This is a genomic window from Anabaena sp. CCY 9910 (genome assembly GCF_963920875.1).
Classification (GTDB): Bacteria; Cyanobacteriota; Cyanobacteriia; order Cyanobacteriales; family Nostocaceae; genus Trichormus; species Trichormus variabilis.
On sequence record NZ_CAWUDJ010000020.1, the window covers coordinates 57,672 to 115,342 of the forward strand.

The following is a 57,671-nucleotide window of genomic DNA, read 5'->3' on the forward strand; positions in this document are numbered from 1 at the left end:
TTACTATTGATTGTTAGCTGAAAGTACACTGTAACTACCAAAAATTTTTAAGACTTCTGTGTAAGTAGTTAATTCAAGCAAAGCAGATTTCATCTGTGGTGTATTGACATCAGCTTCTAAATCAATAAAAAATAAATACTCGCCCAGCGATCGCTTTGTTGGACGAGACTCAATTCGACTCAAGTTAATATCCAAGTGGGCAAAAATTTGCAGTGTTTTGAGCAATGCACCAGGCACGTTGGCAGGTACGCTAAAAGCAATAGAAGTGTGAGTGAGTTTTTGTAAAGGTAATTGATGCGTAATATCAGATTCTGCCTGACTGATTACCCAAAAGCGAGTACAGTTTTCTGCATAGTCATTAATACGACTTGCTAGTATGGGTAAATTATAAAGTTCAGCAGCTCTACTGGAAGCGATCGCCCCTATTGACAAATCATACTCTAGTTTTTCCAGCGCCTCAGTTGTTGAATTACTAGGAATCAGTTGCACATTAGGAAGAAACGCTCTTAGCCAACCTTGACACTGGGCTAGAGCTTGGGGATGAGAATAAACCGTTTTTATCCCATCTAAACTATCGGCACAAGAAATTAAAGCATGAGCAATGGGCAAGATTAAAGCTGACTGAATTTGCAAACTATCTAGCTGCCACATTGTATCCATTGTCATGGTGACACTGCCTTCAATAGAATTTTCTACAGGCACAACAGCTAATTGAGTTTCTCCTTGAGCTAGAGCTTGGAGCGACTGAGCAATGCTGGAATAAGGACGTAAACTAGCTTCTAGTCCACTACTGTGACTCAGCCATTTTACATAAAAAATAGTAGCTTGTTCTGCATAAGTACCAGGTGGCCCTAAATGAGCAACAGATAATGTCATTATGTTTTTGCCCATAGTTATATGTTTGGTGTATAGACTTTATCATAAGTACAAATAGAATATTACTGTCAGCAACTGACTATGAACCAACAATTAAGCCATTGTCTAAGTTGTAGGGCTGTATCTTCGCCCTACCATATCTAAATAAATAGGTGAGAGTGTATTTTCTTCCAAATTAATGAATATCAAAACTGTGGATTAAATTCTGGAATATCTAGGTCAACTGTATCTTTATTGAGAATAATATGAGTTATAATTTATATACTTACGAACGATGAATTCTTTTCATTTAGGCATTCTAACCATAGAAAAGAATTATACCTAAATATAATTTAGCTTATCAGCTACTTTAATTTATTGAGAATAATATGAGTTATAATTTATATACTTACGAACGATGAATTCTTTTCATTTAGGCATTCTAACCATAGAAAAGAATTATACCTAAATATAATTTAGCTTATCAGCTACTTTAATTGAACACTTTTTTCTATAATAAAATCTATTGAGTCATAAACTAATTAATAGTAGAAATATTAAAACAATTACTTCCCGTAACTCATGGCTACCAAGTTCACTGCCTCACAATCGGTAGAAATTGCTGTACCACAGCAGCCTATTCCTATTCAGCACTACTTGCGTCAGCCCCAACGTCTAGTTAATGCTTTGGTAGATCAAAGGCGTATTCAGCAACTTTCTGAGGAAGTGTTTCGGCTGAAAATGCGCCCTTTAAATTTCATGTCCTTGAGTATTCAACCTACTGTAGACATGAGAGTTTGGGCAGAATCGAACGGAACAATTTACCTGCGATCAGTAGGTTGCGAAATTCTTGGTTTTGAGTACATTAACCAGCGTTTCTCTCTCAATCTAAGAGGGTATTTGTCGCCATATCAATTAAATACTGCTACTCGCCTAGAAGGTAGGGCTGATTTACAAGTGCAGGTGGATTTACCACCTCCTTTTTCTCTAACACCCAAGTCAATTTTAGAGACTACTGGTAATGGTTTGCTCAAAAGTGTCTTATTAACCGTAAAGCAAAGATTGTTGCATCAACTATTAGTGGACTATCGTCAATGGGTCATTTCCCAAACCCAAGAACAAGCTTTAGCTAATAATGATCCTCAATTGCCAATTTTCAATATAGAGTAGTGTGTCAGTTGTCTGTAGCAGAAAACAACTGCTACTTCTTCTCTGTTGAAAGGAAAGAACGGTTTAATTACCAATTAACTAGTCAAGTGATATTTGACAAGGGCGGAACGACTGACGATGTAAGGGTGAAGCCCCGTGTTTTTCCAGGGCTAACAAATGCTTTTTGCTACCATATCCCTTGTTACTCTTTAAGTCATACATTGGATATTTAGTTGCTAGACGCTGTATCAAATCGTCACGCCAGACTTTAGCCATGATGCTGGCGGCGGCAATATGGAGCGATCGCTCATCTCCCTTAACAATAGTTTGTTGTAAAATTGGCAAGTCTTGTACTGGTTGATTTCCATCCACCAAACAGAGTATGGGCTGTAATTTTAGCTTTTTTACAGACCGTCTCATTGCTAACAGTGTTGCCTGCAAAATATTAATTCGGTCAATTTCAGCCGTTGTTGCATAACCGATTCTCCAGTCTATAGCTAGCGTAGAAATTTGCTGCGCTAGCTGAACTCTGCGAGAATGAGATAGTTTCTTGCTATCTTTAATCTCAGCTGTCATCAGCTGAGGAAAAGAGCTAGCTGGTAGTATAACAGATGCTGCCACTACAGGCCCAAAGAGAGCGCCCCGACCTACTTCATCGACTCCTGCCACCAGGCCTGAAATATTCGACCAATCAGGGGAGGACTCCAGCCAACCAGTTGCATTTAGGGATATTGGCAACTTTAGATTATCAGTAGTTTGCGCCTTCTTCAGCATCATCAAAGCTTACACCAATGCAAAATATCTAACGGTTAGGCTTGTGTCTTCCCATGAAAACAAACTCAAAAACACACTAGGAGTAATCCCTTAGAGAACTCAAAGAATAATAGCGCGTCTACTGTCATCTAGTGCATGAATATCTTTCATGATCTCCGTCTGCTCTGTACCTCTGTAGTTGATTAATGCACTATGGATAGACGCGCTAATATGCAAAAAATGTCTGAAATTCTAGTTTAAATCTGTGGCTCTGCTTTGCAGAATTGGTCTTAACTATCCTCTCCCGTATCTGAGTCGGAAGCGGAAGAACGACGACGACGGCGACGGTTAGCAGTGCTAGCAGCATTCACTTCAGATTCTTCCGTCGTTTCTGTCAACTTTATTGGTTCAGTTGCCGTTACCGACACAGACTTAGATTCCAGCTTTACTTTTGGTGTACTTACTTCAACACTTGGTGTTGTCTTAGCCACCGGCTCCGGAGTTATTTCAGTCGGTATAGTTGGTGTTTGTCCCGGTTGGACAATGTTAATAATGACGGATTTAGGATTTTTCACCTCCTGCTCTAATTTAATTAGCGGAGAAATTCCCATAAGAGCAAAAATATCTTGTTCTTCTGGAGTCATTTCTACAGTCTTAATCTCCGGTGGTTCCACCACTGGCTTAACTGGCTCTGTTTTAATAACCTTAGTCCTTTCTGCTCTTTCAATCCAGCCAGATTTTCCCAGGTTGGGTGTGGGTAACTCTGGTGGAGCGCTTAATTCAACATCTCCATCAAGGTCTAAATCTGACTCATTGATAAAAGCTAGTGGGTTGGCAGTAATTCTTTGTTCATCTTTGCCATTTGTACCATTGATGCCAATCCGACTGCGACGGGTACGGGCGCGACGTTTATTGTTATCGTTCAGTTCTTGATAGCTAGGATGATTAATTAAATTTAAAGCACCCAAGTCAGAGTCGTTTTCAAATGTTTCACCAAATCCATCGTAGGTTTCTCGTGGTTCGCTGATGCGTGCAGTTGGTAAACGAGGCTCTCGTGTAGGCAGAGATACAAAACGTTCTGGAATTTCTGCTGCTGGAGTAGGTAAGCGGTTCTCCGTTTCTCCGGGTAAGCGGACTGTATGTCCTAAACCACCGCAGGCTGGGCAAGTGTCACCAAACAATTCATAAATATTTTGCCCTTGCCGTTTGCGAGTCAGTTCTACTAAACCTAGCTCTGTAAGTTGAGCAATTTGCGGACGAGCTTTATCTGCGCGGAGGGCTTTATTAAAGTGTTCGAGAACTTGTAACTGGTCACGGCGTGATTCCATGTCAATAAAATCAACGACGATTACCCCAGCGATATTTCGCAGACGTAGCTGGCGAGCAATTTCTGTTGCTGCTTCACAGTTGGTCCACAAAACTGTTTCTCTGGCTGTGGCCGATCGCGTGAAGGAACCTGAGTTGACATCTATGACAGTTAATGCTTCTGTTGGCTCAATAATGATATAACCGCCAGAAGGTAAGTCTACTCTTGGTTTGAGCGCTTCTCTAATTGCGGCATTGATCCGGAAATATTCTAAAATGGGGGAGCGATCGCGGTGATGGTCAATCAACAATCCTTGTGGTGTCTGACCGCCACTCCAGTTCTGCAAATACTGTTTGACTCGCTTCAAACCAGTACTGGAATCGACGACAATCCGATTTACATCCGCACCATACATATCACGTAATACGCGCTGGATAAAATCATCGTCCCGATTCAGGAGTGCTGGCGCACGAGTTGACTGTGCCTCTTGTTGAATGGCTTCCCATTGCTTTTGCAGTACTTCCAAATCTTCGATGATTGCTTCTTCTGGCTTGCCTTCTGCTTCTGTACGCACCAGTAGACCCATGCCAGCAGGTTTAATTAAAATTGCTAATGCTCGTAAACGGTTACGTTCACTTTCACTCTTAATCCGCCTCGATAAATTTACACCCCTACCATAGGGCATCAGTACCACATAACGTCCGGGTAAAGTGATATTACCTGTGAGCCTTGGGCCTTTTGTTCCCGTTGGCTCTTTCATTACCTGCACCAAAACTTTTTGTTGTGGTGCTAATAATTCCGTAATTGCTGCTGCTGTTCGCTTGAGTCGTAAAGGGCCTAAATCCGTTACATGAATAAAACCATTACGTTCTGGATCTCCGATGTTGACAAAAGCTGCATCAATACCTGGTAATACATTTTCTACTACACCTAAGTAGATATCACCGATTTGATGATGGCCTGTGGCTACAACGAGTTCTTGTATTTGGTCTTCCGAAAATACAGCAGCGATTTGATGCTGCTCCGCGATAATAATTTGTTTTGGCATTCAATTTCCTCAAAAATCGGCAGCGTCAACAGGCTTGGAGGTTTGTTATCCCTCTCGCCCCTGCCAGCCTCCAAAGACACTGCTGGTAATAAAAATTGTGAAGTTGAGCTTCAAAATAAAAAGCTATTGACTGGGGAATTGCGTCGATACGCCTGATTATTCCAGAACGGCTGCATATTGTCTAAGCAAATAAATCAACCGTCCGTGGTTGATTTCTGATGTGATACCTTCACCATCTAGGGATTAGGCATTCAGCAGTTGTTTTAAAAGCATGGTGGTAGAGAAGCTGATGGAGCTTGCTGTTAATCACTAGTTCACACGATAGCCATAAAGAGAGTGTTCTTTAATCTGCCTTAGTTTCTCTGGGATAAAATCCTAGAATTTGCACTCTAATACCTTTAATTTCGCTCCCTGATGATCAGGGTAATAGTGAACTAGCTTCTTCTATGCAGCGCCAGAAAATTTCTCTTCACCCCATTCTAACGCAACCTTGCTAAAAATCAATTCCCACGATGTACCACAATAGAGTAACTACTAGCAAGTTACCCTTCAGAGATTATACCGCTAAAATTAGCTGATTGCGATGGATGTGCAGAAGATGAAATTCTTCTTTACCCGCTACTACTTCTAGCATAGATAGGGCTTGTTCGGGACGCAACAGTACACCATCGGGGCGACAGCTACCTATATAACGCAAAACGGCTGTAGGTTCAGTTTCGCTTTCGTGGGTTTTAACTAATTCCAACTCAAACAAACGTGAGCGCAGATTTACTAAATGGCTTTTCCCAGATTTGGTTGTCTGTTCGGACAGGATTTCGTCTTTTGCCAAAATCATATCGATCCAGTTTTGCCATTGTGTAGCATTTACCTTCCTTGAGGCTGCCACCGTAATTACATATTCTGCCCTATCTAATACTTGGTTAGCGGCTGGGGATTTTAAATCTATCTGTTCCACACGATAGATTGGTATATCTGGTGGCAGTTCATCAACTAGTTTCTGCACAAAAGCATCTGCTTCTATTAACTGAGTTAATTCAAAATCCACAATTTCACCACTGCTAGTAGCTCCCAAGGCTAAAGCACTAGCTGCAACAATCCGGGGATTGGGATGAAATCCTCCAGTATAAGTAACTGGTAAACTGGCTCTTCTGACTACTCGATCTAATAGACGCATTAGATCCAAATGGCTGACTAAAGCCATGTCGCCTTGTTTACCGAACCAAACTCGTAGTCGTTGGGACTTGGTGGTATTGGGAACAAACTCACCGGCAAATTCGGGAATTGGCGGCGGCTCGATGACGATGTTGTGGCCAAAGTCAGTGCCGCAAACACCACAGTGAGAACAACCTTCAAATGAGCAGTCTGGAACAATGGCAGCTTCTAAAGCGCGTTTTAAGTCCTCTTGCAACCACTTTTTGTCGATTCCTGTATCTATATGATCCCAGGGGAGGGGAGAGTCTAGGGAGTGCTGAGTGAGATTTGATTTTCCCTCTTCTTCCTGTACTTCTTCACCTTCCAAAGCGTCTGCATAAAACAGATTCCACTCACCATTTTCTACTAGGCGGTATTTCCAATCTAGACCAGCTTGAGCGATCGCACTTTCCCAGGCTGCAAAAGCTTTATCTAGACCCTCATACCAGGAATCCATGCCTGCACCTAATTCCCAAGCCCTACGCACTACTTTACCTAAGGAGCGATCGCCTCTACCGATAAAGTCCTCCATTGCTGAGATGCGGACATCGGTGAAGTTTACTTTTACTCCTCGTAGCTGGCGGAATGCTTGCCGCAACAGGCCTTGCTTGCGTTTAAATTCCGCAGTCGCCACAGAGTGCCACTGAAATGGTGTATGGGGTTTGGGTGTGAAATTAGAAATTGTAATGTTGAAGTTGAGGGGTCTTCTGCCTCTTTCCCTACATTCTCGCTGTAGCCAACTTACCGTTTCTGCAATCCCGAAAACATCCGCATCTGTTTCTCCCGGTAAGCCAATCATAAAATACAACTTGATTTTATCCCAGCCTTGTTCCCAGGCTGTTTTTACACCTCTTAGTAATTCTTCGTTGGTTAAACCCTTATTGATGATATCCCGCATTCTTTGGGTTCCGGCTTCTGGGGCAAAGGTCAGTCCGCCTTGCCGTGTACCGCCCAGGATGTTGGCAATGTTTTCATCAAATCTATCTACTCGTTGACTGGGGAGAGACAAGGAAATATTTTCATTTCTTAACCGATTTTTAATTTCCATCCCTACGGCTGGTAGGGACAAATAATCGGAACAACTCAGGGACAACAAAGAAAATTCATTATAACCAGTTGCCCGCATCCCCTGCTCTATTGCGTCCACTACTTTTTCTGGTTCTACATCCCTAGCTGGTCGGGTGAGCATTCCCGGTTGACAAAAGCGACAGCCACGAGTGCATCCACGGCGAATCTCTATTGTCAAGCGATCATGTACAGTTTCTACGTATGGTACTAGCCCAATAGAATAAGCGGGTATGGGAGTAGCCACCCGCCGCAAAATTCGTTTTGGTACATCTGGACGTAGAGGCTGAACTGACCCCATGTCCGTCATCTGGTAAAACTGCGGCACGTACACGCCTGGTATTTGCGCCAAATCGAGGAGGAGATTATCTCGACTCAATCCTGCTTTTTTACCTTCTTCTAATACCAAACCAATTTCGCTTAGGAGTTCTTCCCCATCTCCTAATGCGAAAAAGTCGAAGAAGTCGGCGTATGGTTCCGGGTTTGATGTTGCTGTTTGTCCACCAGCAAAAATCAGGGGGTAATTGCTTTGTGAGCGTTCTTGCCAAGTGAGAGGAATCCCTGCCAAGTCCAACATTTCCAAAATGTTGGTGGCTCCTAATTCATAACTAAGACTAAAACCTAAAATATCAAATTCACTTAGCGATCGCTTGGACTCGACAGCAAATAAGGGTGTCTTTGTAGCCCTGAGTTTTGCTGCTAAGTCTGTCCCTGGGAGGTAAGCGCGATCGCATAATTGTCTTGGTTGGGCATTCAAGATGTTATACAGAATGATATGCCCTAAGTTGGATGCTCCGACCTCATAGACTTCCGGGTAGGTTAACACCCAGCGTATGACGGCGGTATTCCAAGGTTTGTGTACTGCCAGACGTTCGTTACCCAAGTAACGCGCTGGTTTTAAGATATCCGGTGTGATTAAACTTTCAAATGCGACAGCCACTGTGCTAACTTCGAGCTACTTTGATTACAGCTACTCACCTCCAACATTAGCATTGATTAGCTCTTTCAACAGGTTTTGGGGTAGCAACTTAGAACTCCTTTACACTAAGCGCTGCTCAACCAGTTTATTTGTTAATATTTATGGACTGTTTTAATATAATTGACCGACTACCAACTCTGCTTCGTGTTCAAAGATTTCAAAAATTTCGTTGAGTTGGGTTAACTCAAAAATAATCCTGGTTGCTGGGGAAACAGAGTAAAGCTGAAAACCCTTACCCAGGTTTTGAGCTATTTTCAGTGCAGATACTAAAGCCATCAGTCCAGAACTGTCTAAGGATTCTACATCTGCTAAATCCACCCACAAGCTTGAGATATCCTCCTTTGCCAGCGTTTTGGTTAAGTCTTGTTCAAATTCCAAAGCATTAGTCGCATTCAGGCAGCCATAAGGACGGATTACCTGAATTTTCGGACACTTCAGTACTGCTTGCATATTAAATCCTAATTAGAGTTACTGAATTGTGGAGCTTGAATTTATTTGAACATAAACTTTTTGCCTTGGCATCGACCATACGTTCTAAGTCTCTTTGCTGAATCTTTATGTTTGTTGCGGGTCTGTTTAAAGATTGTCATAACTTACTAGGGAAATGTGTTCATATATACTTTTTTTTCCTTGAGGTTCTAAAAAAATCAACAGTGGTAGAGATACCCAACCAAAGCAATCACTAAAAATTGTGCTACGAAGCTTGACTTATTCGTAAACACTACCGATTGAGCCATATTTTGAGCAGCGATTTAAATGGTGAAATCGTTGTAAATTTTCATTTCAAATCGTGAGTTAAATCAGGAAGTATCTACTGAGTTTAATTGTGATCTAAATCACTTAAATAGCCATGACTGGATCACATTTTATACTTAACTCTATCTTGGATAATTTAGTATCACTGAAAGTGGGTTCATACACCTATGAAAACTAGATATGCAATTCGGCAGTTGGTAGAAAAAGCACTGGATATTAAAAAGTTAACTCCAGAAATAGAAAACGAGATTAATTTTGAGTTGACTGCAATGGGTCACATCTCGGACGTTGACTACGAAGCCCTAGAATTATTGATGGCAGAGATGGATGCTGGTCGTGTTCAGTTAGTTCCTAGTCTAGGGTTAGGATATTGAATCTGCTTATCACCTTAGTATTTTTCTCTGAGAAAAATTAATTCTACAATAATTAGTAACACTAAGCTAGAAAAATTTACATAGTTGGTAACAACAAAAGTCGCCATCACAGTCAAAGTGTAAGAGCTAATAAGCAAAGGGTTGCCGTGATTTAGTTACCTCGTGTGGCGTAAACTGTGCTAAAGAGCATCCACTTTTGCATTAGTTACAAGTTGCCATGCAGTTTGCTAAACGTTTAGAAAAAATTCCTCCTTATTTGTTTGCTGAAATTAACCGTAAACGGGAAGCACTGATTGCCCAAGGAGTTGACATCATTAATATAGGAGTCGGTGATCCTGATAAGCCAACTCCTGCTCATATTCTCCAGGCGATGCGTGAGGCAATTGATGACGCTTCTAACCATAATTATCCACCTTACGAAGGCACACAAGAGTTTAGAGAAGCAGCCGTAAAGTGGATGGAACGTCGATTTGGGGTAGTGGATTTAAATCCCAACACGGAAGTTGTTTCTTCTATTGGTTCCAAAGAGGCTATACATAATACTTTTTTAGCTTTTGTGGAAGCAGGAGATTACACATTGATACCAGATCCTGGTTATCCTGTGTATCGAACCTCCACAATTTTTGCTGGAGGCGAACCTTTCACGATGCCTCTGAAAGCAGAAAACAAATTTTTACCAGATTTAGATTTAATTCCTGAGGAAGTTGCTCGTAAAGCCAAAATGTTGTGGATTAATTATCCCAATAATCCCACTGGATCAATAGCAACACTGGAGTTTTTTGAAGAATTAGTAGCTTTTTGTCAGCAGTACAATATTTTGTTGTGCCATGATCATGCTTATTCAGAAATGGCGTACGATGGCTACAAACCACCGAGTGTCCTGCAAATTCCAAGTGCGAAGGACATTGCCATTGAGTTTCACAGTCTATCGAAGTCATACAATATGACAGGCTGGAGGATTGGATTTGCGGTTGGTAATGCCTATGCTATTAAGGGCTTGAGTCAGGTAAAAACGAATGTTGACTCTGGAGTATTTAAAGCAATTCAAAAAGCAGCGATCGCAGCTTACAACACTGATGAAGTAGAACTACAAGCTGTGATGTCAGTTTACCAAAATCGCCGTGACATCATTGTTAAGGGATTGCAATCATTAGGATGGCCTATCGAACCACCGAAAGCTACTCTTTATGTTTGGGTTCCTGTACCGCCTGGACATAGTTCCACTGAATTTACTACTTTGCTGCTCGATAAATGTGGTATCGTCGTTCCCCCAGGGGTTGGCTATGGCGTGTCAGGTGAAGGTTATTTTAGAATTGCCCTCACCATCTGTGAGGAACGTTTGCATGAAGCTATTCAACGGATGCAGGATGCGGGAATTCGATATTCTTAGTTAATGGTCTTGAGTTTTTCCTCGGCTCTCTATTCTCCATTCCTTACTTCCTCCTGATACGCTTGCCAAAGTTGTTGAATGAATTGATGGAGTTGCTGCTTGGCTACTAAGTCTGGTTCTAATTTTGGCTCTTTGAGTAACACTTGACTCAGGAGGGTAATAACTTCTGTATCTAGGGCGTGTCTAAATAGTTTGATAGGCCAAAGTAAGTCAGATCCATCTCGTAAATCAATTATTATTGGTAGTTCGGGAGTATAAGTTACTAGCAGTAGGGGACGAACCCAGCATAACTGGCGGGCAACTACAACTTGAATCACTTCTGCATACAGATTCCTCTCGCCATGCTCTAAAGACACAATTTGTCCTGGTTGAAAGTTGAGACTTATGTCCATAATCATTTAGGGCAATGGCAAGGATAAATTTGCAGGTTTCTTCTCCTTTTATTTTAAAAGTGAAAGTAGAATATTATGATGAAAATATGCTGTAAAACTATTGCAGTATGTCCAGTAATACTGTTTTGCCGAGACAAACTATTGGCAAGAAAGTCTTCCATGACATAAAATTCTCATGAAAATGCTATAAAATGAGTAAATGACCGTTAAGCGATCGCTGTACAGAAACTGTATTGTAGTAACTCCAAAAGGCAAGAGCAAAAGCTGTGTCAGTCGAAACCATTGAGAAGCGTTCCACATCCCGCAAGCTCGCGCCTCGGTATCGCGTTTTGCTCCATAACGATGACTACAACTCTATGGAGTATGTGGTGCAAGTACTAATCACCACCGTGCCGAGCCTAACCCAGCCTCAAGCTGTGAGTATTATGATGGAAGCCCATACTAACGGGCTAGCCTTAGTTATTACCTGCGCTCAAGAACACGCAGAATTTTACTGCGAAACCCTCAAAGATCACGGTCTTAGCAGTACCATAGAACCCGATGAATAGTCGGTAAATCTTCAATAGCAAGGTCTCGCTCCCACAACGAATATTGCCAACTACGAAGTACGGATTACCAATGATGATGTCATCAGTCATAATCTGGAGTGCTGACTGGTGAACCTTATATGAAAAACAGACTTGCTCTTTTAGCCCAGCGTCCAGCCCCAATTAGGCTGGGCTATTTTATTCTCGCTTTATTATTCTTATGGTTACCTTTGGCCGCACCAATTTACTTATTAGTGCATGATACTAATTTAGCAAGTATCTTGACAATGGTATTGTTGTATGCAGAGTTTATTTTTTTGCTGAGATTGTGGGGTATTAATGTCTATCAGCAACCGCAAATACTTCAGCATTATGGTTTAGAATTCACGCGGCGTAATGGTGTAGAAATGCTTTGTGGCTTGGGAATGGGGTTGATTAACATTCTGTTTTTATTCACCATTGAAGGTTTTTTGGGCTGGCTAAAATGGCAGCAACCAACAATTTTATTACTCAAGATAGTTTTAGAAGGGTTTTTCGTCGGTTTGGGTGTGGGATTTGCTGAAGAATTGTTATTTCGTGGATGGTTGCTGGATGAGTTGCAACGAGATTACAGTCCACCTTTGGCATTGTGGATAGATGCAGTTACATTTGCATCACTACATTTTATTAAACCACTAGAAGTCATTATTAATACACTACCGCAATTTCCAGCTTTGCTCTTGTTGGGGCTAACGCAGGTATGGGGTAAACGCTGGTGTAGGGGACGTTTGGGTTTACCAATTGGGTTACATGGTGGTTTAGTCTGGGGATACTACATCATCAATGTAGGAGGATTAATTCAATATTCAGGTCAAGTTCCTGACTGGGTAACTGGAGTGAATAACAATCCCCTACAAGGAATCATGGGAGTTGTGTTTATGGGTGTACTAGCATTGTGGATGCGAAACCAAAGCCTGAAAGTACTTCATTAATGATTACATTTTATAGAACAAGTAAAATACCAATATCTTTAAAAGGTATATCTCAGGTAAGATATTTTCAGTTCATCAGGAAGTATTAGTAATGAATATGCTCATCAAGTGACACTCAAAATTTATTGATATCAGCTATGCTGGGTAGAATGCCATCGCTCAATATTTTTCTGCACCGATTGAGCCGAAGTTTGTAAAGCTTCTCTTTCACTATCACTGAGATTTAATTCGATTACACTCTCAATTCCATTTAATCCCAGGCGACAAGGAACACCAATCACTACATCTTTTAAACCATATTCGCCTTGCAGATATACAGACACAGGTAACAGGCGCGACTGATTCAATAAAATCGATTCCACCATCAAACTTGTAGCTGATGCAGGTGCAAAAAATGCGCCACCAGTCTGCATCAGTTCCACAATTTCCGCACCACCATTACGGGTTCTCTCCACCAACCTTTCTATTGTGGCTGCATCTAACAATTCTGTAATCGGGATACCATTAACTGTGGCATGACGAGACAAGGGAACCATCAAATCCCCATGACTACCCAATACCATCGCTTTGACATCCGCAGGTAATACTCCTAATTCCAAGGCTATAAAAGTTTCAAATCTTGCCGAGTCTAACACCCCAGCCATACCCATGATGCGGTTACGGGGTAAACCTGTAGCTTCCCAAGCTAAATAGGTCATTACATCCAGAGGATTAGTGACTACGATAAAAATAGCACAGGGAGAGTAGGCGATCGCTTGTTTTGCTGCTTCCACAACAATTTTGGCGTTAGTTCTCAACAAATCATCCCGACTCATCCCTGGCTTACGGGGAAATCCGGCTGTGATGACAACGATTTGCGAACTAGAGGTATCAGCATAATTATTTGTGCCGATAATCTGACGATTATGCAATTCAATACCCCTAGCTTCTAATAAATCTAGTGCCAATCCTTGAGGCATACCCTCAACAATATCTAATAGCACCACATCTGCTAGATTTTTTTCAGCAATACGTTGAGCTAAAGTGCTACCAACCCTACCAGCACCAATAATGGCGACACGAGGTAGACGATGCAAAGTTGGGGGGGAGTTTGGAGAAGAAGACATAGTTCGAGTAGAATTGCATCCTTACACCACCCACATTAACAACTTAGATGAATTCGTAACTCGTAATTCGCAAATTGTAATTTGTCATGGAGTGAATTGGCTGGAAGCAAGGAAACTCAACATTAGTTAGCTAAAGTCTCTTCCCCTACTCCCCGCGTTAAAACGATTCAATTTGATCTAAACGTAACCAGATATTAGGCGTTGGTACTTGTCCAAACATTACCAGCGCGTAATCACCTTTGATATCTACGACTTCACCCTTAGTTTCAAACAAGTAAGCTGGAAAGCGAGTATCGCTGGCTTTCGCTTCTACACTATTTTCTAGTTTCTCGCGGATAGCGCGAACCATCTCGCCTTTTTTAACTGCCATAAATCCCCTCTATTTTTTTTTAATCGGCTCATAGAGGATTTTAGCTTGCAGCCGAGTACAAAAGTTCAATTTACCTGGGGTGCGACAGGTATCAATACTTTCAATGGAAACAATTATTTTTTCTCTACACCCCTAAACTTGACACTGGCGACAAAAATGGCTGGATCTTCCACCTAGCTTGATGCGCTGAATTACATCACCACAAACTTTACATGGTTCCCCTGCACGGTTATACACCCAGGCGACACCACCATAATTACCGTTGACCCCTTTAACGTTGAGAAAATTACTAAAAGTTGTACCACCAGCCTCAATACTGGTTTCCAAAACTTGAATAATTGCCGTCCTCAAAAGCTCAATTTGCTTTAACTGCACTTCTGTACATAGAGTCTCTGGTAACACACCACTTTTAAACAATGCTTCGTCAGCATAGATGTTACCTAATCCTGCAACAACCGACTGGTCTAATAGTGCTGTTTTTATGGGACGGCGACGATTATGCAGCTTATTAGCAAGGTACTCAACAGTAAATTCAGGTGAAAAGGGATCTACGGCAAGTTTAGCTAAACCAGTAATCACGCTTTCTACAGCTATTCCCGATGAAACCCACCACATTTGACCGAAAGTTCGTTGGTCAACAAAGCGTAATTCCTGTTGATCCTCGAAAAATATTCTTACCCGCGTGTGCTTATGTAAAGGCTCATCTTGGTTTAACCACAGTAATTGACCAGTCATCCTCAGATGCACACCTAGCCAAGCGGCGGAAGTAGTGGAAGCGAGGAGATATTTACCGCGACGATGCCAAGCACTAATGGAATCACCGGTAATTCCATTCAAAAAATCACCAACAGAAAAAGGGTGAGCGATGGTGCGATGAAGCAACACATCTCCACCCGTAATTTTTCGGTTTAGGGTTAGTTGGTTTAAACCCCGCCGTACTGTTTCAACTTCAGGCAATTCAGGCATTTAAGCTGATTGAGCAAGCTATGGGAATACTTTTTGGAAATCAAAAACGAGAAAGAATATAGACACTCTAAATCTTTGTTGCACTACTCAGGAGAATCCGTAAATATCCGCATGGCGGTTGGTATACGGTAGAGTAGGCTGATGTGAAGAATGAAAAATTATAATTTCATACTTCGTATCTATAATTTTACCCTTCTCCCATCATCCCATTAAATAATCCCTTTGAGGCTTGGCTGCTTATTTTTTAGCAGGCTTGGCTTTAGGTGCTTCCACCTCTATTAATTCATCTACCGCAAAGTTGTTGGTGTTGATGCCAGAGTAGTTGACCTTATCAAAGCGGACAATTACTGGGTATTTGATGCCACTTTGGTCAACAGAAGCTACAGTTCCGACATCTTGGAACCAGTAGGATTCTGGGCGGAGAATACGTACTTTAGAACCACGTTGAACCATGAGTATCTTCCCTTTTAGTTATCAATTGCCAATATATAGGGCTATTTGATTTCACTCTACATCTTGAATGCCATCACTAGAGGCTTTGTTAAGTTATTTGTCTGATTGGTTATTTGTCGGCTGTCAGTTATCAGTTGCTCATAGTCAACAGTCATAGGTTTTTCTCGATTCTTTGCCTCTAGTGTCAATCTCCTCCTTTAGTCACTGTTTCCTTGCCAATCTCAGCCTTAAGACGGGGGTCAGACCCTCCTTGACAAAGGTTAAATGATCGCGTAACTTCGTTCGCAAACACATTTTTAAGAAAAAACTTATGTTTTACTTAAAACAAACACGCTACCCTCGTTACCCCTGCCAATGCGTAAGTTGTGATCTATGTAGGTGATATCTAACCATCCCTGCTGTGTATCACTTTTTATAAGTATGTCTAGGGCAGTGAACTTTTTACCAGCTTCAATTCGTTGGATAAAGTCTTCTGGGGAAGTGTACCCGATTAATCGTTGTAAACCAACGATGGAACGTTGGAATTTCACTTGAACACGCCGTTCTGAAACTGGCTCAAATTTGGCAGCTACGCTAACTAATCCTTCGAGATAAGGTAAGCCATAAATCTCTGCTATGTTGTAAACGCTGGTAGTTTCTACCCGAATACACTGATAAATTTGTCCAAGTTTATATACAGGTACGCGATCTAAGTTTAAAAGAGCTTTACTGGTGGTGTATAGTAGTCGCCAATTGCCGTCTAGCAGATTGGCATTTTCCACTGGACGCGGTGTAGGATTGAGGTCTTCTAATGTAGCGATCGCTGCTAAGATAGCCCGTTTCTGCTGTTCACTAGCCAATAAACCGCGATTAGTCCCGGCGATCGCATCTAATAAAGCTGTTTTTTTCAACATCACATTCCTTTAACAAGCATCACTATTAAACTCACATTAAATCGATATTAATGTCCTATGTATGGAGGTGGAAAATAACTAAAAATCTATTCCCAATTAGTTTATCTTTATCAAATAAATTATTTCTGTCAGCTTGCGGATTTATCAATCCAATAGTTGAAGAAATAACTAAATTATCCCGTCTCAAGTGATAGACTGCTTAATGTCTAGTTACATAAGTCTTTTTGCTCATTAGATATCGATATGTTGAATTCTCCTTTACGTGAAGAACCTCGTAACCAGCGTGCGGCTGTCATCCCTCTAAAGCAAGAATCTTCCCTATTAGATTGGTTGCAAGCCAACGGTCGTCTGATTTCCCGCGACGTTCATGAACCAGATTTTTCCGATGAAGAAGAAGAAATATCAGAGTTCCTGGGTGGAGAAGACGGCATCGATTACCTTGATGATGATGATGACGATATCACCATAGACGAAGATTAGTCTTTTGAGACTGGGACTCTGTTATGTATAGTCCCTATAATTCATTTTTATTGAAGTGTGGAGTGAAGGGAAACTTTTGTGGACGCTAAATTATCGCCTAATCAAGGATTAAATATTTCTGGTATTGGTCTAGCTTCTTCCTTAGCCGCCGGGCTAGGCATAGCAGCTTTAACTTTGGATTGGATAGCAAACAGAAATCCCTGGCAAGGTACATCGCTTACCTTGCCCTTGTTGCTATGTACTATTGCTTCAGCTATTGCAGGTTACTTTGTCGTACCCCTACTGCAAGCACTGAAAACTGGGCAAATCATCCGTGAAGATGGTCCTCAAGCCCATTTGAAAAAAGCCGGCACACCCACAATGGGGGGGATATTTTTCATTCCTGTTGCCGTGGTAGGTGCTTGTGTACTGTCTAACTTTGCCACAGAAGTACTTGCTGTCTCGGCTCTCACCCTTAGCTATGGGCTAATTGGTTGGATTGACGATTGGCAAATTCTGCGCCGCAAGTCTAATAAGGGTATATCCCCCCGGATGAAATTGGCTTTGCAAATCTGTTTTGCAGCAGCCTTTTGTTTATGGTTAATGTTTAATCAACCCGCTAATATTACGAGTATTGCTTTACCCTGGGTAAGCTTTGCCCTACCTTTGGGATTTTTATTCTGGCCTTTGGCTGGCTTTGTCCTAGTGGCAGAGAGTAATGCAACTAATTTAACTGATGGTATTGATGGCTTGGCTGGAGGAACTGTAGCGATCGCCTTACTCGCATTAGGTGCTATAGTTGCCCCAACATCCCCCGCATTAATGGTTTTCTGTGCAGCTTTAAGTGGTAGTTGCTTAGGTTTCTTAGCTCACAACCGCAACCCAGCTAGGGTATTTATGGGTGACACAGGTTCCCTAGCACTGGGGGGTGCTTTAGCGGCTGTAGCTTTACTAACTAACAGTTTGGTAGCCTTGTTTATCCTCAGTGGTATCTTCTTCGTTGAAACCCTTTCTGTAATGGCACAGGTAAGCTACTACAAAGCCACTAAAGGCCCTGACGGCAAAGGCAAGCGCCTCTTGAAAATGGCTCCTCTGCACCACCATTTAGAACTATCAGGCTGGTCAGAATTACAGGTAGTTAGCTCATTTTACGTGATAGCTACCATCTTAGCTGTTATCTGTTTGGCGATCGCGCCATTCTGAATCTCCCACCCAATTAATTGCCAACAAAAAAAACAACCTTCTCTAAATGAAGAGGGTTGTTTTTTTATGAGTGGGGAGTGAAAATTTCTTCCTCTGCTCTTTAAAGCCCAACCCCCGCCAGTTCAGGAGAAACAGCTATTTTACTAAACTGGTTGACTGGACGAGGTAATCCTAGATTTTCACGTAAAGTATTACCTTCATATTCAGTGCGGAATAAACCCCGGCGTTGCAATTCTGGGATGACATATTCTACAAAATCATCTAATCCTTGTGGCAACCAAGGGGGCATAATATTAAATCCATCAGCCCCGTCATTTACAAACCAATCTTCCAATTGGTCGGCAATTTGTGTGGGTGTACCTAATATTTGACGATGACCACGGGCCCCTGCAATCCACAAATACAGTTGGCGGATGGTTAAATTTTCTCTTCTGGCAAGGTCAGTTAGCAGTTTCTGACGGCTCTTACCACCATTGGTTTCTGGTAAATCTGGCAGAGGCCCATCTAGAGGGTAGCCAGATAAATCAAATCCACCAATCATCCCTCCCAATAGATTTAAACCAACAACAGGATCAATTAACTCTTGAATCTGGTCGAATTTATCTCTGGCTTCTTGTTCAGTCTTACCAATCACTGGGAAGATTCCGGGCATAATCTTCAGATGCTCAGGAGAGCGTCCATATTGTGCCAATCTCCCTTTCACATCAGCATAGAAGGCCTGTGCTTCCTCTAGAGTCTGTTGGGCAGTGAAAATTACCTCTGCCGTTTGGGCTGCCAGATTTTTACCATCTTCTGATGAGCCAGCTTGAATAATCACCGGATACCCTTGGATGGGACGAGCGACATTCAACGGCCCACGTACTGAAAAATGTTCCCCTTTGTGGTTAGGAATGTGCAGCTTATCAGCATCAAAATAAATTCCTGATTCTTTATCTCTAAGGAATGCGTCATCCTCCCAGCTATCCCAGAGTTTGGTGACAACATCAACAAACTCACGCGCCCGTTCATAGCGCTGGGTATGTTCCATGTGCTTTTCGCGGTTGAAGTTCAGCGCTTCGGCTTCTGTCGCAGATGTCACAAGGTTCCAGCCTGCACGCCCACCACTGAGATAGTCGAGGGATGCAAACTTACGGGCTAGGTGAAAAGGTTCGTTATACGTCGTTGATACTGTCGCTGTCAAACCAATGCGTTCGGTGACGACAGATAAAGCCGACAGTAGGGTAAGAGGTTCAAAATGTACGAGTTTGCCATTACGGCTCAAAACATCGGCTCCTTGACCTCTGTCGCGTACAGCTACACCATCAGCTAGGAATATCATGTCAAATTTGCCACGTTCCGCCGTCTGGGCAATCCGGCGATAATGCTGAAAGTTCAAGCCCCCATCCGCCTGTGCATCAGGGTGTCGCCATGATGCTACATGATGTCCAGAGCTTGGCAAGAAAGCACCCAGTCTTAGTTGTTTCTTCTTACTCATTCTCTTGTATTATTCCTCGCCAATCGAACTGTTAGTATGTCTAACTATTTGAGATAGTGTTATTTTCCGGTATGTTGACCGATTTAGTCAAGTTTATGTATGAAATTGATTTAGGTATATTTACAAAACTATTACGGTAATAGGCGTATCCCGCCGCTCTCAAAATCCTCAATATTTAGACGGAAAACATATTATTAATGTTGTAGTTGAAAAAACAGGAAACTAGCTAACTACTAAATTTAATTAGCAAGCCATGAAAACACAAATTTTGTCTACATTCTTAGCTGGAATGACTACTATTTTAATGTTGAGTAATCCTAGTAGTGCAAACAGCAAAAAAGAATACGTTAATAAAAATTTCTTAGTTTCTCAAGCAAGCAATCGAGTTAGTGAAGAATTGCTTGTCAGTGGTACAGAACCATTTTGGGGTGTAACAATTAGCAGAAAAGGAATAATCTACTCTACCCCTGAATCCAGTCAAAATTTTCCTTATATTGCCCCTTCCACAGCATCAGGAAGACCAGCAGATTTAGTCAGAGTTTATCGTTTGCGAGGGCGCAACAGCACAAGTACCCTGGTAATCAGAAAAGGTTCTTGTAGTGATGGTATGTCTGATATCAAGTACCCTTACTCAGCAGTATATATTGCAGGTAATACGGTTTTGGAAGGTTGTGCTAGAGCTAAATAAATCAAGTAAATTTAAACTAGATTAGTTTTTAGAATCCCAAATCAGAGTTATGTTTTACTTAAGAGTAAACATTACTGGTACTTAGTGAAAAGTAACTTATCAAATAGTAAACTTGAATGTTTTTAAAATTCCCATGACTTCTGAAATTTGGTTTCTATATTCTGAATTTCGATAATCTTCTAGAAATTAGAAAAAGTAGGATTTACGCATAATACTCTTTCATAAAAGTTGGGTACGGGGCATAGGAATAGCCCAAAGATATTTTACCAAATGTATTGGAGCAGACATTCTGGAAAATTAGCCAATTCCCCATTTCCTACGCCCTATGCCCCTGTAATTTTGGATTTGCAATTCTCAATACTCAATTAAAAATCCAAAATTTCAACTCCTTGTGTCCCAAGTATCATGATAGGAAATCCCTCGATAACTGAGAGGCGGATATCCATGAGTAGAGTATTTCCCCAAATTACCGCCATTGTGGCTCTTGACCATTACAGATAATATGCTAAGATCGTCTGCGTGCGTTGAGCTACAGGCGCTATTATTGGCTCTTTGGTAAGGGTTAGTAATAATCTGGTTGTGGCTGTGTTTTCACAAAGTTTGACACATCGTACAAGTAGCGACTAGCTTCCTCCTCTAAACGATGAATCAGATAAGGCTCAATGACGTTACTGTGTCGCAGTGCGGCTAGATACCCGTCCAAATACATCCGCATTTCATCCGTGCGATAACCGCGATTCCACAAATCGACGAAGGCGTCGGTAATTCGTTGGTAATAGCGGATGGTTTGTGTGTCTTGGAGCATAACTGCTGATTTATGTCTTTGGAATGAGAATTGTAAATGATTCAGGCTGAAATGTGAAGGGTAATTTCTGCTTCAATTTCAGATGCAATTCCTTTTTGTCACTTTTGATAGTTACTCCAGCAGCTACAATACAGTTAGATTTTATTCCAGAAAACTTGCAATCACGTTAAGTCGTTAGGCTATTTTTATACTTTTTAGGTGCAGGGAACAGTTTGAGCAGAAGAAAAATGTGCTAATTAACTAAATTACAAGCAAATTTAGCCAAAAATTAACGCTGTGTATTCTTTTGCTGATGACCTTGAGGTACATTGTTAGGTTCTAAATGTCAGTCATTTAGCTAAAAGAACTTTTAATAACTATAACAAAAATTTAATAATATTATCAACTGCGCTCTGGACAAGGCATAAACTCAACATTTTGCCAACATAAGCTATAAAAAAACGTAAAGGTAATTGTGGCTAGAGTAACAAAGACTACAAAACCTTGGGCATGGGCTTGTTACTTTGAAATTCATCGACGCTAAGGGGTCTTGCCGCCGTGGGTTCGGTTTGTATTGAAATCGTTGAGGGGAATCCCCATCTGAGGTCGTTGCTGGGTTGGCACTTGCAACAGTTGGAGTACCGTGTGCATCAAGCCGCCAGCATATATCAAGCAAGGGAAGCCTTTTTGAGCCATCAGCCAACTCTGGTCATTCTGGATGCTGATTTGCCAGATGGTGACGGTATTGAATTTTGCCGTTGGTTGCATCGTCAGCAACAGCCGCTAATTCTCATGTTATCTGCTCGGACTAATGAGGCTGATATTGTTGCCGGGTTGAAAGCGGGAGCTGATGATTACTTGAGCAAACCATTTGGGATGCAGGAGTTTTTGGCTAGGGTAGAGGCATTAATCCGCCGCAAGCGTACACCTACTGCTCCTGCTTATTTGGATTATGGTACTTTGCAAATCGATTTAGTCCAGCGCCGTGTACGATTCCAAGGGGAGTTTATCGACCTGACTCCACAGGAATTTAGTTTGTTGTACGTTTTGGCGCAAGCTGGTGGAGTACCTTTGAGCCGATCAGAGTTGCTACGTCGTGCGTGGCCTGACGCTATCGACAATCCGCGTACCATTGACACTCATGTTCTATCGTTACGTAAAAAAGTAGAACTTGATCCCCGCCAACCTAGCCTCATTCAGACTATCCGCAATGTTGGATACAGATTTAACATGGAAATTTTGAATGCTAATCCTCCACAAACACAAGCAAAGTTAACAAAAGAAAGATTTAGCAACCAACGCTCAACACTAAGTGGGCAGAGGGTGTAGAGGAGGTAGGGAAGTAGAGGAGTAGGGGAAGCAAAGAAGAATAACTAATGACCATTGACTAATGACTATTGATTATTAACTTAGTTCCATTCTTCATCGGCTTGGTTTTCGGCGTGCATCAACCTCTTTTGTAAGTCAGTCCAGTCGATGTTAGAAGCTGTTTGATCTACCAATAAGCGTCCTTGCTGTAAATACAAAAGCCGATTACAAAACATCTGAGTGAAGTCTAGCTGGCTGTTTACCATCACAATTGTTGTGTGATGAGTTTGAGTTAGCTGGGTTAAGACTGGGATGAGATGGGAGGCTATGCCAATATCTAGATGAGAGGTTGGCTCGTCTAAGAGGAGGATTTTCGGTTGAATGACTAAAGCACGAGCGATCGCTACGAGCTGTCTCTGTCCAATCGAAAGTTGTACCTCAGTACGTCCTAACCAATCACTAGGGATTTGCAGCTGTTCTGCCCAATGACTGACTCGCTGTTGAATGGTCTCTTTGGGCAAACTGCGCAAAATTAAAGGGTAAGCTAAGGCTTGCTGGACTGTCATCCCCAGCAACTTTGGCTCTTGTAATACCAGGGTCACTATCTGGCGTAACTGGATAACAGGAATTTGCTGATATTCTTGATTTTCTAAAAAAATTTTGCCGCTATTGGGTTCACTAAGTCGGTTAATGAGACGTAGTAGAGAAGTTTTACCAGCACCGGAGGAACCAATAATTGCTAGGCGATCGCCAGGGTTAACTTCAAAAGAGATATCCTGCAATATTGGGTAGCCCTGGAGTTTGGTTTTTAGCTTGGCAAACAGATTAACTTGTTCTAGCCGTAATTGGGCTGTCATTGGGAATTTAAGGGTGTAGGGTGTGGGGGTGTAGGGGAGGAGTTTTTGATCTAGTCCCTAATCCCCAGATCCTAATGTTAGATGGCTATAGCTGTGGCGATCGCCCAAGCATCGATTAAAAGTAGTAATACTGTAAATCCTAATAAAATCAAATACATCCACGGTTGCGCTAAAGGGCGAACATCTGTGGTATCTATACCTGTTTTACTTTGGACAATGTTCACCAAACGGGCAAATCCGGCTACGCGCATGGGTAGTAAATAAGCTTTTCCATCTTGACTGAGAAAATAATAAACCAGCCCTCCTTGACCCGTGGAACGGGGTTTAATTTGTTTTACTTCTTTCCAAGGTAAAGACCAACCTTTACGGAAAAATTGGGGAACCCAAACTGGATATGTTACCTGTATTCCTTGGTCATCTACAACTACTCGTTCAGTCAACACCGCATACAAGCCAACAAAACCAATGCTAATTCCCACCCATAACAAAGTTGGTGGTGTAGGTGCGTTTGTCGCCTCTGCTAAGAAAGGTAAGGGGACTGTGAGAGCTATGTATAGACTGAGTAAGGTAATCCGAATTAAGGGAGATAGGCGGAAAACAGTAGTTGAATTATCGACTAAATTTGCTGTCACGGCTCAATTAGGCTTATGGGCTTTTAAATTTAGTCTAACCGGGATAGTGAAAGTAGGGAGTGGTAGCTGGTGACTGAATATGTTCATGGTAGATACTTTTGTACTACACTCCAACCAGTGAGTGATACCCAAGCGAAACCTACAGATAAAATGGTGTTTAAAGTGATGTGTAACGGCCTAGCCCAGGTCTTCCCGAACCTAATCTGTGTCGCACTAAAGGCGGATAGTAAAACTAGTCCCACGACAATTAATCCAGCCCACAAGTGCGACGAGTGACCTAAAGAGCCAAAGTGTCCCAAAGTGCCGATAATTCCGATCGCCAGCAGTAACAACACTAAACTGACCATGCTGACACCCATAATCAAGTGCAGCGTTACCCATTGTGAACGACCCCCAGCAAACACCATAAAACTGGGAACTGTGAGCGAATTTCTCATTCGCCACATCCAAAAGCCTGTGGTTGCTAGCATTACATAAGCCAATAGCGATAATCCCATCGACCACGCGGCTATTTTCCACAGCCAAATAAATGAAGGTAGGTGCATAAATATTTATTGTAGATGGGAGTGGGACTTTTAAGGGGCAGGGGGCAAGGGAGCAGGGGAAGCAGGGGAAGCAGGGGAAGCAGGGGAGTAGAGTAAAACTACTGACAACTGACAACTGACAACTGATCAAACAAAAAAGCTGCTGAATTCAGCAGCTTTTAATATTTGACTAAAATTATTTTCTTATTCAACGGATGCTAGACCAGCAACTGTTAAAGGTTTTGTATTATTTGTCTGCACTACGGATTTTGTACTAATAGGGTCTGTCCCTACAGAATCTGTATTAAATTCATTGCTGCTAGGTTCGCTCATAATCAGGCGATCGCACGGAATGGTATCAGACAAAATTGCACTTGCCATCATACCTGTATGAATCTCCATTTGCCCTTCGATGGGAGCTTCAAACACGAGGCGTTGTCCAGGAAAAACCACCCTTTCAAAGTACCAGTTGGGAACATTGGTGATGCGAGCGACCTGGATTTTGCTCGTGGCATTAACGTAGCAGCAGAGAACTTTTCCTGATTGCTCAGGTGGTAGAGGATCTAATATTTGAGCCATAACTGCTGAGGAGCTTGTCGCCACAATTTTACATTACACCTGCAAAGTTAACACTGGCTGATCCCAATATGTTGTAACTCCGACTACCAACTGAAATTTTCTACGCTATTTATATCTAAAGATATGTTCAAGTTATGGAATTTATATAAAAGAAATTATTGCCCATAAAATTATACAGTAATAAATATTTTTTCTCAATTTCTGCCTGATTAAATTCATAATCAATGCCATTGACTCACCGTTATTCCAGTTCTGCAATGAAGCCTCTAACAGAAAATTTTCGGTTTCAACCTTCTTATGGCTTAACTATAGGGATCATCGCTTAAGGAATGAACTCAGTGTTATGGTAAAGATATATGAAATTTTTCTTCATAAAGCCAATCTATATTATTTCCATGCCAGGAAAATCTGCTTATCAAGAATCTGCTTAAATGTCAAGCAGGCTTTTAATATACACGTCAGACTAAAACAAACTTGGCGCATTGACTATTTTTTCAACTCTCCTCAACAGACGGCAAGATGGAAGTTAAAACACCGATGATGGAAAATCGAATTCTCTATGTTCGCCTTCCTTGTAACCCCATCTTTCCTATTGGGGTTGTTTACTTGAGCGATCATGTCCACAAAATGTTTCCCAACATCGAACAACGGATTTTTGATTTGGGAACAGTTCCGCCTTTAGATTACGCCTCTGCCTTGGATCGTTGTATCGACGAATTCCAACCCACCCTATTGGTATTTTCTTGGCGGGATATTCAAATTTATGCCCCAGTCGGTGGACGTGGTGGCAACCCTTTGCAAAACGCCTTTGAATTTTACTACGCTAAAAATCCCCTAATTAAACTGCGTGGGGCTTTAGGCGGTTTACGCATCTTCATTGCCTACTATGTAGAGTTGTGGCGTAACCTGGGATTAATTAAACGCGGCTTAAAGCGTGCTGCCAAATATCACCCTGATGCCCGTGCAGTTGTAGGTGGTGGTGCTGTTAGCGTATTTTACGAACAACTGGGTAAAAGCCTACCCAATGGCACAATTATTTCTGTGGGTGAAGGCGAAACTTTACTCGAAAAGTTCTTAAGTGGTAAAGAGTTTCGGGATGAACGCTGTTATGTAGTGGGAGAAGCGAAACCACGCCAGCGTTTAATTCATGAACAACCCACCCCATTGCAAAAAAGTGCCTGTAACTACGACTATATTGAAGCTATCTGGCCGGAGTTTAACTATTACCTGCAAGAACAAGACTTTTACATCGGTGTCCAAACCAAGCGCGGTTGTCCACACAACTGTTGTTACTGTGTGTACACCGTAGTGGAAGGTAAACAGGTACGTATTAACCCAGCTGATGAAGTCGTGGCAGAAATACGGCAATTGTATAATCGCGGCATTCGCAACTTCTGGTTTACCGATGCCCAATTCATTCCTGCACGAAAATTCATTGATGATGCTGTAGAACTGTTACAGAAAATTATTGATTCTGGCATGACAGATATCCACTGGGCAGCATACATCAGAGCCGACAACCTGACACCAGAATTGTGTGAGTTGATGGCAAAAACTGGGATGAACTATTTTGAAATTGGGATTACCAGTGGTTCTCAAGAACTCGTACGAAAAATGCGGATGGGTTATAACTTGCGGACTGTGTTGCAAAACTGCCGTGACTTAAAAGCTGCTGGTTTTAATGATATGGTTTCTGTCAATTACTCGTTTAATGTGATTGACGAACGTCCTGAAACCATCCGTCAAACCATCGCCTACCACCGCGAATTGGAAAAAATCTTTGGTGCGGATAAAGTCGAACCAGCTATTTTCTTTATTGGCTTGCAACCCCATACCCATTTAGAAGAATATGCTTTTAAAGAAGGTGTCCTCAAACCAGGGTACAATCCCATGAGTTTGATGCCTTGGACAGCCAAAAAACTCTTGTGGAACCCGGAACCTCTTGGTTCATTCTTTGGCGAAGTCTGCTTGCAAGCTTGGCGACAAAACCCCAATGATTTCGGACGCGAAGTGATGAAAATCCTTGAGGAAAGATTAGGGTGTGCGGATTTGGAAGCAGCACTTTCAGCACCAATTGAGACAAAGGATAAACAGTTAGTGGGGGTTTGATATAGGACTAGTATTTGATTTTTGAAATATTAAGTAGGGTGGGCATTGCCCACTACAATCATCATATGGTGGGCAATGCCCACCCTACAGATACTTAGATCATTTCCATAATCAAATTGGATTCCTATAGAAGTATTCAGGAATCAACCCTTTCCCTGCGGGAAGGAGTATGGGGAATTCAAATTAAAGACAATCGGGGGGACTTGACCCCACTATCGGTTATGGACAGCTTGTAGTGTCACGGTTAAAATCAATGAATCTCTTCCTTGGAAGTGAAATAATTGATGGAAAACCTTAAATAATGCCGCTATTTACGAACATTCGCTGGCGAACCATTGTTTCCCTGGCTATTGTTCTTCCTGCTGGACTTTTATACAGCCACTATCGCAATTCTGTTTGGTGGTTGAATCAAGAGGTAGGAGGAATTTTTTATGAGATATTTTGGTGTTTGTTTGCTTTTCTATTTATGCCCACTCGTCGGGCAGTTTGGCAAATTCCTTTATGGGTATTGGTAATTACTTGCCTGTTGGAAATTATGCAATTATGGAACCCACCGTTTCTAAATTGGGTACGTTCATTTTGGTGGGGAAGAATGTTACTTGGTACTGCCTTCACTTGGGCAGATTTTCCCTATTATTTTATTGGTAGTGGCTTAGGATGGTTGTGGCTACGGCTGATAGTCCGAGATGCGAAGCTAAAATAGTATCTTTGTTTTAGTTATTTGATTTAAGCGATAATTAGACTATTTTCTTGGACAGAAGTGTTGAATGTTAAGAAAAAGCTGATAAAGTCCGAATCCACAATGTATGATGGATACTTTGTGAAATAGAGCGTCAACAGCATTAAGCACTGAGTGATTCAGGTTGTATATCGGCTATTTCTAAAACCCGACTAAGCCAACCTTGTGTTTGCCTTGCCGCCGATTGCCTTTGTTCGGTATCAGACCAGATTTCATTCCAGTGGAATAGCCAACGAGTTAACAGACGACCTAAATCAACTAATTCTCCTGCTCGGTCGATGTCGTCGGCTTTTACCATATCCGGTACAGTCCACTCAAGAAAGTATCTGCTTTCCTTAATTAAACTGAGTATTAATTCCTGAGATGATGCCGCCACCCAAAGAGAATGAATTTGGGACAAGTGATTTGCTAAATGATGCAGACGGGTGGAGACATCATCTTGCATAAAAATTTGTTGCTCTGGTGTCACTTCGATCATATATTTCTCAGGAACTCGACAATAATTTGAGCCACTCTTTCTCTAATAATAGGATTTATTAGCTCCATTGACCGATTCTGACGGGGACGCAGATTTACCATTGATTCAAAGTTCAATTTTCCAGTTAATGGCATAAAGCTTGCTGCCCAAATATTTTCTTGGCGGCTACCATTATCCAGTAAAGCCTGTTCGCAATCGTAATGCAAATTTCCGCCCCCAGCTAATACTCGACGCTCAATATCCACTGCGGTTTTAATGTAAAATTTGTGTTCTAATAACATTTGCTCAATCTGTGCGGGTGTAGCGCGTTCGCGCAACAGTAGAATCAATTTTATATCCTCACTAAATCCTTAGTTTAGATATACTTTATTTAATGTTTTTGGGTGAAGTTACTGAACTTGTTGTACGTGTTTGAGCAAAGCGATCGCTAACTCCAAAATATTACTACTATCCCAAGAGGGAATTTGGTCAAGTACATCTTGGATGACAGTTTCAGGCGGCTCATGGGGGAGTGAGCCAACACGTAGAATTAGTTTTCAGAGTTATCTGACGGTAATGTCAATCTCTCCAATTCTGCCTGCTGCATTTCTGTTACCATTTGTTGGCTGCGACGCAAATAAGCGACGAACAACAAAATTGTAAAGCTGATGATAACAAGACCAAGGATGCCATCGCTAAATGTGTTGTATGAACCGTGTAATACAGCAGCCAAGGCTACGCCAATGAACATAATTGGTAGCTGTCGAGAACGGTTAATTGCTGCCAGTCCCAAAAAATAACCAACTATTCCAGCTAAGATGGCATGGAACAGGGGTAAGGAGACAAAGCGGATGGTGTTTACCAAGATGTAAGTACCAAAGCCTGATTGTCCTCTGACTAAGTTAAAGGCGTAGAGTAAAGAGTAGGAACCACCTTCAGCGATCGCAAATCCTAATCCTGACATAGACCCATAAAATGCCCCTGTCAATGGTTCATTGAGTTTTCTAGGACGCAGCAAGAATAGATATACTGGCAAGGCTTTGCAAATTTCCTCTAAGACTCCTACACCGAAAATAAACCCAATCAACTGAGGGATTAGTCCTAAGTTCGACTCTGTAGCAGCGTAAAGTAACTGAAATAGGGGAAATTGTTGAATTAGCAGCAGTAAAGGTATGCCCACAATGGCAGTAAACACAATACATTTCAGTGTTTCCCGCCAAGAAAACCAAGCAGGTTTGATTAAATTGTATAAAACTACTCCCCAAATACTGGCGTAATAAATACCGAGTAACCAAGCAGTCTGTTCCAAATTACTGGAGTTAGCAATTAAACCAATGCCTAGAGGGAATAGTCCGAAAAATAACAGAAGTTTGACCGTATTATTACTATATAGTTCGGCACTAAAGACATCTTGGTAAGGAACTACAGAAGCAAATTTAAATGTCCGTAGTGCTGCTAAAAATGTTGCAGTTTCAGACTGTTGTCTGATCAGTGAAAAAGCTTCTTCCCAATCTGGAAAAGATTGATCAGTCCTCAAACCATAAATTCGCACATTAGTAATTAATGCAGGTTGCCACGTAGATAATTCCTGACGAATAAAAGCTACAGATGATGCTTTATCTGGAACCTGTTCAGACTCCAACATCAACTGTAAACAACTATTTTTGATACTAGCTTTGACAGTGATGCCTTGCGGTTGAAAATATAAGCTCATCAATGAGGCGATCGCATTCATATCGCCTTGTTTGGCAAATTGCAAATAATCATTAGTCAAAAGTTATTCTCCTTTACTCCTTTCACGGGTTTGCTAGATCCCCGACTTTTTCCAGAGGTCGGGGATCTGACAACTGACACACAAAGCACAGTAAACTAAAGATTCAGAAGCATAAATTTATCACCTCTGGATTAAATCCTGTTTTCCTTAGCGCCTCGGCGATTCATATAATCAAACCCCATGTTAGAAGGTTCAATTCTACAACAGCTAGAAGCGTCCCATCGCCACAGCACCAGACCAGTCCGATTCGGGGTGTATTACAAAAATACCCTGGTTGCGCTTTGTCATGCTTTAGAAGACCATATATTGGCGGATGATAATTCACCTTTAGTAATTACTGCCTTCCAACGGGGTAAGTGGTATTTGCAAGAAGCTGAAAGATATGCAGACATCGCTCAGTGCAGTCGCCAAATTGCTATCATGGCAGCGCCAGATGCAGGTTTTGCTGAACATCCCACTAGCCAACTGCCGAATGTCGATTTAGTCCCTTTAGATCCATCCGATCCAGTAGCTCAAGAATGGCATTTGATTATTTTGTCGCCTAAGTACACAGCAATGGTACTTTGTCAAGAGTTATCTGATGCTGATTATGGGGTAGGTGGCAGACCGGCTTCTGATGTAGAGCGTAAATTTTATGGCTTGTGGACTTTTGAGCCAGAATTAGTAAAAGAAACGGCAGAGTTAGCGATCGCCCATATTCAAAAATACAACCCAGAATTAGCAGCAAAACTCCTCATTTATGCTCAGGGAATTGAGAACACTATCGGCACTTCAGAAGACTTGAGTATAGTCGTCTCCCGCGTTGTAGATTACCTGCAAATAGGACAAGAGCAATTATCTATTCCTGCTGCCGTTCGTCAGCAAGCTTTAGATAGCAACTTGGTTTCCAACGAAATCCAGGCATTTTTGCGGATGGCACAGTTGATGGATTTGGCTGATATCACCAATCCACAAGCCGCCGCCGAAGTGGCAACCTTAGCAGAAACTTTGGCACAGCTTTTAGATTTACCCGCATGGCAGATTAAAAGATTAAAACTAGCAGGATTATTGCACCGTATAGATCCACTGCAAAAAGCAGAGAGTATTTTTACACCTGGAACTTCCACACACTACCAAGAATCAGCCCCCAGTTGTCCATTAACTTGCTCTTTAGTCCCAGGAGCGCAAGCATTACGCAAAATGTCAAGATTACGGGCAGTAGCTCAAATTATTACTCATCAAACTGAGTGGTGGGATGGGACGGGGGAACCTGCGGGTTTAGCTGGTGACGAAATTCCTCTAGAGTCGAGAATTTTGGCTTTAGTTGCAGACTTTCAGTGGCAAGTTAACCAAAAAAGAACAGCTAGTGAAAATCGGCAAGAGATATTTGTACAAGCCTTGGAAGAATGCCGACAGCAAGCAAACCGCTTTGACCCTAAACTAATAGATGCCCTGTTTTTATTAGTCATGGGCTTGCAACAAGGACTCGACCTACCCCTAATGACACCAAAAGTCAGCACAGGTATGTGGCTACTTGATTCCCGATGGGATAGCCAAAGCAAGACTAGTGAGGAGATGAGTAGTTACCCGCAATGAATATTGACGCAATTAAACTAGGACAACTCAAGCAACTGCCAGGAGCTAATTTAGAAGATGAGGAACTGTCCCAACTGGACTTAAGCCGTATCAATTTAGCTGGCGCTCACCTTGTTGGTACTAACTTTACTCGCTCTAAACTCGAAGGTGGGCATTTAGAGGGGGCAAATTTAATGGGTGCAACCCTCCAAGAAACTGACTTGCGGGCGAACCTGATGGGAGCCAATTTGATGCAGGCAGATTTAACAGGGGCAGATTTGCGGGGTAGTAATTTGCGTGGTGCGAACCTGATGGGGGCTAGACTCAGTGGTGTAGCTTTGGCTGGGGCTTTTTTGAGTGGCGCTAATTTAATGAATGTCAATTTACAAGGCGTTGATTTACGGGGCGCTGATTTACGGGGGGTTAACCTAACTGGTGCGAACCTGAAAGGCGCAGACTTAAGCCGTGCTGATTTACAAGGGGCGTTATTAAGTGAAGCGAATCTCGAAGAAGCCGACCTGCGGGGGGCGAATCTGGCGGGAGCGAACTTGACCGGGGCTAACTTACTCTGTGCAGAGTTGGCAGGGGTGAATTTCCAAGGTGTGAATATAGATAAAGCTTGTTTGGTAGGGACAATATTAGAAATTGGTAATGGGTAATGGGTAATTGGTGATTGGTTGTTACCATTACCCATTCTCACACTTGATATTATTCGTCCTCGTCTTCGTCGTCATAGCGGTCTCTGCGAGAACGGCTAGAATACTCCTCTTCATCTTCTTCGTCTTCATAACGGTCATCGCGGGAGCGGCGGACATCGCCAGAATACTCCTCTTCATCCTCTTCATCTTCATAACGGTCATTACGGGAGGGGCGATCGCTCTCTTCCCAACGTTCCCGATAACCACGATCTTCGTCTCTGGAACCGCCCATAAAATCTTTCGCTTTACGGAAAAAATCACCCACCATAATCTATCTCCTGGGGAAATTCTGTCTGAGGACGTTTAACTGTTGTATATGGTGATCTGATTTGTTATGTATTCCGTCCTACTTTTGAGAGACATTGCGATCGCTCCAAAGAAATAGGCTTGTGGTTAGTAAGCTCGGAAAATCATGTAGATTACCAAGGAAGTTTTATTTAAAAAAATACTAAATAATTTATATAAACATTTCGATATATTTAGAAATTATCACTATTTTTAACAATATAAAATTAGCGATCACTGAGAACTTTGTCTCAGTAATTTTTTCTGTCAGCTATAGTTTTTACAGGAAAATATACTTGTACCCTGTGTGCTGTTATTCACAAAAGAAGTTTCATGAATACTGTCGAATATACAGGTTTATAGTTACTACACTGATATTTATTAATACTTTTACAAATATTCAAGGAAAGGAGCTACAAATTATGTACTACCAGATATGGAATTTCTTCTTAAAAGAAGAACGGTATAATTTTTGGAAGAATGAAATAAATCTTTATAACAATCCGAATAAATTAACATGGCAGAAAGTTATTGATTTTTTTGCTTTTGTGGAGCAAAATCTACTCTTAAAAAGTCAACTAGGAGAAGTTGATACCTTAGAAGGTTTTATTAACTTAGTAGTAGATAATGGATATTGCTTAAAAGCAGAAGAAATTGCTTGGTTCCTCGTTACTAGAAAGCAGATTTGGAATTTATTTGATTTAGCGCAAACAACACCGCTACTCAAAGATCAATTACTATCAGCGAAAAATCCACAACAGTTTACTAAAGTGGCTGCTGATTATGGCTATTACTTTTCTGTAGATGAATTAGCTTGGTTGTTAACCGAAGTTAAGTCATCTCCTGAGCTAGTATCTATCAACAATAGCGTTGGGGAAATTTTAACTGTGTCCAACTATGGCAAAATCGAAATTGGATACTGGATTTGGTTAGCAGAAGAATGGGGAATTGTGCCACCATTCTGTCATCGAGTCCAACCAGGAACTTTCTTATCTCAATATATTGATAATCCTTTCTTACCAGATCGCTGTTTTTTACCCAAGAGCTACTTTAAGCAGCAACTAGTAATTAGTCATTAGTCAGTTGTCAGTTGTCAGTTGTCATTAGTCAGTTGTCACTATAATCTTTTCCGCCTGATCTCTATTCCTCTAAGTTTTCCTATTCCCCAATCCCCAATCCCCAATCCCCCACTCAGTACTAGATCGCATGATCAAATGGGATTTTGGTTAAAGAAAGTTGTACATTGCCTTCAAGAGCAACTAACCATAAGCCCTAGATATGAACTTCCGTGAAGAGTTTAAACTGCTCCTGAGAGCGCGTTATCCGTTAATTTACGTACCTACCTACGAAGAAGAACGGGTAGAAACGGCTATCCGCGAAGAAGCAGCCAATCAAGGTAATCGCCCAGTATATACTTGGGATTTTGTCGATGGTTATCAAGGTAACCCCAATGATGTGGGATTTGGGCGGCGTAATCCCCTGCAAGCTTTAGAATTTTTAGAGAAATTACCAGCCTCAGCGCCAGCAGTCATTATTTTGCGAGATTACCATCGATTTTTGGATGATGTGGCGATCGCTCGCAAACTCCGCAATCTGGCGAGACTGCTGAAGTCGCAACCGAAAAATATTGTCTTATTATCGCCACGCATCGCTATTCCTGACGATTTAACCGAAATTTTAACGGTTGTCGAGTTCCCCTTACCTAACGCCCCAGAAATTAAAGTAGAGATTGAACGTTTACTGCAAGCTACTGGTAATTCTCTCTCTAGCAAAGTTACCGATGATTTAGTGCGTTCTTGCCAAGGGCTATCGATGGAAAGGATTCGGCGGGTTTTGGCGAAAGCGATCGCTACTCATGGCGAATTGCAACCAGAAGACGTAGATTTAGTTTTGGAGGAAAAGCGCCAAACTATCCGCCAAACCCAAATCCTCGACTTTTACCCCGCCACTGAGCAGATTTCTGATATAGGGGGACTAGATAACCTCAAAGATTGGTTATTACGTCGTGGCGGTTCCTTTAGCGATCGCGCCCGCCAATATGGATTACCCCACCCACGGGGTTTATTATTAGTAGGGATTCAAGGCACTGGTAAATCTTTAACAGCAAAAGCGATCGCTCATCATTGGCACTTACCCCTACTACGCCTAGATGTCGGACGATTATTTGGCGGTTTAGTAGGAGAATCAGAATCCCGCACCAGGCAAATGATTCAGGTAGCAGAAGCCCTTGCGCCCTGTATTCTCTGGATTGATGAAATCGATAAAGCTTTTTCTGGACTGGGTAGTAAAGGTGATGCGGGAACTACTAGCCGCGTCTTCGGCACATTTATTACTTGGCTAGCTGAAAAAACCTCCCCAGTGTTCGTTGTCGCTACCGCCAACAACATCCAAGCCTTACCACCAGAAATGTTGCGGAAAGGTCGGTTTGACGAAATTTTCTTTGTTGGTTTACCCAGTCAAGAAGAAAGAAAAGCCATTTTTAATGTTCATTTATCCCGACTGCGCGCCCACAATTTGAAAAATTATGACATTGAGCGATTAGCATACGAAACACCAGATTTTTCAGGGGCAGAAATCGAGCAAACTTTAATAGAAGCAATGCACATCGGCTTTAGTCAAAACCGAGATTTCACTACCGATGATGTTTTAGAAGCTGCTAGTCAAATCATACCCCTAGCCAGAACGGCTGTAGAGCAGATTCAGGAACTACAAGAATGGGCAGCAGCAGGGAGAGCGCGTCTAGCTTCAAAACAAAGCCCCTTGAGTGACAGCTTTGGCAAGCTACGCTAACACTTCAGTGTAAGTTGCCATAATTAATTTGTGCAAAGTCAATAGTCTCAAGTCTCAAACTGTTGACTATTGACTAATGACTAATGACCATTGACTATTGACTATTGGTAATGAGGTTTTAAATTATGTTTTCCGCCTTGCTTAAGTTCATACTGGGAATATTATTAGCGATCGCAGTTTTATTAGGTAGCGGCGTTGCGGTTGGACTCTATTTCATGAATAGAACCGCCATACCGCCAACCAAGCCTATGTATGCTAATGATATTCCTGCGCTCAAAGACCCGGATAGCAAAAAGAATAAGATAGAACCTGTCTCCACACCTCAAGCTAAAATCGAAACGACTCCTACTCCCAGCCCATCCCCCACAGAAACGGAAAAGCCATTGCCAAAAGGTGCTTATAAAGGGCGTATTACATGGCCTCAAGGAGTAAGCTTGAGGGCTGAACCAACTCAAGAGGCTGAGCGAGTGGGAGGCGCTGGTTTTGACGAAAAAATTATTGTCTTAGAAGAAAACCCAGATAAACTTTGGAAAAAGGTTCGCGTTGAAAGCAGCAAAATAGAGGGCTGGACAAAAGTTGGGAATATTGAACGAGTGGATGAATAATAGTCAAGATTTAAAACATTGTGCCTACAGCACCTCATACCACAAGACGGGGATGATCTAAACCCCGTTTTCAGCTGTGGCTTGGGGCTAAGTTTGGATGTAGGCATCTTAAAACCTGATAATTGAGCATAAGAAAACTACTTTAACGCAAACTTCATTTTTTATTCAAAATCAGAGCTACTCTGCGCTTACTTTAGCGTTACTCTACGTTTCAAAACCTTACATAATTTATCACTTTAATAAAGATAAATTTAGGACTTATACAGTTCCTTGATGAAGATGCACTTTATTCTGTACTTTAGAGACGTTGCATACAAAGTCTCTACATCATTGATTTGGCGCAACTTCATAGAGAATTGCTATTACGCACCCAGATTTTCTGTTGAGACCGGGTATAAGGGTTTCAAACATTTATACCCATAAACCCCTACACCCCTACACCCTTCTCCAAACTCTTGATCTTTTGTTTTCATGCGTGAGTCCTAAAATTGATAAGTTTCTCAAAGACTCGAAAGCCCATCTACAGTTATTAAAGCTACATTCTCAGCACGATAGCGACACTGATGAAATACCGTAATGTACCAATAACACTGATAACGTGGTATATTTTTCCATATAAAATTAAGTGCAAACATAGTAAATCTATATAGATTCAAACCAATAATTGTGCCTTAAGTTCACACATTATTAAGTAACTTTGCTGAACCACCGGAAAATGAGCTGATTGTTGTGATTTTAATCTAGACAAGAACCTTTGTCAGGGAATCCTTCTACCACGAAAAAGCAAGACATCTATGGACACCATCAGTTATTCCCATCTTGCCTCTATTTATGAGGCATCGGAAGATATAGAATTTATTCCCATAAAAGTTAATCTAAAATTTTGGCAATGGCCAAAGTTTTCTAGTAGTGCAGCAATTAGGCTGTTATCTGTAGCCCTGAGTATAAGCATCTTGAGTCTGGCTGGAGAAGCTTTAGCATTACAAAAAGTAGGCAGTACTGGTTCAGAAGTTGCTGAAATCCAAAGATGTTTAAAAAAATTAGGCTTTTTCAATGGCCCCGTGAATGGCAGATTTGCTAGCATCACCCGTAGTGGTGTGATTGGTTTTCAACGCGCTAATAAACTCGCGACTGATGGTGTTGTGGGTGGTGGAACACAAAGAGCTTTACAAAGAGCGTGTCGTAGTGCGACTCCAGGCGCTATCAGCCGTGGTGATTTGCGGCTAGGTAGCAGAGGCGCAGCAGTTTCTCAACTACAACAGAATTTGCGGCGGTTGCGTTACTTTAACGGCCCCAACACTGGCTATTTTGGCTCAGAAACTCAGCAAGCAGTTATCAGGTTTCAACGCGCCAATCGCATAGGTGCTGATGGTATTGTTGGTAGTCAAACTGCACAAGCTATCAGAAATGCAGCAACTGGTAGCGTAAGTGTGGAATCTCCAGTACTTTCGGAAGGTAGTACCGGTCAAGCTGTCACTAGACTGCAAGAGCGTTTACGTCAATTGGGTTATTTCAGCCCTAATCCTACAGGCAATTTTCGCAGTATCACTAGAGATGCGGTCATGGCCTTTCAACGCAATGCCGGTTTACCTATTACCGGAGTTGTCAATCAACAAACGTGGAATGCTTTAGGTGGTGTTGCTCAAGTTCCCAATAGACCGGGTTTATCTACTCCACAGGTGAGAGATTTGCAGCAACGTCTACGGGATTTGGGTTATTTTAATGGCAATCCCACTGGCTCTATTGGTGTAATGACAAGGGATGCAATTGTCCGATTTCAGCGTGACTATCGACTCACAGCCGATGGCATTGCTGATGTGCAGATCCTACAGGCAGTCAGCCGAGTCTGGGAAGACAGATATGCCAACCAGCCTAATAGAAATTTACTCACTGTAGGCGATCGCGGCAACAATGTGAGAGCAGTCCAACAGCGTTTAACTCAGCTAGGCTTTTTTACTGGCAGTCTCGATGGTTATTTTGATGAATACACCAGAGCATCTGTAGCCTCATTCCAGCAATATTATCAACTGAATCCTACTGGTAACGTAGATTCGCAAACTTGGCAAGCGCTCAACATCAATGGTTCACCCATCGCAGAGATTTCTTACAATTCTGGTAATAATCGCTATGTGGTCATAGTACCGATTAGTAATGGCGGGACTCTCAACCAAGTGCGCCGTTACGTACCTAGTGCTTACACATCTAAATCCAATTTAGGAACTTTTGTCAATGCTGGAACCTATAGCGATCGCTCTTCCGCAGAACAAATGTCTAGGATGTTGCGTTCTAATGGTTTAGACGCAAGAGTACAGTATTTTTAATAGTTGAAGGCTGACAGTTAACCGTCAGCCTTCAATAAATTATATGACTATGTAAGGGACTTCCAGATAAAAAAATGTCCAAAATGTAGGGTGCGTCAGTGCGAGAAAACCTAGCTGTACCAAGAAATTATTCATACTGACGCACCCTACTAACCGTCAATTTGGAATAATTTATTTTTTGGTCTTCCCTAATTTAAAAGCGTAATAGCTGATCAACATTCACGAGTTTAATCTCATTCGTCTTCAGGACTTGTTTTTAGGGACGACTATCTAACTTTGCTGTTGCCAGCACCAATTAAAAAGTACGCCACCTACTAATAATTTCACCACCTCTAGTATAAAGTAACCACCGTGGAGTAAATTCATCGTTGCTGGAATAGCAGATTCTGTGGCAAATAGATTGAGATTAACTCCAATAGCCGACATTTGCGGAGTAAAAAAATAAGTATTGAGGAGAGCGATCGCCAACAGCATAACGGCGATAACTGTCATATTCACTTTCCCTTGTGTGTGAGTTTTACTCCAAACCAGTATGCCAGTTAATACTACAGCCGCAGATAACAATTCTAAGCGATTAAAAATCCAAAAAATTGCATACCCTGCTGTAGTAAAACCCTCTTGCAACATCATCCCTGAAAGGTAAAGACTAGGCATAATTACCCAATCCAAAACTAGGCTAGCACTCAGCCAGAAGCCGAGAGCAAACAAGGTAGCAGTTTGCCAACTCGGATGCTTGAATTCAACTTTAGAAATAGCATTCATAAGAATAATTGCTGGGTTTGTATGTTTAGTTTCTAACTTTCATAGTAACTCTGACAATAGATATCAATTATCTTTTACAAATCATTTGTATTTTTAAGTAATAATAGTTATCTTAGTGATTTATCAATAATAAATATTAAGTTTATGGGCTAATTATTTAGCGATTGAGCAAGTATAATTACTATCTAATTGGTCAAATAAGCTGAGTTATGGCCTTTAAAGTATTATTGGGTACAGCGATCGCCGGTTTAGCAATACTCAATGGATCTACCATCTCACCGAGTCAAGCAATTCAGTTGCAAGATGGTACAGTCTATTTTGTCCAACCACCACGCCTTGTAGAAGCAGTAACCACATACAGCCAGGTCAATTTCTGGGGCGCAACATATTATTTCACCGTCCACTTGCCAGAAAACGCTAGCGAACCCTTACAACAAGTCATAATTAACCAGCATGAAGGAGTGGATGACATTCACTTCGACCTAAAAAACAGTTTTGCTTTTGAAGGTACACACTCCCGTAAAGGCAAGAGAATTGGATTAAAAGATGCGACTGATAATCGTCAAACCAGAACAGTATCCATCATATTTGACCCTCCAGTATCTCCAGGTAAAACCATCACAATCGGCTTGAAACCTTGGCAAAATCCAACTGTCTCAGGAGTATATCTATTTGGGATTACAGCTTTTCCTCCAGGAGAAAAAACTCACAGCCAATTCCTCGGTTTTGGTAGATTGCATTTTTACAACGACAGTAGCGGCCATTTCCCTTTTTGGTAAGTAAGGGTATAGGGGTATAGGGGTATAGGGGTGTAAGGGTTTCAAACATTCATAATCCTGTATCCCTTTCTTTTCCTTGCACCCAATCCCCAATCCCCAAAATCCATAACTAAAAAAAAGCTCTTGTTATTACACAAGAGCCTAAAAAGCGTTTGATTGTCAGTGATGAAATAAAATTTGCAACTTAGTCGAGGTCGCCCATAGACATTGCTGGTTCATTCTCACGGTCAATACCCTTCTCGAAACCGCCAGCCGCAGCGCGAGCGCGTCCAGCGTGCCACAAGTGACCAATTAAGAAGAAGAAGCCTAACACAAAGTGAGAAGTAGCCAACCACGCACGAGGAGATACGTAGTTGAAAGAGTTAATTTCTGTAGCCACACCGCCCACAGAGTTCAAAGAACCTAGAGGAGCGTGAGTCATGTATTCAGCCGCGCGACGTGCTTGCCAAGGCTGAATATCATTCTTGATTTTATCTAGGTCAAGACCGTTAGGACCACGTAGAGGCTCTAACCAAGGGCCTTGGAAGTCCCAGAAGCGCATGGTTTCACCACCAAAGATGATTTCACCAGAAGGAGAGCGCATCAAGTATTTACCCAAACCTGTAGGGCCTTGGGCAGAACCAACATTAGCACCTAAGCGTTGGTCACGAACCAAGAAGGTTAAAGCTTGAGCTTGAGAAGCTTCAGGACCAGTTGGGCCGAAGAATTCGCTGGGGTAAACAGTGTTGTTGTACCAAACCATACAGGAAGCGATAAAGCCCATTAAGGACAAAGCGCCTAAGCTGTAGGAAAGATATGCTTCACCAGACCAGATAAACGCACGACGCGCCCAACCAAAAGGCTTGGTGAAGATGTGCCAAATACCACCAGAAATACAAATTAAAGCGATCCAGATGTGTCCGCCAATGACATCTTCCATGTTATTCACGCTAACAATCCAACCTTCGCCACCGAAGGGAGATTTAAGCAAATAACCGAAGATCACAGCTGGGTTCAGTGTGGGATTAGTAATTACACGTACATCACCACCACCAGGGGCCCAGGTGTCATAGACACCACCAAAGAACATTGCTTTCAATACCAACAGCAACGCACCACATCCCAGGATGATCAGGTGGAAGCCGATGATATTGGTCATCTTGTTCTTATCTTTCCAGTCATAACCAAAGAAAGAGGAGTACTCTTCTAAGGTTTCTGGACCACGGACGGCGTGGTAAATACCGCCAAAGCCTAATACGGCAGAAGAAATCAGGTGGAGTACACCAACAACAAAGTAGGGGAAGGTGTCGATAACTTCACCACCAACGCCAACGCCCCAACCAAGGGTAGCGACGTGAGGTAACAGGATTAAACCCTGCTCGTACATCGGTTTTTCTGGAATGAAGTGAGCGACTTCAAATAAGGTCATCGCTCCGGCCCAGAACACAATCAAGCCAGCGTGGGCAACGTGAGCGCCCAGCAGTTTACCGGATAAGTTGATTAGGCGCGCATTACCAGACCACCAAGCAAAACCGGATGATTCTTGGTCGCGTCCGCCGCCTAAGGTATTAGAGAGCGTTACCACGTGGTAGTACCTCTTCGGGGAATACAAATTTTTCGTGAGGCTGATCTTGAGGAGCCATCCAAGCGCGGATACCCTCGTTCAGCAAAATGTTCTTGGTATAGAAGGTTTCAAATTCTGGGTCTTCTGCTGCCCGTAATTCTTGGGAAACGAAGTCATAAGCCCGCAGGTTCAATGCTAAACCAACGATGCCTACCGCACTCATCCACAACCCAGTTACGGGTACGAACAACATGAAGAAGTGCAACCAGCGTTTGTTGGAGAAAGCAATCCCGAATATCTGTGACCAGAATCGGTTCGCTGTCACCATTGAATAGGTTTCTTCTGATTGGGTGGGGTTGAAGGCGCGGAAGGTGTTTGCGCCTTCGCCGTCTTCAAATAGGGTGTTTTCTACTGTTGCACCGTGGATGGCACACAGTAATGCTCCACCGAGTACACCTGCTACTCCCATCATGTGGAAGGGGTTTAGTGTCCAGTTGTGGAACCCTTGCAGGAATAACAAGAATCTGAAGATTGCTGCTACTCCGAAGCTTGGTGCGAAGAACCAAGATGATTGTCCCAATGGGTACATCAGGAATACGCTGACGAATACCGCTATGGGTGCTGAAAATGCTAGTGCGTTGTAGGGTCTGATTCCTACTAGTCTGGCAATTTCAAATTGACGTAGCATGAATCCGATCAAGCCGAAGGCTCCGTGTAAGGCTACGAATGGCCATAACCCTCCTAGCTGACACCAACGGGTAAAGTCCCCTTGGGCTTCTGGTCCCCACAACAACAACAGGGAGTGTCCCATGCTGTCTGCTGGGCTTGATACTGCTACTGTCAGGAAGTTTGCTCCTTCCAGGTAGGATGATGCTAGTCCGTGGGTGTACCACGATGTGACAAATGTTGTACCGGTTAGCCAACCGCCTAGTGCTAGGAAGGCGCAAGGAAATAATAATATCCCTGACCAACCTACGAATACGAAGCGATCGCGCTTTAACCAGTCGTCTAGTACGTCAAACCACCCTCTACTGGGGGCCCTTCCTACTGCGATGGTCATTTAACTAAAATCCTCTTTTACTAAAAATTGCAACGTCTTTAAGCAGCGCTTTGGCTGGTTTTCCCAACTTCTGGCAACTACCGCGAGGAAATAACGTTTTTTTTGACATTCTCAGTTGTCTTAAAACTTCTGAGTTCCTGAGAGGCTACCAATTAGTTAAATTGGCTTTTCTCAGAGATATGTCTTTACACGCACCATCAGCTAGTCACCTAGCTTGTGGTAACTTAATGATTCTTAACTTACCATATTAGTCCGGCTTTTGCTTAATCCATCTAATGTGAATCAACCATGAAACACGAACCTATTAAATACTATGAATATCAGAAATTTTACAATCTGACACAACTTTTCTCAGAAATCTTGACATTGGATGAGTGACGGCTGACAGTTAACCTTTAACTTTTAACCCTTAACTAACTAATTCTTGAGCTTGCAAGACATCCTGTTCAGGTGGCAGACTCTTAAAAGGGAAGAACTCACAGGCCAAGATATTTCCATGACGGCATCAACAACAATTAACAAAGGTGATTCACCTAACGGTGACAGTTCCGCTTCCAGCGTCCTCCATCAAAAAGTTCTCGGTTCTCGTCGGTTCAGTAACTACTGGTGGGCAAGTATTGTGACGTTGGGAGCATCGGGCTTTCTTTTGGCAGGCATATCCAGTTACTTAAAAGTTAATTTACTCATAGTTACCGACCCAACTCAACTGATATTTGTACCTCAAGGTTTGGTAATGGGTCTATATGGTACTGCTGGCTTGCTTTTAGCGTCGTATTTGTGGCTAGCTATCCTCTGGGACTTAGGCGGCGGCTACAACGATTTCAATCGAGAAACTGGGAATATTAAAATATTTCGTTGGGGATTTCCTGGTAAAAACCGTAAGATTGAAATTGGCAGCCGTATACAAGATATACAGTCTGTACGTATAGACATCAAGGAAGGCTTGAACCCCCGCCGCGCCCTATATCTCCGTGTTAAAGGTCGTCGAGATATACCGTTGACTAGAGTTGGTCAACCTTTATCTTTGGCAGAATTAGAAACTCAAGGCGCTCAGTTAGCCCGCTTTTTAGGAGTACCTTTGGAAGGTCTTTAAGGGTAATGATTGGATGTAGCTTTAGCTTTCCGAAGCTTGGTAGATGAAGAAACAGGGGAGCAAGGGGAAAACTTAGAGAAAGGTTTCCTCCTGTCTTCCTACATCCTGTTCCCTCGGCCCATTCCTCTAGTTAATTATTTATCTTGAATTTTGAATTTTGAATTTTGAATTGTTGATAGAGGCTAATATACATTGGTTGAGCCAGTAACTGACAATGCGGTTAAAATTTTCACAATTCTTGGTTGCATTTTTGATAATCGGCTCCCTGATTTTGGGAGGTTGTTCTGCCCAGGAGGTTAGCCTTAACTCTTCTCCAGGGTCTACAGCAGTTGAGACAACCACCACTACTGCTGAAGCAACATCTGTGTCTGAAACAAATAGTGAGAGTAATTCGGGAATGACAAATTCTTTACCACGCCTCGAAGGCAAAGCTACTGTGGTAATTACAGTTAAAGGGTCGCCAATTACTGTCGAGGTAGACGGTACAAATGCCCCCATCACAGCTGGCAATTTCATTGATTTAGTTCAAAAAGGTGTTTACGATAACACAGTTTTCCACCGAGTTGTCCGTCAGCCTCAACCCTTTGTAGTGCAAGGCGGCGATCCTCAAAGTAAAGACCCAAAAAGTTCCCAACAACTCTGGGGAACTGGTGGCTACATTGACCCAAAAACAGGCACTGAACGCCGCATTCCCTTGGAAATTAAACCCAAAGGAGAGGCAGAACCACTTTATGGCAAAACTTTCGAGTCTGCTAGAGTGACGGTAGCACCTGAGTTACAGCATAAACAAGGGGCGGTCGCAATGGCGCGATCGCAACAACCAGATTCGGCATCTTCACAGTTTTATTTTGCTCTAGCTGATTTGGGATTCCTCGACGGTAACTATGCTGTATTTGGTCAAGTTACTCAAGGCTTTGACGTAGTGAACAAAATTCAGCAAGGCGATCGCATCGATTCAGCTAAAGTTACTCAAGGTGCAGAGAACTTGAAAGTTCCTCAATAGGTTTGGGGATTAGGGATTGGGTACTAGTGATGGGGAGTAGAGTAATCATTGTCCTTCTCTTTAGTCCCTCATCTCTAATCCAAAATCTCACATGATGGAAGTTGTTATCACTGGTATTGGGCTAGTTTCAGCCTTGGGTACGAGCCTAGAGGAGAGTTGGCAAAGTTTAATTGCAGGTAAGTCTGGAATAACATGGCATCAACCATTTCCAGAGTTACCGCCTCTACCTCTAGGCTTAATTTGTCAACAGCCGACTAGTTTGGCAAGCTTGACTCAGGTGGTGGTGGATGCGGCAATTAAAGATGCTGGGTTAGTACCACCTTTAACTGATTGTGCTGTAGTTATCGGCTCTAGTCGCGGTTATCAAGCATCCTGGGAAAAACTAGCACAGCAAATATATGCTGGTGATAATTCATTTGATAACGCAGAAAGATTAGAGGATTGGTTAGATACTTTACCCCACATGAACGCGATGGCTACCGCCAGACAAATTGGGGCTACAGGGGCAGTTACAGCACCGATGGCGGCTTGTGCTACCGGAATTTGGGCGATCGCTCAAGCCGCAATTCTCATCCAAACAGGGCAATATCAACGCGTCATTGCTGGAGCTACAGAAGCAGCAATTACACCCTTAACTTTGTCAGGGTTTCAACAAATGGGAGCTTTAGCCAAAACCGGAGCTTACCCTTTTGATTTGCAGCGTGAAGGTTTAGTTTTAGGTGAAGGGGCTGCTGTATTTGTCTTGGAATCCAGACAATTAGCTGAAAAACGCCAAGCCAGGATTTATGGTCAAATTTTGGGTTTTGGCTTGACAAATGATGCCTACCATAGTAACCAATTAGATCCTGAGGGTAAGGGTGCGATCGCAGCCATTGAGCAATGTTTAGTGCGGAGTCAGCTAACACCGACTGATATTGATTACATTCATGCTCATGGTACGGCTACTCAGCTGAATGACCGAATAGAAAGTCAAGTAATTAAACATTTATTTCCCCCAAAAGTAGCAGTTAGTTCTACCAAAGGCAGTACAGGCCACACTTTAGGCGCATCAGGCGTGTTAGGAGTGGCGTTTTCACTTCTAGCTTTAGAGCAAAAAATATTACCTCCCTGTGTGGGATTACAGGAACCAGAATTCGATTTGAATATAGTAAAAACAGCACAACACAGCCAAATTCAACAGGTTTTGTGTCTGAGTTTTGGCTTTGGTGGACAGAATGCCGCCATAGCTTTAGGAAGAGGAAACGATCATTGGGGTTAGGTTCTAGAGGTGAGACTACAAGGAATTTCCCACAAAAATTTTGCTTTTTCCCCAGTCTCCAGTCCCTAATCCCCAATCCCTACATTTCAGAAACGGATATGATAGAAAAGTCGATAAAACTTAAAGAATATTCATCAAATGCTGATTGACTCCTCTGGCTTGTCCAAGGTCAAAGACTCAGTAAGAAAACAAATTTTCTTCGGTAATGAACCTAGTGCCGAATTAATTGCCATCCTTAGCGTCTATTTTGTCCAAGGGATTTTAGGCCTGGCGCGTCTAGCCGTCAGCTTTTTTCTCAAAGATGAATTGTTGTTAAGTCCTGTTCAGGTATCGGCATTAATGGGAATTGTGGCCTTACCTTGGATGGTTAAGCCATTATTTGGCTTTGTTTCAGACGGCTTACCGATATTCGGCTACCGTCGCCGACCATACCTAGTGTTATCAGGAATACTGGGAGCAATTTCTTGGATCAGTTTGGCCACAATAGTTCATACTAGCTGGGCAGCTACCGTAGCGATCGCCCTTGGTTCTCTATCTGTCGCTGTGAGTGATGTGATAGTTGACTCCCTGGTTGTGGAACGCGCCAGAGAAGAATCAGTGTCTCATGTTGGTTCACTACAAGCACTATGTTGGGGAGCTTCTGCCTTTGGCGGTTTGATTACTGCCTACTTTAGTGGGTTGCTACTGGAGCATTTCACTACCCGTACCGTATTTCTGATTACAGCCTCATTTCCTCTCATTGTCTCAGGGGTCGCTTGGTTGATTGCTGAGTCTCCTGTTAGTAAAGACGGGAGTGATAATACTAACCTCCTCAGTGTCAAGCACCAACTACAGCAACTACGCCAAGCATTCACGCAAAAAAGTATCTGGCTGCCCACCGCCTTCGTGTTTATTTGGCAAGCCACCCCAACTGCTGACTCAGCCTTTTTCTTCTTCAGTACCAATGAACTCCACTTTGAACCAGAGTTTCTAGGGCGAGTGCGTTTAGTGACGAGTCTGGCATCTTTAATTGGTGTTTGGATTTTTCAACGTTTCTTAAAAAGTGTCTCCTTCCGGCTAATTTTTGGTTGGAGTACGGTCATTTCCGCAGTTTTGGGTATGACCATGCTATTGCTAGTGACCCACACAAATCGGGCTTTGGGTATAGATGACCGTTGGTTTAGTTTGGGTGATAGCCTCATTCTCACAGTGATGGGACAAATTGCCTATATGCCAGTTTTGGTACTTTCTGCCAGACTTTGCCCCCCTGGTGTAGAAGCCACATTATTTGCCTTATTGATGTCAGTCTTTAATTTAGCCGGCATGGTTTCTTACGAAGTGGGAGCTATCATCATGCACTGGCTAGGAATTACTGAAACTAACTTTGATTTACTTTGGCTTTTGGTATTAATCACTAACTTGAGTACACTATTGCCATTGCCGTTTCTCAACTGGCTACCAGCCGATGATGCAGAAATAGAAACCCAGGCATTAGCACCAGCTTCAGCTAATAGTCAAGTGTCTAATTTAGTTCCTGAATTAAGGTTGCGAGAAGCAGAACCCAGAACCGAAAATAGTTGAATAAAGCCACGCAAAATAATCCTTTATCGTAAATAAAAGGGTTTAAGACTCCTACGTCTATAAGTCAATACGGTTCAGTTAAGAGAATAGTAATTTGGGTGGAGCGATAGCAGAACCCAACAAAGTCTTGAGAATGTTGGGTTCCGTTCCTCCACCTAACCTAAACCAGTCTAAGTTGTTGCCTTAACTGAACTGTATTGGTCTATAAGTAGTATACAGTTGGGGTTTAAATCCCCAACTGAAAATGTTTTGAATTTTAAATTTTGAATTTTGAATTATTAATATGCAGAGTTACAAATATCAACAAAAAGAAACTTCAGAAAAATCATATACTCGTGAAGACTGGCAGGGAGGATATAAATCTCTAACACAAGAGTTTGATTATTGGATTGATGATGTAGAAGGGAAAATTCCTCCCGAACTGCAAGGTACATTGTTTAGAAACGGGCCAGGATTACTAGATATAAAAGGACAAAGTATTCATCACCCCTTTGACGGCGATGGCATGATTAGCCGTATTAGCTTTGTCAATGGTCGCGCTCATTACCGTAATAGTTTCGTCAAAACAGCAGGGTATTTGGCAGAAAAAAATGCTGGTAAAATTCTGCATCGGGGAGTTTTCGGGACTCAAAAACCTGGTGGTTGGTTAGCTAATATATTCGATTTCAAGCTGAAGAATATTGCTAACACTAATGTTATCTATTGGGGTAATAAACTTTTAGCATTGTGGGAGGCGGCGGAACCCCATCGCCTCGATCCCAAAACGTTAGAGACATTGGGTAAAGAATATTTTGATGATGTTTTGTCAGTGGGTGAAGCTTTTAGCGCTCATCCCCGATTTGACCCCAGTTGTGAGCAGGATAACGGCGCACCTTGCCTAGTCAATTTTTCAGTTAAACCCGGCTTATCTACGACAATTACGATTTTTGAGTTAAATCTAGCAGGCGAAGTTGTCAGAAAGCACGCTCACAATGTACCTGGGTTTTGTTTTATTCACGATTTTGTAATTACACCTAATCACTGCATCTTCTTTCAAAATCCTGTTAGCTTTAACCCGATACCTTTCGTTTTAGGATTACGTGGCGCTGGGGAATGTATTCAAGTACAACCAAATCAGCCAACGCGGATTATTATCATTCCTCGCTTTCCTCAGTCAGGACAAGCAGAAATCAAAACTTTAGAAGTGCGTTCAGGTTTTATTTTCCATCACGTTAATGCTTTTGGTGTGGGAGATGAAATTCTTGTAGACTCAATTTGTTATGACTCTCTACCAGAAGTAGAGCCAGAAAGTGATTTTCGCCAAGTGGATTTTGAGGCGATCGCACCTGGTCAACTATGGCGTTTTTACCTTAATCTCAAGGATGGGACAGTACAAAAAAAATTAATTGAATCTCGTTGTTGTGAGTTTCCCGCAATTCATCCCCGTAATGTAGGGCGTTCTTATCGATACTTGTATATGGGTGCGGCTCATAGGGAAAGTGGTAATGCACCATTGCAAGCATTATTTAAAATAGATTTAGAGTCTGGAGAAAAACAGATATGGAGTGCAGCACCTCGCGGTTTTACGGGTGAGCCGATTTTTGTTCCTCGTCCAGGCTCAGAAAAAGAGGATGATGGTTGGGTACTGGCTTTAGTTTATGATGCGGCTCATCACCGTTCAGATGTGGTAATTTTAGATGCTAGTGATTTTACTAAAGGGGCGATCGCTAGGCTACATCTCCAGCATCATGTACCCTATGGTCTTCACGGCAACTTTACTCCCCAGGTATTTGTATAAACTAGTACTGCAAAGTGAGTGAAAATGTTACTAAGTTTAAGCACATGGCAGGAAGTTGAAACCTACTTGCAAAAATCCACAGGGATTATTCTCCCGATTGGTTCGACTGAACAGCATGGGCCGACGGGATTAATTGGTACAGATGCGATTTGTGCAGAAGCGATCGCTCGTGGTGTGGGTGAAGCAACTGGGGCGATCGTTGCGCCTACAATCAATGTGGGGATGGCTCTACACCATGCAGCTTTTCCCGGTACGATTAGTTTGCGTCCCAGTACTTTGATTCTACTTGTGCGGGACTATGTAACCAGTCTGGCCAAGGCTGGTTTCACAAAGTTTTACTTTATTAACGGACATGGTGGTAATATCGCCACCCTCAAAGCCGCATTTTCGGAAACATACGTATATTTGGAAGACTTGCAGATTCCCTCAGCCCATAAAGTACAATGTCAAGTCGCTAACTGGTTTATGTGCGGTTCTGTGTACCAGCTTGCCAAAGAATTGTATGGTGATCAAGAAGGTTCTCATGCTACCCCTAGTGAAGTAGCCGTAACTCAATATGTCTACCCAGAAGCGATTAAGCAAGCACCGCTTTCACCAGAAGTAGCCAGAGGATATAGAATTTACAGTGCTACCGATTTTCGCCAACATTACCCAGATGGAAGGATGGGTTCTAATCCCGCTTTAGCAACACCAGAACATGGTAAGCAATTTTATGATTTAGCCGTCAAAGAATTGAGTAATGGGTATTTAGAATTTTTGAATGTTGATACCGTTTCTTAATGAAGATTTGCTTTATTCTGGACTGTAGAGACGTTGCATGCAAAGTCTCTACATCATTTATTGACACTCACCGCATCCTTGACAAGATGACCATCTTCCATGTACACAATGCGATCTGCTATGTCTAGAATGCGGTTGTCGTGGGTGACTAGCAAAATTGTACAATGATGCTCTTTGGCTAGTTTTTGCATTAATTCTACGACATCCCGCCCTGATTGTTTATCGAGGGCTGCGGTTGGTTCATCGGCCAAGACTATTTTAGGCTGACTGACTAAAGCACGGGCGATCGCCACTCTTTGTTTTTGTCCTCCCGATAAGTTATCTGGGTAATAATTCAGCCGATTTCCTAAGCCGACTTCCTCTAACATTTCTGTTGAGCGAGTTAGCATTTCTTGGGTGGGAATTCCTGGTTGCAATTCCAAACCCATACGCACATTTTGCAGTGCTGTTAGGCTACCGTGTAGGTTATGCGCTTGGAATATATAACCATTGTTGCGTCTTGCTTGAGTTAATTGTTTACTACTAGCACCGCAGAGTTCACTACCTAAAATCCGCAAATTACCAGACTGGGCGGAACGCAAACCACCAACTAAAGTTAGTAGGGTAGTTTTTCCAGAACCGGAAGGCCCTGTCATAATCACAATTTCGCCTGCATTAATTTCGAGGTTGATATTAAATAAAACCTGTTTGCGGAGTTGTCCACTACCAAAGTAATGGTCAAGATTTTGAATAGAAATCACAGGTTCTGAAGTGTTAACGGTTTGCATAAGTTGTCTCAAAACATATCGGCTGGGTCAGCAGATTGTAATCTACGTGTGGCTATAGCCCCGGAAAAGATACACATGATTATGGTTAATAATAAGACTAATAAGGCTCTAACTGCTGTCATGAATATGGGTAAATTTGTGGCATTTGCGGCTAATCGATAAAGCCCCAAGGGAACTATAAACCCTGGAATAAAACCCAAGACTGCTAAAATTAAAGCCTCTTCAAAAATTACGCCTAATAAATAAGAATTGCCATATCCCATCGCTTTAAATGTGGCATATTCTTTGAGGTGGGCATTTACGTCAGTGGAAAGTACTTGATAAACAATAATCACACCAACCATAAATCCCATTGATACGCCTAAACTGAAAATGAAGCCGATAGGGCTGCTTGTTTTCCAGTAGTCTTCCTCCATTTTGACGTATTCAGCACGAGTCAATACTTTGACATCATCATTTGGGAGGTAAGACTTGAGTGCTTCGGCTACTTGTTTTGGATCATAACCGGGTTGAACATTAACTAAGCCTAGATTGATACTTCCTGCTAGTCTGCGAGGAAACAAACGTAGGAAGTTTTCATCACTAGAAATTAAAGTACCGTCAGCACCAAAGGAAGCACCTAGTTTAAATGTCCCACTAATCGAAATAGTTCTTTTATCTACTTCTGTAGTGACACTTTCCCCCGCACTAATCTGACTAAAAACTTTGTTGTATTCACCCCTAGCTGCGCGGTCAAAAATGAAGTTATCTGGTAACTTAATCTTATCTAGCTGATTGTTAACTTCTGGGATATTCAAAGCAGGTTGCTCAGGATTAAACCCAATTGCTTGTACTGAAGTTTTACGGCGAGTTTGGGGATTTTTCCAGGTGACTAAACCGATATACATGGCTTCTGCTGACTTCACGCCGGGAACATCCGCAGCTTGCAACAGCCGCCGCCGGGAGAAGGTAGCCAAGTTCTGCATATTTCGGCTTTGAGGACTGATTAAAACGATGTCTGCAAGCACTGCCCGATTGAGGCGGGTGTTACTGTCATACAAGGCATTTTGAAAGCCCAACTGCATGAACATGAGGACATCGGCAAAGGCGATACCAGATAAAGCGACCAAGAGGCGGCTTTTATAATGACTCAGTTGTAGCCACCCCAAAGGCGTGCGTCGTTGTAGTTCTTGAATGAATCCAGTCATATTTAGTTATTAGTCAATAGTCAATAGTCATTAGTCATTAGTCATTAGTCGTTGGTCAACAGCCTTATAGTTCAATTACTGCTGTGACTTGTAAGTTAGTGAATTTGGCAGCTTTTTGGCTTGAGGCTTCATCTAGTTGCACATGAACTTCTACGACGCGTGAATCAATATTTTCACTGGGGTCGCTGTTGATAATGTTCTGACGTTGGACTTTCCAGCCAATTTGGTCTACTGTACCTCGCAATTTGCCTGAGAGAGATTTACTTGATATCTCCACTTTTTGTCCTGTGCGGACTTTGTTGACATCGCTTTGGTAAACTTCGACAACTGCATACATCTGGTCGATTCGCCCAATTTCGACGATGCCATCAGTGGATACAACTTCGCCAGCATGGGTATAAATGTCAAATATCACGCCATCTTGGGGCGATCGCACATAAACTTGATCTAAGTTAGCCTTTGCCTGTTTTGCTGCTGCTAAAGCGCGGTCTACCTCTACCTTGGCTGCTTGTATATCTATGGGGCGCACTTCCGCAATTTTATTTAAGGTGGCGGCGGCGGCACTGATTTGTTTGCTACCTGTGGCCTTGATTCGAGATAGGGCTGTTTTCGCTTCGCTGATTTGCTTGCGTCCAGTAGTATCAATTCTTTGTAGGTTGGCTTGCGCTTCACTTAACTGCTGGGTGATGGTATCTAGACTCAAACGCTTACTATCATAAGAAGATTGGGAAATTGCGCCGTCAGCATAAAGCTTTTGATAGCGTTCCCACTCACTTTGAGCGTTTTTCAGTTCTGCGTCTAATCTCTTAACCGTCGCTTGTTGGGCTGATTTCTCACCTTGCCATTGGGCTTCTAATCTGGCTACGGTTTCTTGTTGTTCTCTCTCATCACCTGTTGTCTGTGCCTGGACACGGGCAATTTCGGCTCTCTGGGCTTCTATCTCCCCAACTTTTGCCCCTTCTCGGATTTTCTCTAAGTTGACTTGGGCGACTTTCACCGCTTCTTGGGCTTCTTGGTAAGCTGCCTCTAGGCGATCGCGGTTATCTAAAATAGCAATTACTTGTCCAGCTTTTACCTTATCCCCTTCTTTAACTAACAGTTTCTCTACTCGACTTCCTTGTCCAGGTGATGAAGGTGCGGAAAGTTTAATGACTTCACCCTTTGGTTCTAGTCTGCCCAATGCTGTTACCGTTTTTATCTGCGGTGTGCTGACTTGGGGAGTTAGAGTTACAGGAGATGGCTGTGCTTGAGTTTGGAGTGAACTATAACCCTTTACGCCAGCGATCGCCAAACCTGTGGCTGTCGCCAAAATGAGCAATTGTCGGGAGTTACGCTTGAAGAATATGGAACCTTGATCTGCTACCTCGCGTACCATAAGCCCCTCTTTTGTTTAGGACGCTAAATAAACTGTTTAGTTTAGTAATCTACAATTAAACTAAACCGTACATTACAATATTGTCAAGGGTTTATGGGCAGAAAATGAATCATTACCGCAGGAATCTCCACAATTAGGTTCACTTATCGATCTAAGCTAGTTTATTTAGCGAAAATATAAAAATATGAGTAAGAAAAAGGCACATATAGAAACTAATCATGCCGACCGCTTGCCGTCAGCAGAAAAGGTTGATGCAATTCTCAACGGTGCGATGCAAGAATTTTTGACCCACGGATATGCAGCCACAACAATGGATAGAGTGACAGCCGCAGCCGGAGTCTCGAAAACCACTGTCTACAGCTACTTTCAAGACAAAGAAGGATTATTTGCTGCTTTGATTGAAAAACTAGCCCAGGAAAAATGTTTTTTAATGCACAATCCTGAGCTTTTGCAAGGAGAACCCCATATTGTTCTACGCCGTTTAGCAACAAATATTTTCAATCAAGTAGAGCAAGAACCAGAGTTTTTGAGTTTAGTCAGGCTAATTATCGGCGAATCTGGGCGGTTTCCATCCTTAGCAAAAACCTTTGTCTGCAACATAGATAAACAAGCTCTACAGAGGCTAAGTGAATATTTTACAGAGCATTCAGAACTAAAATTACCTGATCCAGAGGTAGCAGCACGTATTTTTCTTGGTACAGTAGTACATTTTATAATTCTTCAATATATGCTCCATAGTCAGGATATCTTGCCAATGGAGAGCGATCGCCTGATTGACAATCTGATTAATTTAATCACTATTAATCTTTCTCAAAATACTTCTACTAATCAGTATTCTGGTACAAGGCAGAAATCCCCAAGGCGCAGGCGTACAGCTTCGGGTAAATTCCAGATGGACTACGCTTCAGAACCCAAACAGTTAAGGTCTATAAGATTGACGAATACAGCCTGGGAACAATTGGCAGAATTAGCAGAGAAAAATAATTTGACTCGCAGTGAAATGATTGAAATCTTTGCCCGTGAAGGTTTTTCAGGTAATCGGACTAACTCGTAATCACCTACGGTTGGCTACTCCTCAGCCTTAAATTATGTATATACATGGAAAGAGGTAAAAACTAATGAGGATTAATGTATATACATGGCTAAGGTAAGTTCCTAATCCCTTGCTGACACGCCTCATTGCTGATTGGGTCTAAGTTTTCAACCATCTTGATAATTTGTTCAGGTGATTTCGTGTAATTAACAATTAATCGAGGAATTGCATAAGAATTATGTTTACAAGTGTAATTTAAAGTTTCGTCATTATATAAATACCCGGATAAATAATATCTAGAAACATATAACTCTACCTGTTTATTATAAGCTCCATAAGGATAAGCAAAATGAGATGCTACCTTTTGTTCTGGATCTAAATCTTGTGTACATTTTCTGAGGATACTTCTAGATTTTAAAAGTTCATGCACCAGTTCTCGCCGGGACAATTTCGTTAAATCCTTGTGATTTAATCCGTGAGATTGAATATCATAAAACCCTTTTTGTAAACCTTCCCTGATTTCTTGGCAACTCAAATGAGTTTTACTACTACTTGCCTTTTGAGATAAACGACTGGGATTAATAAATAAGACTATTTTGACCTTTATTCCATATTTTTTTTCTAGCTTATATAAAATAGGTAATAGCTTGGTATGTACTGATTTATATCCATCATCAAATGTCAACATGATCGGCTTTTTTCGCCGATGTTCTGCCGGAATTTCCTGGGATTTATTTAAATGAAAATTATATAAATCTTCTGTGCTTAAAAACCAATAGTTGTTAATAATTAAAGACTCTAAAAGTTTTTCTAACTCCTGTTTTGAGTAGTGCATCTCCTCTGGAGATAAAGCTGATATAGTCTTATTACTTTTCGTATCTAAAATGCCGTGAAATCCTAAAATAGGTACTATAGGCTCAGTACTTCTAAAATTGAGTACAGCTAGAGAAATTATAGAAACTAAAGCTAAACTAAAAGGAAAGTTTTGAGTAGTCATTGCGGTAGTAGTATTGCCCTGTTATGTCAGCATTGAGGTAAAAAAGCCTGAAATTTTGGCATCAGGTATTTTTAGCTGAAAAGTAAAGCAGCAATTACTTTTTATACCACAATGAATTGGTGATTTGGCAATAGAGTATGTTGTTGATTGTCAAATCGTATATTGGTAATACCAATTTGAAAAAAGAATACGACAAATCAACCATTTGTAGAGACGCGATTTATCGCGTCTTCTTCACCCAATGATGTGTTGTAATCATTCATTGAATTGGTATAACGTGTGATTGGTAATTGAAATAAAAATATCCAAAATGTAGGGTGTGTCAGTATGAATAATTTCTGAATATAGTTAGGTTGTATGACATCGACGCACCCTACCAAAACATCAATTTCGGGTAATTTATTTTTTGTTTTTCCCTTATTTGAAAATTAAATCTAAGCGTTGCTGACTAGCTTTGAGGGCATCGGCTGGGGAACTCTTACCCATCAATACAGCTTCTACTGCCCGACCTACACTATCAGAGATCCGATTATAACCGGGGAAAGTAGGACGCGATCGCGCATATTTAGCCTGTTCTAAAAATACCTTTGCTTGGGGTACTTTTTTCACAAATGCCTGATATTTTGCACTTTCGCGGGATTTTAAATTGATTGGTAAATAACCGGTTCCCAGTGCCAACTCTGTTTGAAATTCCTCACCAGCCGCATATTCAAGAAATTTAAAAGCTGCCTTTTCTCTTTCTGGTTGAGATTTAAAAATATAAAGGTTTTCGCCACCAATGACAGTAGCAGGTCTTTGCCCCACCGGAATAGGGAATACATCAAAATCAACCCCACTAGCTTGAAACTCACCTAAAGTCCAAGGCCCGGTTAATTGCATCGCCACTTTACCTGCTAGCAAATCGTTGGTTTCATAACCTCTTTCTGGGCCTGATAACACAGCCGAACCATCTGTTATTAAATCACTCCACAATTGTAAAGCAGCGATCGCCCCAGAATTATTTTCTAAAGTGACACCAGCCGCATTCTGTAAATCTTTACTTACCAACTCGCCGCCACCACTCCACATAAATGGTAGCCAAGTAAAAACTGTAAACTCACCTTTGCCTAAAGGTAGCACCATCCCGTGTTGATCAATTCGTCCATCACCGTTAGTATCACGGGTTAATTTTTTGGCAACTTTCCGAAACTCTGCCCAAGTCTTGGGTAATTGAGTGATTCCTGCCGCTTTAAACAAACTTGGACGATAAAAAACGCCAACATTATTTGTAGCAAAAGGTACTGCCCAAGTTTTCCCTTGGTATGTCAAAGCTGGGTATAAGCTGGGGTCAATTTCATCCTTAATTGGTGAACTTGCCAACATTTCGTCCAAAGGAACCAAGGCATTTAGTTCTACTAGTTGCCCTGTAGTTGCTGGGTTGTACCACAAAATATCTGGGGACGCATTACCTACAACAGCTGCCAAAATTTTCGGCATTTGTTGGTCTTGTTGACCAGCGTAAATCGCATCTACCTGAATATCTGTATGGCTTTGGTTAAACTTATCTACCAGCTTTTGAAATACGTCCCGATTAGGTGGCGGATTCACCCCATGCCATAAAGTTAAATGAATGACTTTATCTGCCTTCATGCCATTTTGGATTACCTGACATCCACTGGTAACCAATATTCCTACTAGAAACAGCGATAGCCAACGATATCGGTAAAATCGCCAATTTTTTCTTTTTACCCTAGAATCATCAGAGGCGAAAAAAAACCGCGTACAGTTTTGATAAAACAGATTAATCAATTTTTTAACTTTCATGGACAGAGTTAGGGACTATTGACTAATGACTATTGACCATTAACCATTAACTTTGGAAGAGAGATTTATTAGCTTTAGATTATGGCAGGACATAGTAAATGGGCAAACATTAAGCGCCAAAAAGCGGTAGTAGATGCCAAGAAGGGTAAGACCTTTACTCAGCTATCGAGGGCAATTATTTTGGCAGCTAGAAGCGGGATTCCAGACCCATCCGGAAATTTTCAACTCCGTACCGCCATCGATAAAGCAAAAGCGGCTGGTATTCCTAACGATAATATAGAACGGGCGATCGCTAAAGGTGCAGGTACATTTGGCGGCGATAACGCTAGTTTAGAGGAAATTCGTTACGAAGGTTATGGCCCTGGGGGTGTAGCGATTTTAATTGAAGCCTTGACCGATAACCGCAATCGTACAGCTGCTGATTTACGAGTAGCTTTTAGTAAAAATGGTGGCAATCTTGGTGAAACTGGCTGTGTTAGCTGGATGTTTGACCAAAAAGGTGTTTGTATT

Annotated in this window: 55 protein-coding genes (1 of these 55 only partly in view); 26 read left to right on the forward strand and 29 right to left on the reverse strand. The window is 42.0% G+C overall.

All coding sequences use genetic code 11. From position 1 onward, the window contains the following. Window positions 1-3 precede the first annotated feature (3 nt). The gene (gene pheA, locus ACM5QX_RS16175; RefSeq protein ID WP_414754435.1) at window positions 4-876 is read right to left on the reverse strand and encodes a prephenate dehydratase; all 873 of its coding nucleotides are present in this window, start codon (window positions 874-876) and stop codon (window positions 4-6) included. Window positions 877-1,437: 561 nt separating this feature from the next. Between pheA and ACM5QX_RS16180 the strand changes: the two genes are divergently transcribed. Then, window positions 1,438-2,025 carry a DUF1997 domain-containing protein gene (locus ACM5QX_RS16180; protein WP_011318123.1) on the forward strand — a complete coding sequence of 196 codons (588 nt, stop codon included), beginning with the start codon at window positions 1,438-1,440 and terminating at the stop codon, window positions 2,023-2,025. Between the two features lie 78 nt (window positions 2,026-2,103). Here the strand turns inward: ACM5QX_RS16180 and ACM5QX_RS16185 are convergent, their stop codons facing one another. The 4 genes from ACM5QX_RS16185 to ACM5QX_RS16200 all read right to left on the reverse strand — a co-directional run bounded on the left by ACM5QX_RS16185 (window position 2,104) and on the right by ACM5QX_RS16200 (window position 8,796). Then, on the reverse strand, window positions 2,104-2,781 hold the full coding sequence (locus tag ACM5QX_RS16185; RefSeq protein ID WP_414754436.1) for a ribonuclease HII: 678 nt from the start codon (window positions 2,779-2,781) through the stop codon (window positions 2,104-2,106). Window positions 2,782-3,047: 266 nt separating this feature from the next. Beyond that, a complete protein-coding gene (locus ACM5QX_RS16190; RefSeq protein ID WP_414754437.1) occupies window positions 3,048-5,111 on the reverse strand; it encodes an Rne/Rng family ribonuclease in 2,064 nt (687 codons plus the stop codon). A gap of 556 nt (window positions 5,112-5,667) precedes the next feature. After that, entirely contained in the window at window positions 5,668-8,307 is a 2,640-nt protein-coding gene (locus tag ACM5QX_RS16195; RefSeq protein ID WP_414754438.1) for a TIGR03960 family B12-binding radical SAM protein, read from the reverse strand. A gap of 150 nt (window positions 8,308-8,457) precedes the next feature. Then, window positions 8,458-8,796 (reverse strand): STAS domain-containing protein, encoded by a 339-nt coding sequence (locus tag ACM5QX_RS16200; RefSeq protein WP_011318119.1) that lies wholly within the window; start codon window positions 8,794-8,796, stop codon window positions 8,458-8,460. A 473-nt stretch (window positions 8,797-9,269) separates the two neighbouring features. Here ACM5QX_RS16200 and ACM5QX_RS16205 point away from each other — a divergent pair, with 473 nt between their 5' ends. Both ACM5QX_RS16205 and ACM5QX_RS16210 read left to right on the forward strand, forming a co-directional pair. Then, window positions 9,270-9,476: a hypothetical protein gene (locus tag ACM5QX_RS16205; RefSeq protein WP_190566912.1), complete on the forward strand. Its 207-nt coding sequence runs from the start codon at window positions 9,270-9,272 to the stop codon at window positions 9,474-9,476. A 217-nt stretch (window positions 9,477-9,693) separates the two neighbouring features. Beyond that, window positions 9,694-10,866, forward strand: coding sequence for a pyridoxal phosphate-dependent aminotransferase (locus ACM5QX_RS16210; protein WP_414754439.1), 1,173 nt, complete (start codon window positions 9,694-9,696; stop codon window positions 10,864-10,866). A 29-nt stretch (window positions 10,867-10,895) separates the two neighbouring features. On the opposite strand, the gene ACM5QX_RS16215 is transcribed toward ACM5QX_RS16210, so the two are convergent. Further along, window positions 10,896-11,258, reverse strand: coding sequence for a hypothetical protein (locus tag ACM5QX_RS16215; protein ID WP_185478737.1), 363 nt, complete (start codon window positions 11,256-11,258; stop codon window positions 10,896-10,898). A 266-nt stretch (window positions 11,259-11,524) separates the two neighbouring features. Here ACM5QX_RS16215 and clpS point away from each other — a divergent pair, with 266 nt between their 5' ends. Then, complete coding sequence (clpS, locus tag ACM5QX_RS16220) at window positions 11,525-11,806, forward strand: ATP-dependent Clp protease adapter ClpS (RefSeq protein WP_011318115.1); 282 nt, start codon at window positions 11,525-11,527, stop codon at window positions 11,804-11,806. 119 nt (window positions 11,807-11,925) lie between these two features. Next, a complete protein-coding gene (locus tag ACM5QX_RS16225; protein WP_414754440.1) occupies window positions 11,926-12,756 on the forward strand; it encodes a lysostaphin resistance A-like protein in 831 nt (276 codons plus the stop codon). A gap of 131 nt (window positions 12,757-12,887) precedes the next feature. On the opposite strand, the gene mdh is transcribed toward ACM5QX_RS16225, so the two are convergent. From mdh to ACM5QX_RS16250, 5 genes are all read right to left on the reverse strand, one after another. Further along, complete coding sequence (gene mdh, locus ACM5QX_RS16230) at window positions 12,888-13,862, reverse strand: malate dehydrogenase (RefSeq protein ID WP_414754441.1); 975 nt, start codon at window positions 13,860-13,862, stop codon at window positions 12,888-12,890. 157 nt (window positions 13,863-14,019) lie between these two features. Next, window positions 14,020-14,232: an NAD(P)H-quinone oxidoreductase subunit O gene (locus ACM5QX_RS16235; protein ID WP_414754442.1), complete on the reverse strand. Its 213-nt coding sequence runs from the start codon at window positions 14,230-14,232 to the stop codon at window positions 14,020-14,022. 132 nt (window positions 14,233-14,364) lie between these two features. Continuing rightward, on the reverse strand, window positions 14,365-15,198 hold the full coding sequence (locus ACM5QX_RS16240) for a DNA-formamidopyrimidine glycosylase (RefSeq protein ID WP_414754443.1): 834 nt from the start codon (window positions 15,196-15,198) through the stop codon (window positions 14,365-14,367). A gap of 237 nt (window positions 15,199-15,435) precedes the next feature. Continuing rightward, window positions 15,436-15,651: a photosystem I reaction center subunit IV gene (locus ACM5QX_RS16245; protein WP_011318110.1), complete on the reverse strand. Its 216-nt coding sequence runs from the start codon at window positions 15,649-15,651 to the stop codon at window positions 15,436-15,438. A gap of 308 nt (window positions 15,652-15,959) precedes the next feature. Continuing rightward, window positions 15,960-16,544, reverse strand: a complete 585-nt coding sequence (locus ACM5QX_RS16250; protein ID WP_011318109.1) for a PAP/fibrillin family protein — start codon at window positions 16,542-16,544, stop codon at window positions 15,960-15,962. Window positions 16,545-16,787: 243 nt separating this feature from the next. Between ACM5QX_RS16250 and ACM5QX_RS16255 the strand changes: the two genes are divergently transcribed. Both ACM5QX_RS16255 and mraY read left to right on the forward strand, forming a co-directional pair. Further along, a complete protein-coding gene (locus ACM5QX_RS16255) occupies window positions 16,788-17,024 on the forward strand; it encodes a DUF3134 domain-containing protein (RefSeq protein ID WP_010998455.1) in 237 nt (78 codons plus the stop codon). Between the two features lie 78 nt (window positions 17,025-17,102). Next, a complete protein-coding gene (gene mraY, locus ACM5QX_RS16260; protein ID WP_011318108.1) occupies window positions 17,103-18,206 on the forward strand; it encodes a phospho-N-acetylmuramoyl-pentapeptide-transferase in 1,104 nt (367 codons plus the stop codon). 100 nt (window positions 18,207-18,306) lie between these two features. Here mraY and ACM5QX_RS16265 read toward each other — a convergent pair whose 3' ends face one another. Beyond that, the gene (locus ACM5QX_RS16265) at window positions 18,307-19,680 is read right to left on the reverse strand and encodes an LLM class flavin-dependent oxidoreductase (protein WP_414754444.1); all 1,374 of its coding nucleotides are present in this window, start codon (window positions 19,678-19,680) and stop codon (window positions 18,307-18,309) included. A gap of 253 nt (window positions 19,681-19,933) precedes the next feature. Here ACM5QX_RS16265 and ACM5QX_RS16270 point away from each other — a divergent pair, with 253 nt between their 5' ends. Next, on the forward strand, window positions 19,934-20,368 hold the full coding sequence (locus ACM5QX_RS16270) for a COG3650 family protein (RefSeq protein WP_414754445.1): 435 nt from the start codon (window positions 19,934-19,936) through the stop codon (window positions 20,366-20,368). Window positions 20,369-20,930: 562 nt separating this feature from the next. Here ACM5QX_RS16270 and ACM5QX_RS16275 read toward each other — a convergent pair. Further along, on the reverse strand, window positions 20,931-21,173 hold the full coding sequence (locus tag ACM5QX_RS16275) for a DUF6761 family protein (RefSeq protein WP_010998451.1): 243 nt from the start codon (window positions 21,171-21,173) through the stop codon (window positions 20,931-20,933). Between the two features lie 537 nt (window positions 21,174-21,710). On the opposite strand from ACM5QX_RS16275, the gene ACM5QX_RS16280 reads away from it, so the two are divergent. After that, window positions 21,711-22,481 carry a response regulator transcription factor gene (locus ACM5QX_RS16280; RefSeq protein ID WP_010998450.1) on the forward strand — a complete coding sequence of 257 codons (771 nt, stop codon included), beginning with the start codon at window positions 21,711-21,713 and terminating at the stop codon, window positions 22,479-22,481. An 80-nt stretch (window positions 22,482-22,561) separates the two neighbouring features. Here the strand turns inward: ACM5QX_RS16280 and ACM5QX_RS16285 are convergent, their stop codons facing one another. The 4 genes from ACM5QX_RS16285 to ACM5QX_RS16300 all read right to left on the reverse strand — a co-directional run bounded on the left by ACM5QX_RS16285 (window position 22,562) and on the right by ACM5QX_RS16300 (window position 25,052). Further along, complete coding sequence (locus tag ACM5QX_RS16285; protein ID WP_414754447.1) at window positions 22,562-23,317, reverse strand: ATP-binding cassette domain-containing protein; 756 nt, start codon at window positions 23,315-23,317, stop codon at window positions 22,562-22,564. A 77-nt stretch (window positions 23,318-23,394) separates the two neighbouring features. Continuing rightward, window positions 23,395-23,949, reverse strand: coding sequence for a hypothetical protein (locus tag ACM5QX_RS16290; RefSeq protein WP_414754448.1), 555 nt, complete (start codon window positions 23,947-23,949; stop codon window positions 23,395-23,397). Window positions 23,950-24,032: 83 nt separating this feature from the next. Then, the gene (locus ACM5QX_RS16295) at window positions 24,033-24,494 is read right to left on the reverse strand and encodes a DUF4079 domain-containing protein (protein WP_414754449.1); all 462 of its coding nucleotides are present in this window, start codon (window positions 24,492-24,494) and stop codon (window positions 24,033-24,035) included. A gap of 183 nt (window positions 24,495-24,677) precedes the next feature. After that, window positions 24,678-25,052 (reverse strand): DUF1830 domain-containing protein, encoded by a 375-nt coding sequence (locus tag ACM5QX_RS16300; RefSeq protein WP_041456039.1) that lies wholly within the window; start codon window positions 25,050-25,052, stop codon window positions 24,678-24,680. A 519-nt stretch (window positions 25,053-25,571) separates the two neighbouring features. Between ACM5QX_RS16300 and ACM5QX_RS16305 the strand changes: the two genes are divergently transcribed. Beyond that, on the forward strand, window positions 25,572-27,161 hold the full coding sequence (locus ACM5QX_RS16305) for a photosystem II high light acclimation radical SAM protein (RefSeq protein WP_414754450.1): 1,590 nt from the start codon (window positions 25,572-25,574) through the stop codon (window positions 27,159-27,161). 301 nt (window positions 27,162-27,462) lie between these two features. Then, window positions 27,463-27,864 (forward strand): DUF2809 domain-containing protein, encoded by a 402-nt coding sequence (locus ACM5QX_RS16310; protein WP_414754451.1) that lies wholly within the window; start codon window positions 27,463-27,465, stop codon window positions 27,862-27,864. A 139-nt stretch (window positions 27,865-28,003) separates the two neighbouring features. Here ACM5QX_RS16310 and ACM5QX_RS16315 read toward each other — a convergent pair whose 3' ends face one another. The 3 genes from ACM5QX_RS16315 to ACM5QX_RS16325 all read right to left on the reverse strand — a co-directional run bounded on the left by ACM5QX_RS16315 (window position 28,004) and on the right by ACM5QX_RS16325 (window position 30,131). After that, entirely contained in the window at window positions 28,004-28,378 is a 375-nt protein-coding gene (locus ACM5QX_RS16315) for a hypothetical protein (protein ID WP_414754452.1), read from the reverse strand. Then, window positions 28,375-28,707 (reverse strand): DUF5674 family protein, encoded by a 333-nt coding sequence (locus tag ACM5QX_RS16320; RefSeq protein ID WP_414754453.1) that lies wholly within the window; start codon window positions 28,705-28,707, stop codon window positions 28,375-28,377. The genes ACM5QX_RS16315 and ACM5QX_RS16320 overlap by 4 nt, the downstream gene beginning before the upstream one ends. Before the next feature lie 200 nt (window positions 28,708-28,907). Next, a complete protein-coding gene (locus ACM5QX_RS16325; RefSeq protein ID WP_414754454.1) occupies window positions 28,908-30,131 on the reverse strand; it encodes a PrsW family intramembrane metalloprotease in 1,224 nt (407 codons plus the stop codon). 180 nt (window positions 30,132-30,311) lie between these two features. Between ACM5QX_RS16325 and ACM5QX_RS16330 the strand changes: the two genes are divergently transcribed. Both ACM5QX_RS16330 and ACM5QX_RS16335 read left to right on the forward strand, forming a co-directional pair. Continuing rightward, the gene (locus tag ACM5QX_RS16330; RefSeq protein WP_414754455.1) at window positions 30,312-31,706 is read left to right on the forward strand and encodes a DICT sensory domain-containing protein; all 1,395 of its coding nucleotides are present in this window, start codon (window positions 30,312-30,314) and stop codon (window positions 31,704-31,706) included. Continuing rightward, window positions 31,703-32,344 (forward strand): pentapeptide repeat-containing protein, encoded by a 642-nt coding sequence (locus tag ACM5QX_RS16335; RefSeq protein WP_414754456.1) that lies wholly within the window; start codon window positions 31,703-31,705, stop codon window positions 32,342-32,344. Before ACM5QX_RS16330 ends, ACM5QX_RS16335 begins: the two co-directional genes overlap by 4 nt. Window positions 32,345-32,393: 49 nt before the next feature. Here the strand turns inward: ACM5QX_RS16335 and ACM5QX_RS16340 are convergent, their stop codons facing one another. Continuing rightward, entirely contained in the window at window positions 32,394-32,615 is a 222-nt protein-coding gene (locus ACM5QX_RS16340; RefSeq protein ID WP_414754458.1) for a hypothetical protein, read from the reverse strand. A 475-nt stretch (window positions 32,616-33,090) separates the two neighbouring features. Between ACM5QX_RS16340 and ACM5QX_RS16345 the strand changes: the two genes are divergently transcribed. The 4 genes from ACM5QX_RS16345 to ACM5QX_RS16360 all read left to right on the forward strand — a co-directional run bounded on the left by ACM5QX_RS16345 (window position 33,091) and on the right by ACM5QX_RS16360 (window position 38,384). Then, window positions 33,091-33,747 carry a Nif11-like leader peptide family natural product precursor gene (locus ACM5QX_RS16345; protein WP_414754459.1) on the forward strand — a complete coding sequence of 219 codons (657 nt, stop codon included), beginning with the start codon at window positions 33,091-33,093 and terminating at the stop codon, window positions 33,745-33,747. A gap of 199 nt (window positions 33,748-33,946) precedes the next feature. After that, window positions 33,947-35,458: an AAA family ATPase gene (locus tag ACM5QX_RS16350; protein ID WP_414754460.1), complete on the forward strand. Its 1,512-nt coding sequence runs from the start codon at window positions 33,947-33,949 to the stop codon at window positions 35,456-35,458. A gap of 125 nt (window positions 35,459-35,583) precedes the next feature. Next, window positions 35,584-36,063 carry an SH3 domain-containing protein gene (locus ACM5QX_RS16355; RefSeq protein WP_414754461.1) on the forward strand — a complete coding sequence of 160 codons (480 nt, stop codon included), beginning with the start codon at window positions 35,584-35,586 and terminating at the stop codon, window positions 36,061-36,063. Between the two features lie 794 nt (window positions 36,064-36,857). Continuing rightward, window positions 36,858-38,384, forward strand: a complete 1,527-nt coding sequence (locus ACM5QX_RS16360; protein ID WP_414754462.1) for a peptidoglycan-binding domain-containing protein — start codon at window positions 36,858-36,860, stop codon at window positions 38,382-38,384. 270 nt (window positions 38,385-38,654) lie between these two features. Here the strand turns inward: ACM5QX_RS16360 and ACM5QX_RS16365 are convergent, their stop codons facing one another. Then, window positions 38,655-39,146, reverse strand: coding sequence for a hypothetical protein (locus tag ACM5QX_RS16365; protein WP_011318088.1), 492 nt, complete (start codon window positions 39,144-39,146; stop codon window positions 38,655-38,657). Window positions 39,147-39,355: 209 nt separating this feature from the next. Here ACM5QX_RS16365 and ACM5QX_RS16370 point away from each other — a divergent pair, with 209 nt between their 5' ends. Then, on the forward strand, window positions 39,356-39,925 hold the full coding sequence (locus ACM5QX_RS16370) for a DUF2808 domain-containing protein (RefSeq protein ID WP_414754463.1): 570 nt from the start codon (window positions 39,356-39,358) through the stop codon (window positions 39,923-39,925). A gap of 184 nt (window positions 39,926-40,109) precedes the next feature. Here ACM5QX_RS16370 and psbC read toward each other — a convergent pair whose 3' ends face one another. Continuing rightward, window positions 40,110-41,489 carry a photosystem II reaction center protein CP43 gene (psbC, locus tag ACM5QX_RS16375; protein WP_011318086.1) on the reverse strand — a complete coding sequence of 460 codons (1,380 nt, stop codon included), beginning with the start codon at window positions 41,487-41,489 and terminating at the stop codon, window positions 40,110-40,112. Beyond that, on the reverse strand, window positions 41,473-42,528 hold the full coding sequence (gene psbD, locus ACM5QX_RS16380; protein WP_011318085.1) for a photosystem II D2 protein (photosystem q(a) protein): 1,056 nt from the start codon (window positions 42,526-42,528) through the stop codon (window positions 41,473-41,475). Before psbD ends, psbC begins: the two co-directional genes overlap by 17 nt. 496 nt (window positions 42,529-43,024) lie before the next feature. On the opposite strand from psbD, the gene ACM5QX_RS16385 reads away from it, so the two are divergent. The 6 genes from ACM5QX_RS16385 (at window position 43,025) to ACM5QX_RS16410 (ending at window position 49,999) form a co-directional block, all read left to right on the forward strand. Next, entirely contained in the window at window positions 43,025-43,621 is a 597-nt protein-coding gene (locus ACM5QX_RS16385) for a photosystem I assembly protein Ycf4 (protein ID WP_011318084.1), read from the forward strand. A gap of 214 nt (window positions 43,622-43,835) precedes the next feature. Next, window positions 43,836-44,624: a peptidylprolyl isomerase gene (locus ACM5QX_RS16390; protein WP_414754464.1), complete on the forward strand. Its 789-nt coding sequence runs from the start codon at window positions 43,836-43,838 to the stop codon at window positions 44,622-44,624. A gap of 94 nt (window positions 44,625-44,718) precedes the next feature. Further along, entirely contained in the window at window positions 44,719-45,882 is a 1,164-nt protein-coding gene (locus tag ACM5QX_RS16395) for a beta-ketoacyl-ACP synthase (RefSeq protein WP_414754478.1), read from the forward strand. 138 nt (window positions 45,883-46,020) lie between these two features. Further along, entirely contained in the window at window positions 46,021-47,442 is a 1,422-nt protein-coding gene (locus ACM5QX_RS16400) for a folate/biopterin family MFS transporter (RefSeq protein ID WP_414754465.1), read from the forward strand. 283 nt (window positions 47,443-47,725) lie between these two features. Beyond that, the gene (locus tag ACM5QX_RS16405) at window positions 47,726-49,219 is read left to right on the forward strand and encodes a carotenoid oxygenase family protein (RefSeq protein ID WP_414754466.1); all 1,494 of its coding nucleotides are present in this window, start codon (window positions 47,726-47,728) and stop codon (window positions 49,217-49,219) included. Window positions 49,220-49,243: 24 nt separating this feature from the next. Beyond that, on the forward strand, window positions 49,244-49,999 hold the full coding sequence (locus ACM5QX_RS16410) for a creatininase family protein (RefSeq protein WP_414754467.1): 756 nt from the start codon (window positions 49,244-49,246) through the stop codon (window positions 49,997-49,999). A gap of 53 nt (window positions 50,000-50,052) precedes the next feature. On the opposite strand, the gene ACM5QX_RS16415 is transcribed toward ACM5QX_RS16410, so the two are convergent. The 3 genes from ACM5QX_RS16415 to ACM5QX_RS16425 form a co-directional block, all read right to left on the reverse strand. Beyond that, window positions 50,053-50,766, reverse strand: a complete 714-nt coding sequence (locus ACM5QX_RS16415) for a DevA family ABC transporter ATP-binding protein (protein WP_414754468.1) — start codon at window positions 50,764-50,766, stop codon at window positions 50,053-50,055. A gap of 8 nt (window positions 50,767-50,774) precedes the next feature. Continuing rightward, entirely contained in the window at window positions 50,775-51,953 is a 1,179-nt protein-coding gene (gene devC / locus ACM5QX_RS16420; protein ID WP_414754469.1) for an ABC transporter permease DevC, read from the reverse strand. 64 nt (window positions 51,954-52,017) lie between these two features. Further along, entirely contained in the window at window positions 52,018-53,328 is a 1,311-nt protein-coding gene (locus ACM5QX_RS16425; protein ID WP_414754470.1) for an ABC exporter membrane fusion protein, read from the reverse strand. 184 nt (window positions 53,329-53,512) lie between these two features. Here ACM5QX_RS16425 and ACM5QX_RS16430 point away from each other — a divergent pair, with 184 nt between their 5' ends. Continuing rightward, window positions 53,513-54,382, forward strand: coding sequence for a TetR/AcrR family transcriptional regulator (locus tag ACM5QX_RS16430; protein ID WP_414754471.1), 870 nt, complete (start codon window positions 53,513-53,515; stop codon window positions 54,380-54,382). Between the two features lie 88 nt (window positions 54,383-54,470). Here ACM5QX_RS16430 and ACM5QX_RS16435 read toward each other — a convergent pair whose 3' ends face one another. Beyond that, a complete protein-coding gene (locus ACM5QX_RS16435) occupies window positions 54,471-55,358 on the reverse strand; it encodes a polysaccharide deacetylase family protein (protein ID WP_414754472.1) in 888 nt (295 codons plus the stop codon). A gap of 417 nt (window positions 55,359-55,775) precedes the next feature. Further along, window positions 55,776-57,161: an ABC transporter substrate-binding protein gene (locus ACM5QX_RS16440; protein ID WP_414754473.1), complete on the reverse strand. Its 1,386-nt coding sequence runs from the start codon at window positions 57,159-57,161 to the stop codon at window positions 55,776-55,778. A gap of 81 nt (window positions 57,162-57,242) precedes the next feature. Here ACM5QX_RS16440 and ACM5QX_RS16445 point away from each other — a divergent pair, with 81 nt between their 5' ends. Next, window positions 57,243-57,671, forward strand: the 5' portion of a protein-coding gene (locus tag ACM5QX_RS16445; protein ID WP_414754474.1) for a YebC/PmpR family DNA-binding transcriptional regulator. The gene runs 330 nt beyond the window's last position; 429 of the gene's 759 nt are visible here — the first part of the coding sequence; its start codon is at window positions 57,243-57,245; its stop codon lies off the right edge, out of view.

Excerpts from the sequence above, each read along its gene's own strand:
- pheA (WP_414754435.1), bottom strand. The coding sequence starts at position 876 with ATGACATTATCTGTTGCTCATTTAGGGCCACCTGGTACTTATGCAGAA.
- ACM5QX_RS16180 (WP_011318123.1), top strand. The coding sequence starts at position 1,438 with ATGGCTACCAAGTTCACTGCCTCACAATCGGTAGAAATTGCTGTACCA.
- ACM5QX_RS16185 (WP_414754436.1), bottom strand. The coding sequence starts at position 2,781 with ATGATGCTGAAGAAGGCGCAAACTACTGATAATCTAAAGTTGCCAATA.
- ACM5QX_RS16190 (WP_414754437.1), bottom strand. The coding sequence starts at position 5,111 with ATGCCAAAACAAATTATTATCGCGGAGCAGCATCAAATCGCTGCTGTA.
- ACM5QX_RS16200 (WP_011318119.1), bottom strand. The coding sequence starts at position 8,796 with ATGCAAGCAGTACTGAAGTGTCCGAAAATTCAGGTAATCCGTCCTTAT.
- ACM5QX_RS16205 (WP_190566912.1), top strand. The coding sequence starts at position 9,270 with ATGAAAACTAGATATGCAATTCGGCAGTTGGTAGAAAAAGCACTGGAT.
- ACM5QX_RS16210 (WP_414754439.1), top strand. The coding sequence starts at position 9,694 with ATGCAGTTTGCTAAACGTTTAGAAAAAATTCCTCCTTATTTGTTTGCT.
- ACM5QX_RS16215 (WP_185478737.1), bottom strand. The coding sequence starts at position 11,258 with ATGGACATAAGTCTCAACTTTCAACCAGGACAAATTGTGTCTTTAGAG.
- ACM5QX_RS16225 (WP_414754440.1), top strand. The coding sequence starts at position 11,926 with ATGAAAAACAGACTTGCTCTTTTAGCCCAGCGTCCAGCCCCAATTAGG.
- mdh (WP_414754441.1), bottom strand. The coding sequence starts at position 13,862 with ATGTCTTCTTCTCCAAACTCCCCCCCAACTTTGCATCGTCTACCTCGT.
- ACM5QX_RS16235 (WP_414754442.1), bottom strand. The coding sequence starts at position 14,232 with ATGGCAGTTAAAAAAGGCGAGATGGTTCGCGCTATCCGCGAGAAACTA.
- ACM5QX_RS16240 (WP_414754443.1), bottom strand. The coding sequence starts at position 15,198 with ATGCCTGAATTGCCTGAAGTTGAAACAGTACGGCGGGGTTTAAACCAA.
- ACM5QX_RS16245 (WP_011318110.1), bottom strand. The coding sequence starts at position 15,651 with ATGGTTCAACGTGGTTCTAAAGTACGTATTCTCCGCCCAGAATCCTAC.
- ACM5QX_RS16250 (WP_011318109.1), bottom strand. The coding sequence starts at position 16,544 with ATGTTGAAAAAAACAGCTTTATTAGATGCGATCGCCGGGACTAATCGC.
- ACM5QX_RS16255 (WP_010998455.1), top strand. The coding sequence starts at position 16,788 with ATGTTGAATTCTCCTTTACGTGAAGAACCTCGTAACCAGCGTGCGGCT.
- ACM5QX_RS16265 (WP_414754444.1), bottom strand. The coding sequence starts at position 19,680 with ATGAGTAAGAAGAAACAACTAAGACTGGGTGCTTTCTTGCCAAGCTCT.
- ACM5QX_RS16270 (WP_414754445.1), top strand. The coding sequence starts at position 19,934 with ATGAAAACACAAATTTTGTCTACATTCTTAGCTGGAATGACTACTATT.
- ACM5QX_RS16275 (WP_010998451.1), bottom strand. The coding sequence starts at position 21,173 with ATGCTCCAAGACACACAAACCATCCGCTATTACCAACGAATTACCGAC.
- ACM5QX_RS16285 (WP_414754447.1), bottom strand. The coding sequence starts at position 23,317 with ATGACAGCCCAATTACGGCTAGAACAAGTTAATCTGTTTGCCAAGCTA.
- ACM5QX_RS16295 (WP_414754449.1), bottom strand. The coding sequence starts at position 24,494 with ATGCACCTACCTTCATTTATTTGGCTGTGGAAAATAGCCGCGTGGTCG.
- ACM5QX_RS16300 (WP_041456039.1), bottom strand. The coding sequence starts at position 25,052 with ATGGCTCAAATATTAGATCCTCTACCACCTGAGCAATCAGGAAAAGTT.
- ACM5QX_RS16305 (WP_414754450.1), top strand. The coding sequence starts at position 25,572 with ATGGAAGTTAAAACACCGATGATGGAAAATCGAATTCTCTATGTTCGC.
- ACM5QX_RS16310 (WP_414754451.1), top strand. The coding sequence starts at position 27,463 with ATGCCGCTATTTACGAACATTCGCTGGCGAACCATTGTTTCCCTGGCT.
- ACM5QX_RS16315 (WP_414754452.1), bottom strand. The coding sequence starts at position 28,378 with ATGATCGAAGTGACACCAGAGCAACAAATTTTTATGCAAGATGATGTC.
- ACM5QX_RS16330 (WP_414754455.1), top strand. The coding sequence starts at position 30,312 with ATGTTAGAAGGTTCAATTCTACAACAGCTAGAAGCGTCCCATCGCCAC.
- ACM5QX_RS16335 (WP_414754456.1), top strand. The coding sequence starts at position 31,703 with ATGAATATTGACGCAATTAAACTAGGACAACTCAAGCAACTGCCAGGA.
- ACM5QX_RS16340 (WP_414754458.1), bottom strand. The coding sequence starts at position 32,615 with ATGGGCGGTTCCAGAGACGAAGATCGTGGTTATCGGGAACGTTGGGAA.
- ACM5QX_RS16345 (WP_414754459.1), top strand. The coding sequence starts at position 33,091 with ATGTACTACCAGATATGGAATTTCTTCTTAAAAGAAGAACGGTATAAT.
- ACM5QX_RS16350 (WP_414754460.1), top strand. The coding sequence starts at position 33,947 with ATGAACTTCCGTGAAGAGTTTAAACTGCTCCTGAGAGCGCGTTATCCG.
- ACM5QX_RS16355 (WP_414754461.1), top strand. The coding sequence starts at position 35,584 with ATGTTTTCCGCCTTGCTTAAGTTCATACTGGGAATATTATTAGCGATC.
- ACM5QX_RS16360 (WP_414754462.1), top strand. The coding sequence starts at position 36,858 with ATGGACACCATCAGTTATTCCCATCTTGCCTCTATTTATGAGGCATCG.
- ACM5QX_RS16365 (WP_011318088.1), bottom strand. The coding sequence starts at position 39,146 with ATGAATGCTATTTCTAAAGTTGAATTCAAGCATCCGAGTTGGCAAACT.
- ACM5QX_RS16370 (WP_414754463.1), top strand. The coding sequence starts at position 39,356 with ATGGCCTTTAAAGTATTATTGGGTACAGCGATCGCCGGTTTAGCAATA.
- psbD (WP_011318085.1), bottom strand. The coding sequence starts at position 42,528 with ATGACCATCGCAGTAGGAAGGGCCCCCAGTAGAGGGTGGTTTGACGTA.
- ACM5QX_RS16385 (WP_011318084.1), top strand. The coding sequence starts at position 43,025 with ATGACGGCATCAACAACAATTAACAAAGGTGATTCACCTAACGGTGAC.
- ACM5QX_RS16390 (WP_414754464.1), top strand. The coding sequence starts at position 43,836 with ATGCGGTTAAAATTTTCACAATTCTTGGTTGCATTTTTGATAATCGGC.
- ACM5QX_RS16395 (WP_414754478.1), top strand. The coding sequence starts at position 44,719 with ATGGAAGTTGTTATCACTGGTATTGGGCTAGTTTCAGCCTTGGGTACG.
- ACM5QX_RS16400 (WP_414754465.1), top strand. The coding sequence starts at position 46,021 with ATGCTGATTGACTCCTCTGGCTTGTCCAAGGTCAAAGACTCAGTAAGA.
- ACM5QX_RS16405 (WP_414754466.1), top strand. The coding sequence starts at position 47,726 with ATGCAGAGTTACAAATATCAACAAAAAGAAACTTCAGAAAAATCATAT.
- ACM5QX_RS16410 (WP_414754467.1), top strand. The coding sequence starts at position 49,244 with ATGTTACTAAGTTTAAGCACATGGCAGGAAGTTGAAACCTACTTGCAA.
- ACM5QX_RS16415 (WP_414754468.1), bottom strand. The coding sequence starts at position 50,766 with ATGCAAACCGTTAACACTTCAGAACCTGTGATTTCTATTCAAAATCTT.
- devC (WP_414754469.1), bottom strand. The coding sequence starts at position 51,953 with ATGACTGGATTCATTCAAGAACTACAACGACGCACGCCTTTGGGGTGG.
- ACM5QX_RS16425 (WP_414754470.1), bottom strand. The coding sequence starts at position 53,328 with ATGGTACGCGAGGTAGCAGATCAAGGTTCCATATTCTTCAAGCGTAAC.
- ACM5QX_RS16430 (WP_414754471.1), top strand. The coding sequence starts at position 53,513 with ATGAGTAAGAAAAAGGCACATATAGAAACTAATCATGCCGACCGCTTG.
- ACM5QX_RS16435 (WP_414754472.1), bottom strand. The coding sequence starts at position 55,358 with ATGACTACTCAAAACTTTCCTTTTAGTTTAGCTTTAGTTTCTATAATT.
- ACM5QX_RS16440 (WP_414754473.1), bottom strand. The coding sequence starts at position 57,161 with ATGAAAGTTAAAAAATTGATTAATCTGTTTTATCAAAACTGTACGCGG.